Below are 56,034 nucleotides of genomic sequence, written 5' to 3'. Positions count from 1 at the left end.
ATCCAGCAAGCGCCGTGGGTTGAGGGTAAAGCAGGTGTCTGCGGTAAATTCCGGCACGATGTAGTGATAGTTGGTATCAAACCACTTGGTCATCTCGCCCGCAGCGACGCCGCCGCAGCATTCGGCGTGCGCCTGGGCGGAGCGGCCGCGGGCAACGCGGAAGTAGTTGTCCAGCTCGTCTCCGGCGAAGCCTTGCACCCGGGCTGGCAGATTGCCCAAGGTAAAGCTCATGTCGAGCATCTGGTCATAGAAGGAGAAATCGCCGACCGGAATCAGGTCGAGCCCTTGCTGGGCTTGCCAGTGGCGCTGGCGCAGTTCGGCGCCGGTTTGCAGCAGCTCGTCGCGGGAGCGCTCGCCTTTCCAGTATCCCTCCAGCGCGAATTTAAGCTCGCGGCGGGCGCCGATGCGCGGAAAGCCGAGATTGTGAATGCGTGTCATGGATTGCCTCTGTGTCTCTTCGAATGGGAACAGGGGCATGCTAGGCGGGATTTACTATTAGTGTAATTGTTGAATATTCAGGTTTGAATTAGGTTTATTCATTTTTGTTGCCTCCCTCGGATGACCGAGGGAGGCAAGGGCGCTCAGAAACGGTACTTGGCCGTCGCGGTAACGCTGCGCGGAGCGCCGTAGGTCATTGCGCCGTAGGCATCGAAGATATCGAAGTACTTCTCGTCGGTGACGTTGTTGGCGTTGAGCTGTGCCGACAGATTGTCGGTGATGTCATAGCGGGCCATGAGGTTGACCAGCGCGTAGGCATCCTGCTCGATTTTCTCCTGCTGATCGTCCGGGTTGGTTGCAGAAGTATAAATGCTGTCTTGCCAGTTGACGCCGCCGCCGATGGTCAGGCGGTTCCAGTCGCCCGAGAAGCGGTAGGTGGTGAAGGTGCGGAGTAATCTGGTGGGGTAGAGGGTGTTGGTGTCTTTGCCGTTGGCGTCCTCAATATCGAACTGGGTGTAGCCAGCTGAGACGTTCCAGCCGGGCAGCAGTTCGCCGGATAGCTCAAGTTCGAAGCCTTCGCTGACCGCTTCGCGCTCGACGTAGGCGAAACCAAGCGACGGTTCTGTTGGGTCGATACGAACACCGGAGTTAACACCGAGGTTCTCCTGCTTGATCTGGAAGATAGCGGCAGAGGCGTTCAATGCGCCATTGTAAAACTCTCCTTTTAGCCCTAGCTCGTAGCTTTCGCCAATAATTGGCTGAAGCTGCTGGTTGCTGGCGTCCTTTTCCGACTGGGGCTGAAAGATGTCGGTGTAGCTGGCGTACACGGACAACTGGTGATTCAGGTCGTAGATGATACCGGCATACGGCGTAACCTCACCGCTGACCTTCTGCTCCGAGCGGGTACGGCGAATGTAGTCCAGTTCTGTCTTCTCATAATCGCTGACCCGGGCACCGAGGATGACCTTGAGATCGTCGCGCAGATTCAGGCGGGTAACGCCGTAGTACCCTTTCTGGGTGGTTTCGCCCGCCCCATACGGGACCAGGCCTGACCAGCTTGGCGCCGGGAAGTGGCCGTCATAGTTGTCAAAGTCCGGTAGCGTGTCTGATCCGGCGAGCGCCGCCCGGGTATCGGCGTCGAAGTCCTGCTTGCTGTGAACGTAACCGAAAGCGAGTTCGTGTTCACGGTCGAACAGCGAGACAGGCCCGCTGACACGAATGCTGTAATCGTCCTGCACGGTTTTGACCTTGTAGGAACCGCCCATCGCTTTCATCGGTGCGCTGCCGTTGCGCCCGGGATTGTCGTAAAGATAGAGCAGGAAGGAGTCGGAATTGCGCTCGCCGCGGTTGTAACTCAGGTTGGCCTGCCAGCCGTTGGCGAATTGGTGATCCAGATTGACAAAGTAGGTTTCGTAGCGGGTATCCCACTTGCTCCAGTCGGCGGAGGTCGTTTTTGAACGGCTCCAGTCTGTGCGACTGCCATCGGCATACCAGACCGGCAGGCCACCCCACATAGGGGAGTCAGAGTTGTTTTCCTGACGACTAAGGCCGAACCACAAGGTGGTGTCGGGCGTCAGGTCGACATCCATGGTGCCGTACAGGGTTTCGACCTTATTGGCGTGCATGTCGATCCAGCTATCGCCGTCTTGGTACTCGCCGACCAGCCGGCCGCGCACTGTGCCGGCTTCGTTCAGTGCAAATGAAACATCGCCCAGGGTGCTGTAGGTATCCCACGTACCTGCACTTAGCTCTAGTGAACCGGTGAGGTCGCGGCTACTGGCGCGTTTCCGTGCCATATTGAGCGAGGCTGACGGGTCGCCAGACCCGCTCATCAGGCCGTTGGCTCCACGCACGATTTCGACCCGGTCATACATGGCAAGACTGCTGAAAATCTCCCCGGAGCTCCACGGCTGATCCCAGATGGTTGGTACTCCATCGATCATCAGTGCGTTGATCTCGAAGCCGCGAGCATTGAACTGGGCGCGGCTGGTCTCATAGCGGTTGACCGAAACGCCAGTCGCGTTGTTGACCACGTCAAGGATGTTCTGCAAGTCCTGGTCTTCAATTCGCTGACGAGTGACCACGCTGACCGACTGCGGTGTCTCCCTTGGCGAGAGGTTGAGCGGCGTAGCTGTGCGGGCGACGTCTGCAGTGTAGGACTGAGTGTCCTCGGTGGCGGCGCTGCGCTCACCCTGGCCGGTGACGCTGATCGGCGCAAGCAGCATCTCCTCTTCACTCGTGCTCTGGGCTGCAACCGGCAGGGCGGTGATGGCTGATCCGGCGGCTAGCAGATGGATGGCTAGCGTCAGTGGGCTGAGTCGACTGCGTGTCTGTTCCCCGGGCAGGGCTGTGATTGGCATGTAGAGTGCTCCAGGTTAATGCTTGTGATTATGAGAATCGTTCGCATTGTATTGATGTGGAGCAAGGAACGCAAAGGGTGATCGGGTGTATGGCTTTGCGGGCAGAGCAGAGGCAGTGGTTCGTCGCGGGCGCCGCCAGGGGCGCCCGCGCTCAGGGGATTACTGCGGTTGGCGCTGCTGCAGAACTGCGCGGCTCCAGTCGATCAACTGCCTGGCGAGCGTGTCGGCCGCTTCGCCCAGGCCGCTGACGACGCCGGGTACGGCGGTATCGGTCAGCGCCTGGCTGACCCGGAAGTGGCGGCTGGCAATTACCTGTCGGGAGCCCGGATCGACCAGTTTGGCGTCCAGCTCGATGACGGCGCTGGCGGTGCCGCCCTGATACAGGGTCTGGAACTGGCGCAGATCGCTGAAAAGCTGAACATCGGTCTGCAGCGCATGGACCTCGGTGCTAACACTGGCAAAGCTGCCATCCTGTTGAAATGCCTGCACCAGATGTTCACGCAGCAGTATCGGGTTAGGGTCGGTCCAGCGCGCGCCCTGGTAGTTGTTGATGGTGTTGCCCTCCGGCGTCACCATGATACGAGGTGTTTGCAGGGCATAGCTGGCCGCGGGTGTGATGATGCGCAGCGATAGTGCCAGCGGCGTCTCCGTGCTGGCGCTAAAGTGCGGGGCGGGCAACTGATAGGTCGTGACCGGCTCGGTCTTGGGCAGTACGCTGCAGGCGCTGAGCAGCGTCAGTCCGAGCAGCGCCGGGATCAGTCTGGTGCGGGTCATGGTGTGAACTCCTGTTGCGCTTCGCCACCGAGCAGGAAGCGGGCTGGGTCATCCTGCAGGCGGCGGCTGAGGCGACGCAGATCAGCCAGGGTGGTGCGCAGCTCGTTCAGCGCGGGATCAAGCTGGCCGAGCCCCTGCGCGCCGCTGCTCAGTGCGTAGCGGTTTTCGCTGAGCACCTGCTCCAACTGATCACTGGTTCTGGCAATCGAGGCCATGGCGGTGCGCGCGCTGTGAAGGGTGTCGGCACCATCATTGCTCATGAGCTGGTCGGCGCGGGCGATCATCTGGTTACTGCGCTCCAGCGTTTCGGTTGCGGCCTTGCTGGTGGCGCGCAGTTCTGCCAGCAGCTGCTGCACGTTGCCGTCGGGGTCGGCAATGCTGTGGGTCGCCTGATTGAGACCTTCAAGCGTCATGCTGAAGCTGTTGACGTTTTCCTCGGACAACACCTTGCGGGCACTGACAATCAACTTGTTGATGTTGGTCATCAGGTCTTCGCCGTTGGCGAGCAGCGCGGAAATTGGCGAAGGAATGGCCTGGATTACCGGGTCCTCACCTTTGGGGGCTGTCAATCGCGGACTGTCAGGATCGTTGTGTGTCAGCTCGATAACCGAGGTTCCGGTGATGCCGGTGAATGACAGTCGTGCCTTGGTTGCCTGGGTGATCGGGACAGTCGAGTCGATGCGGATGCGTGCGCGGACAATGCGTGGGTCCTCTGCATCGAGCCCCAGCTCGGTGATCTCGCCGATGCGGATACCGCTGAATTGCACTGCGCTACCGCGCGACAGACCCGTAACCGACTGCTTGAAGACGACGGTGTAATAACGTTGATCGTTTGCGGTACTGGTGCTGCTGAGCCAGATCGCAAAGACGATGGCTGCCAGTGCCGATAGCACGGTAAACAGGCCGATCAACACATGGTTGGCACGTGTTTCCATGGGTCTCTACTCTCCTGCTGCAGGGTGTTGGTACGCGGCGGCGCGCCCGCGCGGGCCGTGGAAATAGTCTTGTACCCAGGTATCGTCGGTTTGGGCAACGCGCTCCAGTGTGTCGGCGACCAGTACACGTTTCTGCGACAGCACGGCGACCCGGTCACATATGGCGTACAGGGTATCGAGGTCGTGGGTAACCAGAAACACACTCAGTCCCAGCGCGTCGCACAGGGTGCGAATCAACTGGTCAAACGCCGCTGCGCCAATCGGGTCGAGGCCGGCGGTGGGTTCGTCGAGAAACAGAATGTCCGGGTCCAATGCCAGTGCACGGGCCAATGCGGCGCGCTTTACCATGCCCCCGGACAGCATTGATGGGTACTTGTCCGCAGCTTCCGGCGGCAGACCGGTTAGCATCACTTTCATTCGGGCCAGGTGGTTGGCGTCGCGGCGGCTCAGGCCAATATGCTCAATCAGCGGCAGGGCGATGTTTTCTGCCACGGTCAGCGAAGAGAAGAGTGCGCCGGACTGAAACAGCACGCCGAAGCGGCGTTCCAGCAGTGAGCGTTCTTCCTCTGATAGTGTTTGCAGATCCTGACCAAATACTTTGACCGAACCGGCATTTGGACGGCGCAGACCGACGATCGACCGTAACAGTACCGACTTGCCGGTGCCGGAACCGCCCACCACGCCGAGCACTTCCCGCGGCATGATGTCGAGGTCGAGGTTGTCGTGTACGGTCTGTTTGCCGAAGCGATTGACCAGACCGCGCACCTCAACGATGGGCTTGGCTACGGTTGTGTTCACCATCCCATCTCCATGTAGAACAGGGCGGCCAGCGCATCGACCAGAATCACCACGAAGATGCACTGGACCACGCTGGAGGTGGTGTGTTCTCCGACCGATTCGGCGCTCCCCGAGACCTTGAAGCCCTCAAGACAGCCAATGATGGCTACCAGAAAGGCAAATACCGGTGCTTTGGCCATGCCCAGCAGGAAGTGCTGCACACCGACATCGTCGTGCAGCAGGTTGAGGAACATGACCGGTGATATATCCAGGCTGAAGGCGCAGACCATGGCACCGCCCAGCAGCCCCGAGAGCATGGCGATAAAGGTCAGCGCCGGCAGGGTAATCAGCAGGGCGATGACCCGCGGCAGCACCAGCAGCTCAAGCGGGTTGAGACCCAGGGCACGGATGGCGTCGATTTCTTCGTTCGACTTCATCGAGCCGATTTGTGCGGTGAACGCGCTGGCGGTGCGGCCGGCCATAAGAATGGCGGTCAACAGCACACCGAATTCACGCAGGAAGGAAAACGCAACCAGATCCACCGTGTAGATGCTGGCGCCGAAGGTTTGCAGCACGGTGGCACCGAGGAAGGCAATGACCGCCCCGACCATGAAGGTCAGCAGGGCGACAATCGGCACAGCGTTCAGGCCGGTCTGCTCGATCTGTGCGGCAATCGCTGTGGGGCGCCAGCTGCGTGGTCGGAACAGGCCGCTGACCAGGCCACTCAGGGTCAGGCCGATAAAGCCGAGCAGGTCGATCACATTGGCTGCGTGCTGAGCCATGCTGACGCCAATATGTTCCAGCTGGTCGCGGATCGGATTACCGGGCTGGGGCTCCGGATCTGGCCCTTGCTCGCAGGTGCTGGCTATGCGAGCAAGCAGGGTACGGCGTTCGTCAGGCAGGCCGCTGCTGCTGGCCAGTATCTGTTGTAGCCGCTCCGCCCCGAGCAGGTCATTGATTAACTGCCCGCCAGCGGTGTCGACACGGCTGAGCTGGCTGAGATCAATGTTGCTTACCTGTGCACTATCGGCCGGCAGGCTACTGATCAACTGGCGCAGCTCGGCGTAATTGTCGAGGGTCCAGTCACCCTGCAGAAGCAGCGTGTCCTGCTGTGCGTCGGGCAGGCGAAGGTAAGGAGAAGTATCGGGCATGGGGATCGCCTGCGCCGAGAAGCGGCGCAGGCTGCTGGATCAGGACTTGCGCTTGAGGCCGAAGTCCTCGGAAAGGGTGCCGGGGCCCGCGGCGTCTTTGGGAGCGTAGTCGCGCGGCGGCTCCAGCGAGTCGAATGCCGGCTCGGCCTGTTGGCGAGAGGAACTGTGCACGATGCCGGCATCCTGATCCAGTGCTGCGAGCAGGCGCTGGCGTGTCATGTCGTCCGGGGCCAACTCAACGGCGCCATGGGTCAGGTGTTCCTGAATGTCCTGATAGCTGCGGTTCAGGCGGCTGGCCAGGGTGGCGGTAGTCTTGAAGTGGGCGGCCACTTCCTGCTGATACTCTTCAAAGCGCAGCTGCAGACTCTCAAGCTGGGCTTGAGCGCTGGCATTGCTGCCTCCGCTGACGCGTCTGGATACCTGAGCCAGCACAATGCCGACAACGACGCCCACTGCCAATGCAATGGCTGCTGCAATCCACAGGTTTTCGCTTGCTTCCACCTTGGGTCCCTCATCTTTAGGTTGGTGCTATCAGTCCAGCGGGTGCTGCCTGTCCGAACCATGTAGTAACGGTAACGACATTTGCCGGCCAAGGCTAGGGCATTTGCACCTAATCGATGGTGGGGTGCGGGCAACTTGTCAGTGTCGTCAGGCAGGGTTCAGAATATGGCGTTTGAGTGTCGCAGCACCCTCTGGTTCCGCTGATGCGACGCCCCAACCCCAGCAGTAGTCACGGAGTCGGTCATGTCCAGAGCAGGTGAAGAGTCGATTGTCATTGAAGGCCCGAGCGGTGCCCTGGAGGCGGTGCTCACCCGTGGCGAGGTGCCCGGGTTGCTGGCGGTGATCTGTCATCCCAACCCGGTGCAGGGCGGCACCATGCAGAATAAGGTGGTGCACACCCTGATGCGTACGGCACGGGATCTGGGAGCCAGTACGCTGCGTTTTAACTTCCGCGGCGTGGGGGCGAGCGCCGGGCAGCATGATTATGGCGTTGGTGAGGTCGATGACTGCCTGGCGGTGATTGACTGGGCGTTGCAGCATGAAGGCACATCGCGTCTGTGGCTGATGGGCTTCTCCTTTGGCGGTTTTGTCGCGGCGGCTGCCGCGACGCGACTGGCGCAATGGCCCGAGCGGCTGGTGCTGGTTGCGCCGTCCGTAGAAAAACAGGATTTCGCGGCGCTCAAGCCGCTTGCAGGGCCTGTCAGCGTGATGATGGGGGAGGACGATGACGTTGTCGCCCCGGCCGCTGTTTACGCCGCGTTCGCCGACGAGCGCGCGGCCGAGGTTGTCCGCTTTGCCGACACCGGGCACTTCTTCCACGGCAAGCTGGTGCCGCTCAAAGCCGAGGTGGAGCGGGTTTTGACGGATCAGGCCTGATTGCCAAGGGAGGATGCTGGCGTTAGAGTATCGCTCCCTTCGATGTCCCTACTGGTATTGTGTGCATGTCTCCCCTTGAACGATACAAGGCCGATCTTCAGCGTCCTGACTTCTTTCATGATCCTGCGCAGGAACGCGCGGTTCAGCATCTGCAGCGGTTATTCGATGACCTGATTCGCAGTGAGGGCGAGCGCACGGGTTTTTTCGGGCGGTTTCGCAAGCGCAAGCCGGAGCCGGTCAAAGGCCTGTATTTTTGGGGTGGTGTAGGGCGCGGCAAGACCTATCTGGTCGATACCTTTTTTGAAGCTCTGCCCTTCGAGCGCAAGATGCGCACGCACTTTCACCGCTTTATGCAGCGCGTTCATCACGAACTGAAGGCGCTGAAAGGGGAGAAGAACCCGCTCAAGCTAATCGCAGCGCAGTTTGCCAGTGAGGCGCGAGTCATCTGTTTTGACGAGTTTTTTGTCTCTGATATTACCGATGCGATGATTCTGGGCAGCCTGATGGAAGAGTTGTTTGCGCAGGGGGTGACCCTGGTGGCGACTTCCAATATCGTGCCTGACGGGTTGTATAAGGATGGCCTGCAACGTGCGCGCTTCCTCCCGGCTATCGCATTGCTCAACAGCTGCACCGAGGTCGTCAACGTGGACAATGGCGTTGATTACCGATTGCGTGCCCTGGAGCAGGCCGAGCTGTACCACTGCCCACTCGATTGCGACGCCTATGCCAGTCTGAAGCGCAGCTTCGACAGTCTGGTTCCGGACCTTAACGAGGTTGTTGAGGGTGAGGAGCTGATCATCGAAAACCGTCCGATTCAGTCGGTACGGGTGTGTGAAGATGTTGCCTGGTTCGAGTTTCGTGCCCTGTGTGACGGCCCTCGCAGTCAGAACGACTACATCGAGCTGGGGCGCATCTTTCACGCGGTGCTGATTTCCAACGTCGAACAGATGAGTACCGCCAAGGATGATATGGCGCGTCGCTTCATCAATCTGGTCGACGAGTTCTATGACCGTAACGTCAAACTCATTCTCTCTGCCGAGGTGCCGCTCAAGGACCTCTACGCCGGTGGTCGGCTGGACTTCGAGTTTCAGCGCACGCTGAGCCGTTTGTTGGAAATGCAGTCACACGAATTTCTCGCGCGTCCGCACAAGCCCTGACTCAGGCTGTCGGTTCGCGGCTGCCTTGCAGGTAGGCGCGGCGATACTGGTTGGGCGACATGCCAGTATGCTGGCGGAACAGGCGCGCGAAGAAACTGGCGTCGTCGTAGCCTATCTCGTAGCTGATGGTTTTGATGCTCTGGTTGCTGGTTACCAGCAGCGTTTTGGCCATCTCGATCCGCAAGCGCTGCAGGTAGTGCAGCGGTTTGTCTCCGGTGGCCTGGTGGAAGCGGCGCATGAAGTTGCGAATGCTCATGCCGTGACGGCTGGCCACATCCTCAAAGCGAAATTTCTCTGCAAAGTGCTGCTCCAGCCACTGCTGAATCTGCAGAATTGGCAGGTCATGGTGCAACTTCTGGCCGCCAAAGCCGATGACGCCCGGCGTGTAGTTGCGCTGCACCTCGTAGTACGCGTCCCGGGCGAGTGTGCGGGACACTTCAGGGCTGCACAGGCGCTCGGCAAGGTGCACAAACAGGTCGCGCGCTGAGCTGATTCCGGCGGCGCAGAGCACCTGTCCTGCGTCGGTCAGGTGCTTGTCGCGCTGCAGCTCGACGGCGGGAAAGCGCTGGCGGTACTCGTCATGAAAGCGCCAGTAGGTGGTTGCTTCGCGGCCGTCCAGCAGACCCGCTGCGGCAGGCCAGAACGCGCCGAGGGCAACGGCGCCAATCAGGGCGCCACGCTGGCTCTGTTGCTGCAGCCAGGGACAGATTTGCGGGTACTGCGTCTGCAGCAAGTCAAAGTCGGCCCAGAAAGAGGGCAGGATGATCAGTTGTGGTTCTACATCGACAATGCTGGCTTCTGCGTGAATTGGGTCCTTGCTGAAGCCCGTTGCAGGTTGTCCGTCAGGTGTGACCGTCAGTACCTCAAAGCCGGGGGTCAGACCTTGACCAAGCTGGCGGCCAGTATTGAGGCTGGCCATATAGAAGACATCTCTGGCCTGAGACAGGGTAGAAGTGACCGTGAAGTCGGTCGCGAGAATTGCAACCTGCCTCAGCGGCTCTGCAGTTTGGTTGGGCATTTTTTATTGTCGTTATAGGTTGATTCGGACAGATATGGCAGAAATAGCCGTATGCAGTCAGTGTCTAACGACGGAGACAGTGGGGTCAAGAGGCGGCCGCCCGGGTGGGCGGCCGCTGGGATCAGGGTGCCGGGTTGGGCTGGCTCTGATGGATTTCGGAAATGGCCTGCAGCACGCTGTCGGTCAGGCCCATGTTGATGCTGCTCAGGTTGCGATTGAGCTGATCCATGTTGGTGGCGCCGATGATGTTGCTGGTGACGAACGGCTGACGGGTGACAAACGCCAGTGCCATCTGCGCCGGGTCCATACCATGGTCGCGGGCGAGCTGAACATAACGGGCGCAGGCCTTTTGGGCTTGCGGGTTGCTGTAGCGTACAAAGCGCTCGAACAGGGTGATTCGCGCCTTCTCCGGTCGCAGGCCGTTGAGGTACTTGCCGGTCAGCACACCAAAGGCCAGTGGCGAGTAGGCGAGCAGGCCGATCTGCTCACGCATCGACATCTCGGCGAGGCCGACTTCGTAGGTGCGGTTGAGCAAGTTGTAGGGGTTCTGGATCGAGACCATGCGCGGCCAGCCACGGGATTCGGCCAGGTGCAGAAAGCGACTGACGCCCCAGGGTGTTTCATTCGACAGGCCGACATGGCGGACTTTGCCAGCCTTGATCAGGTTGTCCAGGGCCTCAAGGGTGTCTTCGAACGAGGTCAGCTCGTCGTCCGGATTGTGGCGATAGCCGAGTTGGCCAAAGAAATTGGTTTGCCGGTCTGGCCAGTGGAGCTGATAGAGATCGATGTAGTCGGTCTGCAGGCGCTTGAGGCTGCCATCGATGGCCTGGTCGATATGGGCACGAGTGAAGCGAGTGCGGCCGTCGCGCAGGTAGCTTAGCCCGTTGCCCGGGCCGGCAATCTTGCTGGCAAGGATCCACTTGTCGCGCCCGCCGCGCTGCTGGAAGAAATTACCGATGATGGTCTCGGTTGCGCCGTAGGTATCTCCTTTGGGTGGCACCGGATACATTTCGGCGGTATCGATGAAGTTGACGCCGGCATCGCGCGCGCGGTCAATCTGTGCAAAGGCTTCCTGCTGGGTGTTTTGTTCGCCCCAGGTCATGGTGCCGAGACAAAGGGCGCTGACCTTGAGGTTGCTGCGGCCGAGAGGGCGGTATTGCATGGAGAGCTCCTTGGTTGCCGAAAGGACGGTTCATTATTGATCATCAGGGTAAATAAGGGTTGTATTTTTTTTGCTGATTGGCATAATGCCCGCCACTTTCGACAGGATGCCTAGCCTGTCGTTGTTGTTTACAGCACAGATGCCACCCAGACCCACGCAGCCCCCACTGAGTGTCTGTTCTAGGCTTTGTTGTCTTGTAAAAACACATTTCACTCTGTAAGATTTGCCGTCTTCTTTTGAAAGCGGCCTCTGAGGCTAGGATTAATGAAAACCTTCAGCGCAAAACCTGAAACCGTAAAACGTGATTGGTACGTCGTCGACGCCAGTGGTCTGACTCTGGGTCGTCTGGCAACCGAGGTTGCTTCACGTCTGCGCGGCAAGCACAAGCCCGAATACACCCCTCACGTTGATACCGGTGACTACATCGTCATCATCAATGCCGAGAAAGTACACGTAACCGGTAACAAGGTTCAGGACAAGATGTACTACAGCCACTCCGGTTTCCCGGGTGGTATCAAGTCCATCAACTTTGAAAAGCTGATCCAACGCGCTCCTGAGCGTGTTATCGAGTCTGCTGTCAAAGGCATGTTGCCTAAGAACCCCCTGGGTCGTGCAATGTACCGGAAGATGAAGGTCTATAAAGGCGCTTCTCATCCGCATGCTGCACAACAGCCCCAAGAACTGAAGATCTAAGGAGTTCACCATGTCGGCGACACAAAACTACGGCACTGGCCGTCGTAAAACTGCCACCGCTCGCGTATTCCTGCGTCCGGGTTCTGGCAATATCTCCATCAACAATCGCAGCCTGGAGAACTTCTTCGGTCGCGAAACTGCTCGCATGATTGTTCGTCAGCCGCTCGAGCTGACCGAGAGCACCGAGAAGTTTGACGTCTACGTGACTGTCAGTGGCGGTGGTATCTCCGGTCAAGCTGGCGCCATCCGTCACGGCATCACTCGTGCGCTGATGGAATACGACGAAACACTGCGCGGCGAGCTGCGCAAAGCGGGTTATGTTACCCGTGACGCTCGTGAAGTTGAGCGTAAGAAAGTGGGTCTGCGCAAAGCGCGTAAGCGTCCGCAGTACTCCAAGCGTTAATCTCGTATTGCGCTGCAAAACGCCCGGGCTCCGGAAGGAGTGCCGGGCGTTTTCGTATCTGCGGCAAGGTGTCGCGCCTGCTATGGTTAGATGCAAGTCCCTGATTGGGCGCGAATTCGGTATAGTGTCGAGCGTGCTGGGAGTGGATATCACCTTGTCAAAAAAGGGGTTTTTCATTACCATCGGTTTCATTTTGTGCAGGCTGTTCAACACTTCAAAAGGCCTTCTAAAAAGGTCCAGAAATTAGCTGATGGGAGACGACTGGATGAGTAATGACGGCGTGAATAATGGCCGGCGTCGCTTCCTGGTGGCCGCCACAAGTGTGGTAGGTGCCGCCGGAGCAGTAGGGGCCGCAGTCCCCTTTGTGGGGGCCTGGTTCCCGAGCGCTCGAGCCAAAGCGGCTGGTGCGCCGGTAAAGGTGAATATCAGCAAGATCGAGCTGGGACAGCAGATCGTTGTGGAATGGCGCGGGCAGCCCGTGTTTGTTTCGCATCGGACGGCTGAAGCCCTCGCGCTGCTGGATGAAACCGATTCCGAGGTGGCGGATCCGCATTCCGAGGCCTCCAATCAGCCGGCTTATGTTGATGGTAAAACCCGTGCGATCAAGCCGGAGTTGCTGGTGGTCATGGGTGTTTGTACTCACCTTGGCTGCTCTCCTCTGTTCAAGCCTGAAGTCGCTTCTGCTGACATGGGTGCGGATTGGAAGGGTGGTTATTTCTGCCCATGCCATGGTTCCCACTACGACATGTCCGGTCGTGTCTTCAAGGGCCAGCCCGCGCCCCTGAATCTTCCGGTACCACCCTATTCATATGAGTCTGATGACGTAATCGTGATCGGCGTGGATCAGGAGAGCGCCTGATGAATAAATTGATGCAATGGGTGAACGAGCGGATGTCCGTCACTCAGGTGATGGAAGATCACCTGACCAAGTACTACGCGCCCAAAAACTTCAACTTCTTCTACTTCTTTGGCTCTCTGGCCATGCTGGTGTTGGTAAACCAGCTGGTTACCGGTATCTGGCTGACCATGAGCTACGAGCCCTCTGCTCAGGGCGCGTTTGCCTCGGTCGAGTACATCATGCGCGATGTCGAGTACGGCTGGCTGCTGCGTTATCTGCACTCTACTGGCGCCTCTGCGTTCTTCGTAGTGGTCTATCTGCACATGCTGCGGGGTCTGATGTACGGCTCCTATCAGAAGCCGCGTGAGCTGATCTGGCTGTTCGGTATGCTGATCTATCTGGTGCTGATGGGTGAAGCCTTTATGGGTTACCTGCTGCCCTGGGGTCAGATGTCCTACTGGGGTGCCCAGGTGATCATCTCCCTGTTCGGTGCTATTCCGTTCATTGGTCCGGATCTGGCGCAATGGGTACGTGGTGACTTCCTGATCTCCGGTATCACCCTGAACCGCTTCTTCGCGCTGCACGTTATCGCACTGCCGATCGTGCTGCTGGGGCTGGTTGTGCTGCACATCATCGCGCTGCACGAAGTGGGCTCCAACAACCCGGATGGTATCGATATCAAGAAGTTCAAGGATGAGAATGGCAAGCCGCTGGACGGCATCGCCTTCCACCCGTACTACACCGTGAAGGATATCGTTGGTGTGGTGGTCTTCCTGTTCGTATTCTGCGCCATCGTGTTCTTCTTCCCGGAGATGGGTGGTTACTTCCTTGAGAAGCCGAACTTTGAAATCGCCAACCAGTTGAAAACGCCTGACCACATCGCTCCGGTCTGGTACTTCACTCCGTTCTACGCGATTCTCCGTGCTGTTCCGTCGATTGCCGGCTCTGCCTTCCCAGGCGTTCTGGCGATGGGTGCGGCGATCGCGGTGCTGTTTGTGCTGCCCTGGCTGGACCGTAGCCCGGTTCGCTCCATCCGCTATAAGGGCTGGATGAGCAAGTTGTGGCTGGTCATCTTCTGCGTGTGCTTCGTGATTCTCGGTGTATTGGGTGCTATCCCGTCCACTCCGGGTCGTACGTTGCTGTCGCAGGTGTGTACCGTTCTGTATTTCGCCTTCTTTATCCTGATGCCGTTCTACACCCGGATGGAGAAGACCAAACCGGTTCCGGAGAGGGTTACTGGCTAATGAAAAAACAACTGATTGCCCTGATGTTTGCTCTGGTTCCGACCGTCGCGTTTGCGGCGGGTGGTGCTGGCTATCACCTAGATGAAGCAAATGTTGATATCACTGACAAGGCCGCTCTGCAGGATGGCGCGCGCACCTTCGCCAACTATTGCATGGGGTGCCACTCTGCGCAGTACCAGCGTTATGAGCGTGTTGCGACTGACCTGGGTATCCCTGAGCAGTTGATGCTCGATAACCTGGTTTTCACCGAAGGCACTCTGATCGGTGATCACATGAAGAACGGCATGCGCAGTGCTGACGCCAAAAAGTGGTTTGGTGCGGCTCCGCCGGACCTGACCCTGGTTGCCCGTGTTCGCGGTACCGATTGGCTCTACACCTATCTGCGTACCTTCTATGAAGATCCGTCCCGTCCGCTGGGCGCCAACAACAAGGTATTCCCGAACGTGGGTATGCCAAATGTGCTGGCCGAGCTGCAGGGTCGTCAGGTTATCGGCTGCAAGGCCATGCCGGTCAAAGACGAAAGCGGTAAGATCATGCGTGACACTCTCAGTGGCGACGTGATGAAGCAGGAGCAGTGCGATGTCCTGACCGTGGTTCCGAACACAGGTACTCAGACCGAGGAAGAGTTTGATACTACGGTTCGCAACCTGGTTAGCTTCCTGGCTTACTCGGCTGATCCGGTCAAGCTGGAGCGTCATCGTATTGGTGTATACGTGCTGCTGTATCTGGCCTTCCTGTTTGTATTTGCGTATCTGCTGAAGCGTGAATACTGGCGAGATGTCCATTGATCTTCTGAGGTTCAGATGATCCGTGCGCGCCCCTTGAGGGCGCGCACTTGTTTCTGGGGTATAATGGCGCTCTGCGCGCGCGGCCCCGCTGCGCGCTTTGTGCTTTTAGGTGCCAGTCTGGCACCTGCCGCAGTCCGAATAAGGATGAGGGTTTACATATGGGCGTAACCGCCAACAAGCGTTCCTCCATGGCATTTTTCTCGGATCCCCGTGATCACTACTGTCACCGGGTCAGAATAGTGCTGGCAGAAAAGGGGGTTACCGTTGACGTGATTAACGTCGAACCTGGCGATCATCCGCAGGAGTTAGCCGAGAATAATCCCTACAACAGCGTTCCGACGCTGCTTGATCGTGATCTCGTTCTTTACGAGTCGAGCATCATGATGGAGTACCTCGACGAGCGTTTTCCGCATCCTCCGCTGTTGCCGGTATATCCGGTGGCGCGGGCCAACAGCCGTCTGCTGATGTATCGCGTGCAGCGTGACTGGTGCCGTCTGGTGGATGTTATCGTTGATCCCAAGAGCAGCTCTGCCGAAGTGACGCGTGCACGTAAGGAGCTGCGTGAGAGCCTGATTGGGGTTGCTCCGGTGTTTGCTGAGATGCCGTTCTTCATGAGTGAAGAGTTTAGTCTGGTGGATTGCTGTATCGCGCCGATCTTGTGGCGTCTGCCGGAACTGGGTGTGGAGCTGCCGAAGCAGGCCAAGCCGTTGCTGGACTATATGGAGCGAATCTTCCAGCGCGAAGGGTTTATCGCCAGTCTGTCGGCGGCTGAGCGGGATATGAAGGCAAACTGATTGGAGGAAGCGGATATGGCCGAGATGGGCTCCAGTCGCCCCTATCTGGTGCGTGCTCTTTACGAGTGGATTCTTGATAATCAGTGCACGCCTTATTTGCTGGTGAATGCCGAGCATCCGGACACAGCTGTTCCGATGGCCTTCGTCGAGGATGGGCAGATTGTTCTTAATCTTTCGCCAAGCGCGGTGCGTGATCTGCATATGGATAACGAGCAGATCAGCTTTGACGGCCGCTTCGGTGGCGTTGCCCAGCAGGTTTGGATCCCGCTGGGGGCGGTAATGGCCATTTATGCCCGCGAGAACGGTCAGGGTATGGTGTTTGAGCTGGAGCCTGTTGCGCCGCCGTCTGGTGATCCAGAAGGTGGTGATCAGCCGCCCCAGCCGCCACGTCCGGAAGGTGGCGGTCGTCCCGCATTGAAAGTCGTCAAGTAGACAATAAAAAGCCCCGCTCTGCGGGGCTTTTTATTGTCGCCAGTGCCGGTCCTCAATCGAGATACTCGAACAGTTTGACGATGCGTTGAACGCCTCCCACCTGCTGCGCTTGCGCCACAGCGAGGTCGGCTTCGTGGTGGGTGACAAGGCCCATGAGATAGACCACGCCAGCTTCGGTTACCACCTTGATGCGCGAGCCGGGTATGGTGCCGTCGGTGAGCAGGCGGGTTTTCAGGTTGGCGGTGATCAGGGCGTCCTGGTTGCGTGCGAGGAGCGACAGACGCGGGCCTGCGGTGAGCTCATTGTGAACCACCTTGACCTTCTGTACCTGCTTTGCCGCCTCGCCAGCGGGCGCAATCAGATCGCCACGTGGTACCTGGCCAGCCAGCAGGACGACGCCGTTGTAGCTGGTAGCAATGATTCGCCCTTCGGCTTCGATCGCGGCGTTGACCTTGTTGACGTTTACCGCGACCTTGGTCTCGATCAGTTGGTCGTCGATGCTGCTACCGATGGTGCGCGTGCCGTGGTTGTCTTCAATCGGGGTATCCCGAGTGGCAGTCAGTATCGAGCTGCAGCCCGCGAGCATCAGTGTCAGGGCGATGGCTGACAGTTTTCTCATTCCTCGCTCCCGAACAGTTGGCGGTCGATCAGGTCGCACAGGCAGTGAATCGCCAGCAGGTGCACTTCCTGGATGCGTGCCGTCGAGCGTGCGGGGACGCGGATTTCGACGTCTTCGGGCATCAGTAGTGAGGCCATGGCGCCGCCATCGCGGCCGGTCAGAGCAACAACGTGCATGTCCCGGTCGTGGGCTGCCTGGATGGCTTGCATGACGTTGGCAGAGTTGCCGCTGGTGGAGATGGCCAGCAGAACGTCGCCTGGCTGGCCGAGCGCCCGGATCTGCTTGGAAAAGACTTCTTCGTAGCTGTAGTCGTTAGCGATCGAGGTAATGGTCGAGGCGTCGGTGGTCAGTGCGATTGCCGGCAAGCTTGGGCGTTCACGCTCAAAGCGATTGAGCAGCTCGGAGGAGAAGTGTTGTGCGTCGCCGGCCGAGCCGCCATTGCCGCAGGTGAGAATCTTGCCCTCGCTGAGCAGCGCGTTGACCATCAGTTGGCTGCCCTGTTCAATGCTGGGGCCGAGCACATCCATCGCGCGGGTCTTGGTTTCAATGCTGTCGGTGAAAAGCTGTCTGATGCGGTGTTGCATGTCCATAGGGAAACTCGCTAGCAAGTGAATGCCTCTCTTATCCAGTTGTATGAGGCTGGATTTGAGGGGTCGCCTTCGGCGGCTATGACGTCAAAGCGACAGGGGCGGTTGGCCAGGCGGGGGTGGTGAAGCAGGTAATGCTGCGCAGCGAGAATCAGGCGTTGCTGCTTTGCCCGATTGACGCTCTCTGCTGCGCTCCCCCAATGGCTCTGCTGCCTGTAGCGCACTTCGACAAATACTACTGTATCGCCGTCGCGCATGACCAGATCAAGCTCGCCCTGTCTGCACCGGTAATTGCGTGCCACACAGGATAGACCTGCCTTGCGCATGATTTGTTCAGCCATGCGCTCGGCCTGGTTGCCCAGTTGTTGCCTGCTGGTCAGGCGTATCATCAAAGTGGGCTGCTGTCGCTCGGTGCGGCCGGTTGCAGGATGCCGTCCCGGATCTGGCCCCAAGAGAGGTTGCGCTGAATGCGCCCGCTGGCATCGAGACTCAGCTCGCCGGTGGCTCCTTCGATGCGCGTGTCCGGATACTGACGCATTTGCGGCAGGCGGGAGAAGATGCGCTGGGTGTCTACGCCCATGGCGTAAAGGCGCCCAATTGCGCCGCTGGCCTGGGGCCAGTTGCCGGTTACGTCGCTGTAAAGCGGGTCGCTGTGATCAAGCAGCCAGGGGATCTCTGCAATCAGCAGGCCGTCGAGGTCGGTGTTCTGCGCGCCCGTCGGGTCAATCTGGTAGGAGTGCGAGGTGGCATAGACCGGTAGCTCTGCGGCGTACTGGAATGCCAGTGTCGGCTTGATCTGCCGTGCCTGCAATGGGGTGGCAGCCAGGAACAGTGCGTCCAGGTCCTGGCGCGGCGTGGGTTGAGCCAGTACGTTACCAAGGAGTCTTTTGATGCGGTTGGCGCGGTTCTCGCTCTGCTTGATCTTGAGCAGGTCGCCCATCTGGTTGGCAACGGCGGCTGGCTGGTCAACCAGCTCCTGGCCGATGATGGTGCCGCCCAGGCGTTCCCATTCGCTGACAAAGGCGCGATTGGCGCGCTGGCTCCAGTCGTCGCGGGTGCTCAGAGTTGCCATTCGGCGCTTGCCGTCTTCCCAGGCACGGATAGCGGCCGAGCGCGCTTCGTCCTCGGGGGCGAGGCCAAACTGGTAGATGCTGCTGGCTGAGGTGGCCTGTTCCGCGTAGTTGAGAACCAGAGTTGGCAGCGGTAATTCGCCGACGCCAGCCAGTTGTGCGACCTTGTCCTTTTCCAGTGGGCCGATCATCCATTGCACGCCCTCTTGCTTCGCCTGATTCAGGGCGTCTAGGGCGCTGGCGTATTGAGTGCTGTCGTACAGGGTTACCTGGGGCTGGTCGATGCCCTGGCTCTGGGCCTGGTACTGCGCGGCCAAAAATCCGTCGCGCAGCGCTTGCGCGGCGCTGGCGAGTGGGCCGTTAAATGGCAGGAGCAACCCGATATGGGTGGGGCGACTTGCCTGCAGTGCTTCGATCTGCTGAATGGCGTCCGGTAGCGGGTTGGCTGCTGGATGATTTGGGTTGGCTTCCTTCCAGACCATTAGGGAGCGGATCTGCAGGTCAAGATTGCGCTGTTTGCGCGTAATCAGTGCCAGTTCGAGCCAGCCGGCGAATTCGCCGCTGGCATTGGCGCTGGCAGATTGCAGGCTTTGCGTGTCTGCTTTGCTCAGGCTTTCCCAGATTGCCTGGCTATTGGCAGCCTGACGGCTCGTGTCCAGCAGGTTGTGAATGTAAACCCGCTCCTGTGCGGCGTCGATGAACTTGCCATTGGCCTCCAGGATGTCTGCTCGCAGTTGCTGAATCCGCAGTTGCTCTGGCAGTGGGCGAATGTCCAGCTGGCGCATTGACGGGTGCTGAATCGCGCGCAGGGCTGCAGCGTTGTCGCCCAGAGCCAGTGCGCCCGTTGCCTGCAGTTCGTTGAAGCGAATCTGCTGGTCTGTCGGCAGGTCGCTCTGGGGAATCGTTTGCAAGATTCGGCCGGATTGCTCCGGATTGCCGTTGTTTAGTGCGGTTTGGGCGGCATGCAGGCGGAGCAGGTTGGCCTCGGCACCTTCGTAGCGGTCTGCGCTCTTAAGGATTTCCTCAACCGATGCATCGGGGGTGCGTGGCAGCTCGTCCAGGCTTTTCGGTGCGGAAGCACAGCCGGCCAGCACTGTGGTCAGTGTCAAGGCCAGAGTCGACAGGCGAAGGGAGCGGTGCATGCGGAGGTGTCCTTACGTGCGGGCGATGATGATGTGGTTACAAACCGGCGGGTTAAGTCGCGCATTGTACCCGCGCGCGCGCTCATTCTCCAAGGCGGACAGCGCCGAGAGGATGGCTGCTGTACAATGCGTCACAAATTGCACCCAGGAATCTCCATGACCACACTCGCTGGCACTCTTTTTGTGGTGGCTACGCCGATCGGTAATCTGCAGGACATGAGTCCGCGCGCGTTGCAGGTTCTGAAGGACGTGAAGCTGATAGCTGCCGAGGATACCCGTCACAGTGCAAGACTGATGCAGCACTTTGGTATCGGTACTCCAATGACGGCTTGTCATGATCACAATGAACGCGACAAGGGTGGGCGGTTGGTGGAGCGGCTGCTGGCAGGAGATGACATTGCGTTGATTTCCGATGCCGGCACACCGCTCATTTCGGACCCGGGCTACCATCTGGTGCGCCAGGCCCGGGAGGCGGGCGTCAAGGTATCGCCAGTACCTGGCGCCTGCGCGCTGATCGCGGCGCTCAGCGGTGCCGGGATGCCTTCGGATCGTTTTGCTTTTGAGGGATTTCTCCCGGCCAAGGCGCATGGCCGCCGTCAGCGCCTGCAGGCGCTGGCTGCGGAGGACCGAACCTGGATGGTGTACGAAGCCCCGCACCGCCTGCTGGAGTGTCTGCAGGATATGCAGCAGGAGCTGGGCGGCGAGCGTCGGGTGCTGCTGGCCCGTGAGCTGACCAAGACTTTCGAAACTCTGCATTCGGCACCGCTGGCAGAGCTGGTTGCCTGGGTGGCCAGTGACTCTGATCAACAGCGCGGCGAATGTGTGCTCGTGGTTGAAGGTGCGCCTGCGCCAGAGGGTGATGCGGTGGGCGATGACGCGCTGCGCGTGCTCGATCTGCTGTTGGCAGAATTGCCGCTCAAGCGCGCGGCTAAGCTGGCTTCGGAGATCACCGGGGTGCGTAAGAACCTGTTGTATCAGATTGCTCTGGAGCGCGGTAACGGCTAGTGCGCTTATCGGCAGTGGCCGCTTGCCTGCAGGGAATGCTTGCCCTGCGCGCCTGTGGTCGTTAATCTTGCCGCCAAGAGTTGGCCGGGCAGTCGCTGTGACGGTGCGCAAGCGTCGTTGTGGAGGAAAGTCCGGGCTCCAAAGGGCAAAGTGCCAGGTAACGCCTGGGAGGCGCGAGCCTACGGAAAGTGCAGCAGAAAGCAAACCGCCTAAGCGCGCAAGCGACGGTAAGGGTGAAAAGGTGCGGTAAGAGCGCACCGCGCAGCTGGTAACAGTCTGTGGCGTGGTAAACCCCACTTGGAGCAAGACCAAATAGGAATCCGTTGGTGTGGCCCGCACTGGATTCGGGTAGGTTGCTAGAGGTTGTCAGTGATGGCGATCCCAGAGGAATGACTGTCCTCGACAGAACCCGGCTTACAGGCCAACTCTTATTTTCCTTCCTGTGTGACTTACTTCTTCTTAGAGCAAAAAAATCTTACTCCTCACAATTCACTTTAAGTTCTGAGGCGATGTTTTTGCTTTATCTGTTTTTTACGCTCTCAACTACACCTCTTTTGCATCCATATTCCCGATAAAACGCGCTAAACCACTGCTGTGCAAGGTTTTTTTCCTATGTACGGCTCTTGACGCTGTATAGGTGCATTTCTATAGTGTCGCAAAGTGGTGATATGTGGGGCGGAGTGGGATTTTTTGGCTAGCTCCGGCCGGTAATCTAAGGGAAGGACAACGACGTGTTTCGTGGAGCCAATGCCATCAACCTCGACGCCAAAGGGCGACTCGCGATGCCTGCGCGCTATCGCGACCGTCTGGTGGAGTCCTGTGGTGGGCAATTGGTCGTCACTATCGCGTTGGAAGACCGTTGTCTTTGGATCTATCCCCTGCACGAATGGGAAGCCGTCGAAGCCAAGCTGCGTCAGGCGCCCAACATGAATCCTGCGGTTAAACGTCTGCAACGACTGCTGATCGGTAATGCCTTCGAGCTCGAGCTGGATGGCGCCGGTCGCTTTGTCGTGCCGCCGCTGCTGCGTGAATACGCCGGGCTGGACAAGAAGGTGATGCTGGTCGGTCAAATCGGTAAGTTCGAGCTCTGGAGTGAAGATGCCTGGACTGCCACCACGTCTGCCTATCTGGACGAGTCGCAGGAGGCTGGCGAGCTGCCGGCTGAACTGCACTCGCTGAGCCTGTGAGTACTGTGCCTAATTTTTCCCATATCAGCGTATTGCTGAACGAAGCGCTTGATGCGCTTGCCATCCAACCTGACGGCATCTATATCGACGGCACCTTCGGACGAGGGGGACATAGTCGAGCGCTGCTCGCACGCTTGGGGCCGGAGGGCAGGCTGATTGCCTTTGACAAAGATCCGGAAGCCATCCGGGCTGGCGAACAACTGGCGGCCGAAGACGGCCGCTTTGTCGTTGTACAGCGGTCCTTCGCGGAGATGGCCGAGGAGTTGCGTGCGCGCGGTCTGCACGGGCATGTCAGCGGTGTTTTGCTGGATCTGGGAGTGTCCTCGCCCCAGCTCGATGACCCGACCCGCGGCTTCAGCTTCCTGAATGACGGTCCGCTCGATATGCGCATGAATCCGGGTGCAGGGCAGAGTGCCGCGGACTGGGTCAACAGCGCCAGTGAGGCTGATATCGCCACCGTGCTCAAGGAGTACGGTGAAGAGCGTTTCGCCAAGCGCATGGCGCGGGCGGTGGTTGCTCGCCGTGCCCAGCAACCTTTTACCCGTACCGGCGATCTCGCTGCGGTAATCAAGGAAGCCAATCCCGCCTGGGAGAAAGGTAAGCATCCGGCCACCCGAGCGTTCCAGGGCATCCGTATCTTTATCAATCGCGAGCTGGACGATCTGGCCGACGGTCTGCGCGCTGCGTTGGATGTGTTGGCACCGGCAGGCCGCCTTGCGGTAATCAGCTTCCACTCGCTGGAAGATCGCATGGTCAAACAGTTCATGCGTCGCGAGGCCAAAGGCGCGCCGATTCCGCGTGACCTGCCGATTCGCGATATTGATATTCCAGTCTCGATCAATCTGGTGGGCAAGGCGATCAAGCCGACTGCCGCTGAGATTGATGCCAATCCCCGTGCCCGCAGCGCTGTGCTGCGTATTGCGGAGAAGCGTTGATGAACGCCCCTGCGCAGCTGCCCAAGCGTTCCGGCCTGCCAACCGGCAGCGGCTGGCTGACGCTGGTTTTCGTGCTGGGTGTCGCCAGTGCGCTGGCGGTGTCCTACAGCGCCCATTGGAGCCGCCAATTGCTTAATGAGCTGGCGACCGAGATGGATGTGCGTGAGAAAGCGCAGGCCGAATGGGGCCGGCTGGTGCTGGAACAGAGCACCTGGACGGCCTATAGCCGGATTGAACGTATCGCCACCGAGCAGCTCGGCATGCATGTGCCTGAGCCCAGCGATGTGATCCTGGTGAAACCATGAGAAAGTTCGCACTCAAGCCTAATGGCAGCCTCTATCCCTGGCGTTTTCGCCTGGTGATCGGGTTGCTGGGTCTGTGCTGCGTAGCCGTTGCCTGGCGAATCGCCGAGCTGCACGTTCTGGATGAAGGTTTTCTGCGCAGTCAGGGTGACAAGCGCAGTGTGCGCCACGTGCCGATTCCGGCTCACCGTGGGCAGATCACCGATCGGAACGGTGAGCCGTTGGCCGTCAGTACCCCGGTTCTCACCATCTGGGCCAATCCGTCTCAGTTGATTGACCAGCAGGCCCACTGGCCTGATCTGGCGCGTGCGCTGGGCACCGATCTGGCGACCTTCAGCGAGCGGCTTAAGGCCAATGCCGATAAAGAGTTCATTTACCTGCGTCGTCGCATGACGCCGGCTGACGGTGAAGCTGTCATGGCGCTCAAGGTACATGGCGTCTACAGCATCGAAGAATACCGCCGCTTCTATCCGGCAGGTGAAGTGGCTGCCCACCTGGTCGGCTTCACCAACGTTGATGAGCAGGGGCAGGAAGGGCTGGAACTGGCTTACGACCAGTGGCTGCAGGGTGTGCCGGGCAAGCGCCAGGTGCTGCAGGATCGCCGCGGCCGCCTGATCAAGGATGTGCAGGTGATCAGCAATGCACGCCCGGGCAATGATTTGCGCCTGTCCATCGATCTGCGCTTGCAGTATCTGGCGCATCGCCAGTTGCGTGAGGGTATGCAGGAATTCGGTGCGAAGGCTGGTTCGGTAGTGATGCTGGATGTGCGCACCGGTGAAGTGCTGGCGATGGTCAACCAGCCCTCCTATAACCCGAACAATCGGGCCAATCTGCAGCCGAGCATGATGCGCAATCGCGCGATGATCGATGTGTTCGAGCCGGGCTCGACCATGAAACCGATTTCCATGACTGCCGCGCTCGCTACCGGGCGCTGGAAGCCGAGCGACCAGGTCAATGTCTATCCGGGGACCCTGCGAATTGGTCGTTACACCATTCGCGACGTATCCCGCGCACCCGGCGGCGTGCTCGATCTGGCAGGCATTCTGCTCAAATCCAGTAACGTTGGTATGAGCAAGGTGGCACTGGATATCGGTGGCGAGACTGTCCACGACGCCATGGCGGCTGTCGGGCTGGGTGAGTACACCGGCGTCGGTTTTCCCGGTGAGAGCGTCGGCAGGCTGCCTACTTACCGTACCTGGCGTTCCGCCGAGACAGCGGCGTTGTCTTATGGCTACGGCCTTTCGGTCACCGCCGTTCAGCTGGCGCAGGCCTATGCGATTCTGGCCAACGACGGCCGCAAGGTGCCTATGTCACTGCTGCGGGTCGAGGGGCAGCCTGAGGCCCAGCAAGTATTGCCCGAAGACGCTACGCGTTTGGTGCAGGGCATGTTGCAGAACGTGATCGAGGCCGATGGCGGCACCTTCCGTGCTCGCGTTCCCGGCTATCACGTATCTGGCAAGAGTGGTACTGCACGCAAGGCGAGTACCTCCAGCAAGGGGTATCAAGAGGATTCCTATCGCTCACTGTTCGCCGGGTTTGGGCCCAGTTCCGACCCGCGGATTGCGATCGCTGTGGTGATCGACGAGCCAAGCAGCGATGACGGTTATTACGGCGGCCTGGTTGCCGCGCCGGTCTTTGGTGGCCTGATGTCCAATGCACTGCGGCTGATGAATGTCGCGCCAGATAATCTGGCGTCGCTTGATCAGGCCACTCTGCCGGCAGTTGCCGGCACGGGGGAGCAGAGATGAAACTTTCTCAGTTGTTCCCTGGCGTTGCTGCTACCGATGTCGACATTCATAGCCTGACGATGGACAGTCGTCGGGTAGCGCCCGGGGATCTGTTTCTTGCTTTTCCGGGCTTGCGATACGACGGACGGGACTTCATTGTCGAGGCCGTGGCGGCAGGGGCGTCTGCTGTCGCCTGTGAGCCCGGGCACGGCGCCGTTGAGGCCGTCAGCGTTCCAGTTGTTGAGGTGCCGAACCTGGCGCAGCAGGTATCCGCGCTGGGTGACATCTTTTATGGCCAACCCAGCGCGGGAATGCAGGTGATCGGTATCACTGGTACCAACGGCAAGACCAGCGTCAGCCAGATGCTGGCCCAGGCGCTGGATCGTCTGGGTAACCGCTGTGGTGTGATCGGGACCCTGGGCAGCGGCCTGGCCGGCGCGCTTGTCGAGCACGGTATGACCACGCCGAACGCCATTGCCGTTCAGGGCCAGCTAGGTGCCATGCGGGATGAGGGCGCAACTCATGTCGCGATGGAAGTGTCTTCCCATGCGCTGGATCAGCATCGTGTTGCAGCCGTGCGGTTCGCGGTTGCGGTGTTTACCAATCTCAGCCGCGATCATCTGGATTACCACGGCACTATGGCTGCCTACGGCGACGCCAAGGCCAAGCTGTTCCAGCGCGGCCTGCAGGCGGCGGTGATCAATCTGGATGACCCGTTTGGTCGCGAACTGGCAGCTCGCTGCGAGGCGCCGGTTATTGGCTTCAGTCTGAGCGATCCGGCTGCTGCGCTCTATTGCCGCGAGTTGGTGTGCGACAGCCTTGGGCTTGACGCGCAGTTGCAGGTTCAAGGTCGTGACTTTGCCCTGCGTAGTCCGCTGCTGGGCAGTTTCAATCTGAGCAACTTGCTGGCCGTGCTCGGCAGTCTGCTGGCCCTTGGTGTAGACGCCGAGACGGCGTTGCAGCAGGTTGCGCAGCTGCAGCCTCCGGCTGGTCGCATGCAGCGCCTGGGCGGCGGCAATCTGCCGCTGGTCGTCGTTGATTACGCGCACACCCCGGACGCGCTGGAAAAGGCACTGACCGCGTTGCACCAGCATGCCGCAGGGCGCGTTGTTTGCATTTTTGGGTGTGGTGGCGACCGTGACAACGGTAAGCGTCCGATGATGGCGCGGGTTGCCGAACAGTATGCCCAGGCAGTGGTCGTGACCGACGACAACCCGAGAACCGAATCTTCAGCACAGATTATCGAACAGATTTGCCGCGGTGCGGAACACCCGCAGGCGTTGACCGTCATACCCAACCGTGCGCAAGCCATCGCCGAGACGATTGCTGCGTCGCAGCCGGGTGATGTCATTCTGCTCGCCGGCAAGGGTCACGAGAATTATCAGGAGATTGACGGCGTGCGTCACCCCTTTAGCGATATCGAACAGGCCAGCCTTGCGCTGCAGCAGTGGGAGGTGGCTCATGCTTGAAGCGCTGCGCCTGTCCAACCTGCTCAAACCACTGGCCGCCACGCTCAACGGCGTGGATACCCATTTTGACAGTGTCAGCATTGATGCGCGCAAGGTTGCCAAGGGTGGGCTGTTCGTCGCGCTGCCCGGCAGCCGCAGCAACGGCCATGACTTTGTTGCCCAGGCCCGGGAAAATGGCGCTGCGGCAGCGATGGTGGAGTACCTCGTCGATGACGAATTGCCCCAGTTGCTGGTTCACGATTGCCAGCTGGCGCTGGGCCACCTGGGCGCGCTGGTGCGAGACCAGTTCAGCGGTACGGTAATCGGCATCACCGGTTCCAGCGGCAAGACCACCGTCAAGGAAATGCTCGCCGCCATCCTGCGTGAGTGCGGTCCGGTGCTGGCGACGCAGGGCAACCTGAACAACGAACTCGGCGTACCGCTGACCCTGCTGCAGCTCACTGCTGAACACCGCTATGCCGTGATTGAGATGGGGGCCGCCCAGATTGGCGACATTAACTACACCATGGGCCTGGTCAAGCCGCAGATCAGCGTGCTGACCAACGCCGGTATGGCGCATGTTGGTCGTTTTGGCAGCCCGGAAAGCATCGCCAAGGCCAAGGGCGAGATCGTCAGCGCGTTGCCCGATGGTGGTCAGGCGATCCTCAATCTGGACAGCCCCTGGTTTGAACAGTGGTATCAGCTGCTCGGCAGCCGTCGTACCGCCTGCTCCTTCAGCATGAAGAACCCGACCGCACAGCTGCGCGCAGAAGAGGTTGAGATCAACGCAGCAGGTTGCCCCAGTTTCAATCTGGTGACGCCGGCGGGCACGGTCTCCGCCAGCCTGCAGCTGCGCGGTGCGCACAACATTGCTAATGCCCTCGCTGCGGCGGGCGCAGCGCTGGCCGCAGGTGCGGACCTGGACGCAATCGCCCGTGGCCTAGCGTCCCTTGCGCCCGTTGATGGCCGTGGCAACTGGCTCAACGGTATTGGTGGCGCACTGATAATTGATGACGCCTATAACGCCAACCCGGCATCGGTTAAAGCCGCGATTGACGTGCTCGCCAGCCTGGACGGCCGGCGTCTGTTGGTGCTTGGTGACATGGGCGAGCTTGGCGAGTGGGCAGAGCAAAGCCACCGGGACGTCGGTGTGCATGCGCGAGAACAGGGGTTGGACGGTATGTATGCCACTGGTCGGCTGTCTGCGATGGCAGTGGAGGCGTTCGGCGCCAAGGGGCGTCTGTTCGACAGCCGCGAAGCGCTGATCGATGCCATCAAACAGGATTTGGATGCCAACACCCGGGTGTTGGTGAAGGGCTCGCGTAGTGCGGGCATGGATGTAGTGGTCGCCGGCCTTCTGGCCCCGGCTGACGCGCACGATAACGATAACGGGGCCAGCTGACATGTTGCTTTTACTCGCCGAATATCTACAGCAGTACTACTCCGGCTTTGCCGTCTTCCAGTATCTGACCCTGCGCGGCATCCTGGGTGTACTGACGGCGCTCGCAATGGCGCTGTTTCTGGGCCCCTGGATGATTCGCACCCTGCAGATCCGTCAGATCGGTCAGGCCGTTCGCAACGATGGTCCGCAATCGCACCTGTCCAAGAAGGGCACGCCGACCATGGGCGGTGCGCTGATTCTGGTTGCCATCGGTGTCAGCACTCTGTTGTGGGCAGACCTCAGCAATCTGTATGTCTGGGTGGTACTGGGCGTCACTATCAGCTTCGGCGCGGTTGGCTGGGTCGATGACTATCGCAAGGTGATCGAGAAGAACTCCCGCGGCCTGCCGTCGCGCTGGAAGTATTTCTGGCAGTCGGTGTTCGGTCTGGCGGCGGCGGTAGTTCTCTACATGGCAGCAAAGACGCCGGTCGAGACCACCCTGATTGTGCCGTTCTTCAAACAGGTCGAATTCCAGCTGGGTGTGCTGTTCGTTGTCCTGACCTACTTCGTCATCGTCGGCTCCAGCAATGCGGTCAACCTGACCGATGGCCTCGATGGTCTGGCGATCATGCCAACGGTCATGGTGGGCGGCGCGCTGGGCATCTTTGCCTATCTGTCGGGTAACGCCAAGTTTGCCGAGTACCTGTTGATTCCCTATGTGCCGGGTGCCGGTGAACTGATCATTTTCTGTGGCGCGCTGCTGGGCGCAGGTCTCGGGTTTCTCTGGTTCAACACCTACCCGGCTCAGGTCTTTATGGGTGACGTCGGCGCGCTGGCGCTGGGCGCCGCACTGGGTGTGATCGCTGTGATCGTGCGGCAGGAAATCGTGCTGTTCATCATGGGCGGCATTTTTGTGGTGGAGACGCTGTCGGTGATCGTGCAGGTAGCGTCGTTCAAGCTGACCGGCCGCCGGGTATTCCGCATGGCGCCGATTCACCACCACTTTGAACTCAAGGGCTGGCCGGAGCCGCGCGTGATCGTGCGCTTCTGGATCATCACCGTGGTACTGGTGCTGATCGGTCTAGCCACCCTGAAATTGCGTTGAGGAGCAGGGCGTGTCTCTGATTACCACGGACAAGCAACGGATCATCGTCGGGCTCGGTAGCAGCGGGCTCTCGGTCGCCCGTTATCTGGCAGGCCAGGGCCTGTCTTTTGCCGTGGCCGATACCCGCCAGAACCCGCCGGGGCTGGACAAGCTCAAGCGCTTTGCTCCCATGGCTGACCTGTATCTGGGCGAGCTGGATGAGACGCTGCTAAGCCGGGCCGACGAGCTGATCGTGAGCCCCGGCGTCGCGCTGGCTACGCCTGCGTTGCAGGCCGCTGCCAAGGCGGGCGTTTCCATTGTCGGTGATATCGAGTTGTTTGCGCGGGCCGCCAAGGCCCCCATCGTCGCGATTACCGGCTCCAACGCCAAGAGCACGGTTACCACGCTGGTTGGCGAAATGGCGCAAGCGGCGGGCGTGAAGGTGGCTGTTGGTGGCAACCTGGGCACCCCCGCGCTGGATCTGCTGGATCAGGATGCAGAGCTCTACGTGCTGGAGCTTTCCAGCTTCCAGTTGGAAACCACTGATCGGTTGAATGCGCTGGTGGCGACGGTGCTGAACGTCAGTGAAGATCATATGGATCGTTACAGCGGCCTGCCGGCCTATCACATGGCCAAGCACCGGATTTTCCGTGGGGCACAGCAGGTGGTGATCAACCGCGACGACGCGCTGTCGCGGCCGCTTATTGCCGATCAATTGCCGTGCCTGAGCTTCGGCCTGTCGCGTCCTGACTTCAAGGGCTTCGGTCTGATTGAGCAGGCTGGGCAGACGTGGTTGGCCTATGAGTTTTCTGCACTGATGCCGGTCAGTGAGTTGCTTATTCGCGGCTCGCACAACCAGTCCAATGCCCTGGCGGCGCTGGCTCTGGGGCAGGCGGCCGGTCTGCCGATAGAGGCCATGCTGCAGGCGTTGAAGGCCTTTCCGGGCCTGGCGCATCGCTGCCAGTGGGTGGGTAGCCACGCCGGTGTCGAGTACTTCGACGACTCCAAGGCCACCAATGTGGGCGCCGCGCTGGCTGCGATCAACGGTTTTGCTGCAGACATGCGCGGCAAGCTGGTGCTGATTGCCGGCGGTGACGGCAAGGGCGCGGACTTTTCGCCGTTGCGTGAGCCGGTGGCTGCCCATTGCCGCGCAGTGGTTCTACTTGGGCGTGATGCCGAGCTGATTGCCGCTGCCCTCGACCCGCAGACGCAGTTGGTCCGCGTTGGGTCTATTGAAGAAGCGGTTGAAGCCGCAGCGGCTCTGGCTAAAGCGGAGGACCTTGTTCTGCTCTCGCCAGCGTGTGCCAGTCTGGACATGTTCCGTAACTTCGAAGAGCGCGGCCGGCTGTTCGCGGAAGCGGTCGGGAGGTTGGGCGCATGAATCTGACCTTCAACCTGCGTGATGCCGCTGCGCCGCTGATTGGCGAACGTCGCTTCGACATGGATATGCCGCTGCTGGTCGGCGCGGTCGCGTTGCTGGCGCTGGGACTGGTCATGGTCACCTCTGCTTCGATGGAAGTGGCAGCAGGTCGGCTGGGCAGTCCGCTGTTCTATATGAACCGCCAGATCATCTATCTGGTAGTGAGCCTGCTGGCCCTGGCCGCGACGCTGTCGGTCCCGGTTGTTGTGTGGGAGCGCTTCCGCTTCATGCTGCTGTTCCTTGGCTTTGCTGGCCTGGTAGCGGTGCTGATTCCGGGTATTGGTCGTGAGGTCAACGGCAGCTGGCGCTGGATTGCGGTTGGCCCTATCAACGTTCAGCCGTCCGAATTAGCCAAGCTGTTTGCCGTGGTGTTTCTGTCCGGGTACCTGGTGCAGCGCAAGGACGAGGTGAAGGAAGAATGGTTCGGTTTCATCAAGCCCTTCATGGTGCTGGGGCCGATGGCCTGTCTGCTGATCGTCGAACCTGACTTTGGTGCGACCGTGGTCTTGATGGGCGCCGCTACCGGGATGTTGTTCCTCGGTGGGGTCGGCCTGTTCCGCTTCCTGCTGCTGTTTGGCTCGTTGGGTGCGTTGGCCGCGCTGGCCGTTTGGGCTGAGCCCTATCGTCTGCAGCGCCTGACCGGCTTCCTTGATCCATGGCAGGACCCGTATGGCACCGGTTACCAGCTGACTCAAGCGTTGATTGCCTTTGGTCGCGGTGAGTGGTTCGGCGTTGGGCTGGGTAACAGTATTCAGAAGCAGTTCTATCTGCCAGAGGCGCACACCGACTTCGTGTTTGCGGTGCTGGCCGAGGAGCTGGGTATGGTTGGCGCCCTTGCCGCCTTTGCGCTGCTCATTTTTGTTGCCATTCGTGGCTTGTATGTCGGTCTGGCCGCGGAGGCCAAGGGCATGTTGTTCCACGCCTATCTTGCCTACGGTCTGGCGATCATGTGGTGCGGCCAGATTCTGATCAATGTGGGGGTAAATATCGGCCTGTTGCCGACCAAAGGGCTGACCTTGCCGTTCCTCAGCTATGGCGGCAGCTCGCTGGTGGTGTGCTGCGTCTGTCTGGGCCTGCTGTTGCGGATCGACTGGGAGCGCCGTCAGGTCGGCAGGGAGGTGGCCAATGGGTAATAAGGTGTTGGTCATGGCTGGCGGCACCGGTGGGCACGTGTTCCCTGCGCTGGCCTGTGCTCGCATGTTGCGCGATCAGGGCTATGAGGTGCATTGGCTGGGCACGCGTCGCGGTATCGAGGTCGATCTGGTTCCGCAGGCCGGCTTCCCGATTCATTACATCGACATTCAAGGGCTGCGCGGTAAGGGCAAGCTGGATCTGCTGAAAGCGCCGTTCCGCATTCTGCGCGCGTTGGGTCAGTCGCTGCGCCTGCTGGCGGATCTCAAGCCCATCTGCGTGTTGGGCGCCGGTGGCTACGTGACCGGCCCAGGTGGCCTGGCTGCCTGGCTGCGCCGCATTCCGCTGGTTATCCACGAGCAGAATGCGGTGGTCGGCACTGCCAACCGGCTGCTGGCCCGACTGGCCAAGCGCCGCTGTGAAGGCTTTGCCGGCAGTTTCGCCGAGGGCGCGAACCGCCGCAGCACGGGTAATCCCGTGCGTGAAGACATATTTGCTACTCCGGCGCTGAGCTGGGACGGCGGTCGTCCGCTGCACCTGCTGGTGCTGGGTGGCAGCCTTGGGGCAATGCCACTGAATAACCTGCTGCCGAAGGCGCTGGCGCGCATTGAGCCGAATCAGCGTCCGCAGGTGGTGCACCAATGCGGTAAACAACATCTGCTGATGGCGCGTGAGGCTTATGAACAGGCTGGCGTGCGCGCTGACGTAGAGGCCTTTATTGCGGATATGGCTGGCGCCTACGCCTGGGCCGATCTAGTGATCTGCCGTGCTGGTGCGCTGACCATCTGTGAATTGGCTGCTGCCGGGCGCCCGTCGCTGCTGATCCCGTTACCGCATGCCATCGACGACCACCAGACTGCCAATGCCCGCTATCTGGCTGACCGTGGCGCGGCAGTGCTGATGCCGCAGGCACAGCTCGACGACGAGCAACTGGCCAATACCCTGATCAACTACATGAATAACCCGGAGCTGCTGCAACAGATGGCCGAACGAGCCCGTGAACAAGCCACCCCGAACGCGACCGCCGATGTGGTACGCGCCTGTCTGGAGGTAGCCCGTGAGCACTAACAAGCGCAGTCAGGCGACTTTTACGCTGCCCGAGATGCGGCGCATCCGCAATATTCACTTTGTCGGTATCGGCGGCGTGGGCATGTGCGGCATCGCAGAGGTGTTGCTCAACCTGGGCTATCAGGTGTCGGGCTCCGATCTCAAGCGCTCGGCGGTGACTCAGCGCCTGGAGTCCTTCGGTGCGCGCATCGACATTGGGCACCGTGCCGAGAATGTTCAGGAGGCGGACGTACTGGTCGTGTCCAGCGCGATCAATCCGCAGAATCCGGAAGTCGCCGGTGCCATCGAACGGCGCATTCCGGTGGTGCCGCGTGCGGAGATGTTGGCCGAGCTGATGCGTTATCGCCACGGTATTGCGGTTGCCGGCACACACGGCAAGACCACTACCACCAGTCTGATTGCCTCGGTGCTCGCTGCAGATGGTTTGAGTCCGACCTTCGTGATCGGCGGCAGATTGACTGCCGCCGGCACCAACGCTCAGTTGGGCGAGAGCCGCTATCTGGTTGCTGAAGCGGACGAGAGCGACGCGTCATTCCTGCACCTGCAGCCGATGGTCGCCATTGTTACCAATATCGACGCTGACCACATGGCGACCTATGAGGGCGACTTCAACAAGCTGAAGCGCACCTTCGTCGAATTTCTGCACAACCTGCCGTTCTACGGTCTGGCTGTGCTCTGCATTGATGACCCGGTAGTGCGTGAAATTCTCCCGCAGATCAATCGTCAGGTCGTGACCTACGGTCAGTCGGACGATGCTGACATCCGCGCAGTGGATATTCACCAGCAAGGGATGCAGACGTTTTTCACCGTGCTACGCGAAGATCGCGAGCCGCTCAAGGTCTCGGTCAACATGCCGGGCGTGCACAACGTACTGAACTCGCTGGCGACCATTGCCGTCGCCACCGACGAAGGCGTGTCTGACCGCGCCATCGTTGATGGGCTGGCTGGCTTTCAGGGCGTTGGTCGTCGCTTCCAGGTTCAGGGTAATTACCGCTGGGCAGACGGCGAAGTGATGCTGGTTGATGACTACGGTCACCACCCGCGCGAAGTTGCAGCGGTGATCAAGGCGGTACGTGCTGGCTGGCCCGAGCGACGTCTGGTCATGCTCTATCAACCGCACCGCTACAGCCGGACCCGCGACCTGTACGAAGACTTCGTCCAGGTGCTGGGCGACGCCAACGCGCTGTTGCTGATGGAGGTCTACCCGGCGGGCGAAGAGCCGATTCCGGGGGCAGACAGCAAGCAGCTGTGCCGCAGTATTCGTCAACGTGGTCAGCTGGACCCGATTTATGTCGAGCGTGATGCCGACGTCATGCCGCTACTGGAAGCGGTGTTGCAACCGGGCGACATTCTGCTGACCCAGGGCGCAGGGGATATTGGTGGGCTGTCGGTCCAGTTGGCCGAAGCTCTGAGCAATCGTGATACCGGAGGTGAAGCCTGATGGTCGATGTAGCTGACTTTGGGCGTGTGGCAGTGTTGTACGGCGGCAAGTCCGCCGAGCGTGCGGTATCGCTGAAATCGGGGGCTGCTGTCCTTGCGGCGCTGCAGGGCGCGGGCGTTGATGCCTATGGGATTGATGCTGACGAGACGCTGGCAGAGCAGTTGCTGAGTGCGCGGCCAGATCGGGTGTTTATCGCGTTGCATGGACGCGGTGGTGAAGATGGCAGTCTGCAGGGCCTGCTGGAGAGCCTGCAGATTCCCTACACCGGCAGCGGCGTGATGGCCTCGGCGGTCGGCATGGACAAGCTGCGTACCAAGCAGATTTGGCAGAGCATCGGCCTGCCGACACCGGCCTACGCAATGTTGCGCGGTGCTGCTCAGTGCGCCGAGATCGTCGAGCGGCTGGGTACGCCCCTGATCATCAAGCCGGTTCACGAAGGCTCAAGCATTGGCATGGCCAAGGCTGACAGCTTGCAGCAATTGCAGGATGCCTGGGAAAGCGCCCGCAGCTACGACGATGAGGCGCTGGTCGAGCAGTGGATACATGGCGCGGAATTTACCGTCGCGATTCTCGATGGCAAAGCCCTGCCGCCGATTCGGCTGCGTACGCCTCACACTTTTTATGACTACGACGCCAAGTACCAGGCCGATGACACCCAATATCTGTGCCCCTGCGGCTTGCCCGCAGAGCAGGAAGCGCAGCTCAAGGCGCTGAGCCTGCAGGCGTTCGAGGCAGTGGGCTGCAAGGGTTGGGGGCGCGTTGACGTGATGCAGGACGAACAGGGCCGTTTCTACCTGCTGGAAGTGAATACGGTGCCGGGGATGACTGACCACAGTCTGGTGCCAATGGCGGCCAAGGCCACCGGGATGGATTTTGCTGCGCTGGTGCTGGCCATTCTGGCTGGCACGCTGAGTTAACGGATAACAGGATGCAGGCAGTTCGCGATAACCGCAGCGCTACACCGCTTTCCCGCCGCAAGGCCGGTGGGCGAGGTGCCGTGCGCGTTCCGCCTGCACAACCGCGGCAGCTGCCACGGCTGCGTCTGCCACGTCCGAATCTGCGTGGTCTGGGTGGGCGGCTGCAGCATTTGCTGTGGCCGTTGCTGCTGGTTGCTCTTGGTATGGGATTGTACGAGCTGGGTAGCCGGTTGATGCCGCTGGCTGACCGGCCGATTGCGCTGATCAGTGTCGAGGGCGAGCTTGAGTACATCGACCGTGAAGCGGTTCAGCAGGTCATTCAGCCCTACCTGAATGACAGCTTTCTGGGTATCGATCTGGATGGTCTGCGCAGCGACCTGCTGGCGATGCCCTGGGTCGCGCAGGCGTCGGTTCGTCGGGTTTGGCCCGACAAATTGGTGATAGCGCTGGATGAGCAACTGCCGGTGGCCCGTTGGGGGGACAAGGCGCTGTTGAATAACGAGGGCAAGGCGTTCGAGCCGCAGGATATCGCGCGTTTCAGCGAGTTGCCGCAGCTCAATGGCCCGGAGCGCTCCAAACGTCGGGTAATGCGTCAGTACCAGCAGTTCAGCAGCCTGCTGCGCCCGCAGGGCATGGTGGTCAGCAAGCTGGAGTTGCGAGATCGCGGCAGTTGGTTCCTGACCACGGATGACGGTATGGAGCTGTTGCTAGGGCGGGACAATCTGGTGGACAAGATGCAGCGGTTCATGACCATCGAGCAACTGATGCTGAGTGACCGTCGAGAACTGATCGCGCGCGTGGATCTGCGCTACAGCAATGGTATGGCCGTCGCCTGGCGTGATGCAGGCGACGCCGAAAAAGTGTCGGAGTAACGGGAAGATTATGGCAAGCAAGCAGGGCAGCAGAATGATTGTGGGCCTGGATATCGGCACCTCCAAGGTCGTGGCACTGGTCGGCGAGATCGGGGCGGACGGCGAGCTGGAAATTGTCGGCATTGGCTCGCATCCCTCGCGCGGGCTGAAGAAGGGCGTGGTGGTGAACATCGAATCGACGGTGCAGTCCATTCAGCGCGCGATTGAAGAAGCGGAGCTGATGGCTGGCTGCCAGATTCATTCTGTCTACGCCGGGATTGCGGGTAATCACATTCGCAGTCTGAATTCCAACGGCATCGTCGCTATTCGCGACCGTGAGGTGGTACAGGCAGACATCGAGCGGGTGCTGGATGCCGGTCAGGCGGTAGCCATTCCGGCGGACCAGAAGGTGCTGCATATCCTGCCGCAGGAATATGTGATTGATAACCAGGAGGGCGTGCGCGAGCCGCTCGGCATGTCTGGTGTGCGTCTGGAGGCGAAGGTCCATCTGGTGACCTGCGCGCTTAACGCGGTGCAGAACATAGAAAAGTGCATTCGTCGCTGCGGCTTGGAAGTGGAAGATGTGATTCTCGAGCAACTGGCCTCCAGTTATGCCGTGCTGACCGAAGACGAGAAAGAGCTCGGTGTATGCCTGGTTGATATCGGTGGCGGCACGACCGATATCGCCATCTTTACCGAGGGGGCGATTCGCCATACCGCGGTGATTCCGATTGCCGGCGATCAGGTTACCAACGACATCGCCATGGCGCTGCGTACGCCAACCCAGTACGCCGAGGAAATCAAGATTCGCTACGCCTGTGCACTGGCCAAGCTGGCTGGTCCGGAGGAAACCATCAAGGTGCCGAGTGTTGGTGAGCGGCCGCCGCGTGACCTGTCTCGTCAGGCATTAGCAGAGGTAGTTGAGCCGCGTTACGACGAGTTGTTCACCCTGATCCAGGCTGAACTGCGCCGGTCCGGTTTCGAAGACATGATTCCGGCGGGCATCGTCATGACCGGCGGTACCGCCAAGATGGAAGGCGCCATTGAGCTGGCCGAGGAGATTTTTCACATGCCGGTTCGCCTCGGCATGCCGCAGGAATTCAAGGGGCTCACCGACGTTGTGCGCAATCCGATCTACGCCACCGGCGTGGGGTTGCTGCACTACGGCATGAAGCACCACGGTGACCATAGCTCCCAGCCGAGCGATAGCAACAAGACGCCAGTGCTGGAGCGTGTGAAGAAATGGTTCCAGGGCAATTTCTGATTGCTCTGAACCGATGCAACAGACCCGCCTAAGCGGGCAGCAGTAACGAAACGAAACGAAAACGATACGAGTAGCTATTCAAGGAGAAAGGCCATGTTCGAACTGATCGATAACGTTCCGCAGAACGCAGTAATCAAGGTCGTCGGTGTAGGCGGTGGCGGCGGTAACGCCCTGCAACACATGGTGGTCAACAATGTTGAAGGGGTGGATTTCATCTGCGCCAACACCGATGCTCAGGCACTGAAAAACGTCAGCGCGCGCACTGTGCTGCAGCTGGGCTCAGGCGTCACCAAAGGGTTGGGCGCCGGAGCCAACCCGCTGATCGGCCGTGAGGCCGCGATTGAAGACCGCGAGCGCATTGCTGAAGTGCTGCAAGGTTCAGACATGGTGTTCATCACCGCCGGTATGGGTGGTGGTACCGGTACCGGTGCTGCGCCGATTGTTGCTGAGGTAGCTCGTGAAATGGGCATCCTGACCGTTGCCGTCGTGACCAAGCCGTTCCCGTTTGAGGGTCGCAAGCGTCTGCAGGTGGCGGAAGAGGGTATCCGTGAGCTGAGCCAGCATGTCGACTCGCTGATCACTATCCCGAACGAGAAACTGCTGACTGTGCTCGGCAAAGACGCCAGCCTGCTGGCTGCCTTTAGCAAGGCCAACGACGTTCTGCTGGGTGCCGTGCAGGGTATCGCGGACCTGATTATGCGTCCCGGTATGATCAACGTTGACTTCGCCGACGTTAAAACCGTCATGAGCGAAATGGGTATGGCAATGATGGGAACCGGTCACGCCAGTGGTCCAAACCGTGCTCGCGAAGCGGCTGAAGCGGCCATCCGCAGCCCGCTGCTGGAGGATGTCAACCTGATGGGTGCCCGCGGTATTCTGGTCAACATCACGGCTGGCCCTGACCTGTCGCTGGGTGAGTTCTCCGAAGTCGGTAGCACTGTTGAAGAGTTTGCCTCTGAAACGGCCACCGTGGTTGTCGGTACCGTTATTGATCCGGAACTGCGCGACGAGCTGCGTGTGACTGTGGTTGCTACTGGTCTGGGCGCACGTGAGAAGCCGGTTAAGGTCGTGGACAACACCGCTGCTGCGCCGGCTCAGGCCGCTCGTCAGCCGGAAGCTGGTGCGCCGAACTATCGCGATCTGGATCGTCCGACCGTCATGCGCAATCAGGCTCCTTCCGGTAGCGCTGCCGCTCGCTTGAGCCAGCCGGCTGAAGACCTGGATTACCTGGATATTCCGGCATTCCTGCGTCGTCAGGCTGATTGAGCTGATCAATTGAAGGCATTGGGGTAATTGGTATTCATCAAAAGCTGACTTTGCTATGATGCACGCCAGTTTACTGAGAGTTTTTCGCAATCAGAGCGGAAGCAGGCAAGCATGATCAGACAACGCACATTGAAAAACGTCATCCGGGCCACAGGTGTTGGTCTGCATTCGGGTGAGAAGGTATACCTCACACTGAAGCCGGCACCGGTGGATACGGGGATCGTGTTCCGGCGCGTGGATCTTGACCCGGTGGTCGAGATCCCGGCGCGTGCCGAGTGTGTAGGGGAGACGACTATGTCGACGACCCTGATCAAGGACGGCGCTAAGGTCGACACGGTTGAGCATCTGTTGTCGGCGATGGCGGGTCTGGGTATCGATAATGCTTATGTCGAGCTGAGCGCGGCGGAAGTGCCGATCATGGATGGCAGCGCTGGGCCCTTTGTCTTTTTGATTCAGTCGGCGGGCATTGCCGAACAGGATGCCGCCAAGCAATTTATTCGTATCAAGCGGGAAGTCACGGTAGAAGAAGACGGCAAGACCGCCACTTTTGTGCCCTTTGAAGGGTTCAAGGTGTCGTTCGGTATCGACTTCGATCACCCTGTATTCCGCGGCCGCAGCCAGGAAGCCTGTGTCGACTTTTCCAGTACATCCTTTGTGAAGGAAGTCAGTCGCGCACGCACGTTCGGCTTCATGCGTGACATCGAGTACCTGCGTTCCCAGAACCTGGCACTTGGTGGCAGTGTCGACAACGCCATTGTGGTGGATGAGTATCGGGTGTTGAACGAGGATGGTCTTCGTTATGAAGACGAGTTCGTCAAACACAAGATTCTGGACGCCATCGGGGATCTTTATCTGCTGGGCAAGAGTCTGGTAGGCGAGTTCCGTGGCTACAAGTCGGGGCATGCACTGAACAACAAACTGCTGCGTGCTCTGCTGGCAAACAAGGATGCATGGGAACTGGTTACCTTCGATGATGCGGGTACCGCTCCGATCTCCTACATGCGTCCCGCTGCGGCCGTCTGATCTCAGACGTCTGACAGCCTACTCGTTTCGTTTCTTGTTTCGGCCGCCTTCGGGCGGCCGTTTTTATTTTCTGGGGTTGTCTGTTTGCGCCGAATCAATGGCCTTCCGGCTCGCCATGATGGCGCGCAAGCCTGCTCAAGGCAGCCTTGAGTTCAGGGTCGCAGACGTGTTCGGCGGTTTCCTGCAACGTGCTGCTAGCCACCTTTGAACGCTTGATAGTGCGAACGGGTGGTGCTTTTTTGATCAATGGTGGTTGTACCTTGCAATGAATTTTCGTTAAGGTGGCGAATTCGTTGAAGGTCTGCAGGTCCCGAATCAGCCTTTTCTGCTGATACCGCATGCGCGTAGCCCACTGACTGCTGGTGACTACCAGTCGCAGTACGCCGGTCTCGAATGAGGCAACCCGGCACTGTTCGCGTGCTGCCGGTTCGAGACGCGACTCAAACAGGGCCTGCAGGCGCTCAAGTTGACGGGACTTTTCCAGCAGTGCGCGGAGTGTGCTACTGGTTCTTAAAAGGTCGGTTGGTCGACGTGCGTCCAGCGGATGGAATGCCATAGGTTCGCTGCCAGCCAGGAGTGATGGAGCGGTCATCCTATCAGAACCGCCGTCAAGAATGTTTGGGGTTGCTATTTGAATATCATTATTCTCACCGGGCGCAATGGCGCATCGCGAACACTGACGCTGGGAGCGCCGTGGGTTGCTGCCGGCGTTTGCCTGCTGCTGGCGCTACCGCTGGTCGCGTCTCTGGTCACCTGGCAACTGATGGCCGGCAGTTCTACGGAGCTGGCGGCAGGTGACTCCAGTGTCCCGCAGTGGCAGCAGGTGCTGCAGGACTACGATGTCGACCCGCTGGTCGAAGATGATGGTACCCAGGCACAGATTGAGCGCATGAGTCAGCAGCTAGCCCGCCTGCAAATGCGGCTGACCCGTCTGGATGCGTTGGGCGAGCGACTGACCGAATTGGGCGATTTCAACGACGGTGAATTCGATTTCGGTTCAAATTCTGATTTTGACTTTGGTATTGATCTGGAATCGGGCATGGGCGGTCCAGAGCTGCGCGATGATGACCTTACCTTCGAAGCGCCTTCAGATCTGCAGGGCTTGATTGAGCAGCTGTCCGCGCGGGTTGATAACCGCACGCAGCAACTTCAGCTGCTGGAAGATCTTATGGTCAACCGGCAAACCGACGTTGATGCGATGCTGGATTTCGTTCCGGTCAGCGTCGGCCATCTGTCATCTACCTTTGGCCGTCGTACCGACCCGATAACCGGACGCATATCGATGCACAATGGGTTGGATTTCGCGGCGCCGCGCGGTACACCGATTCACGCAGTTGGTGCGGGGGTGGTTATCTTCGCTGGCCGTCATGGTGCGTATGGCAACATGATCGAAATTAATCACGGCGGCGGTCTCAAGACCCGTTACGCGCATGCTTCGGTGCTTAAGGTCAACAAAGGTGACCTGGTGCAGAAGGGTCAGGAGATCGCTGCAGTTGGCACTACCGGTCGTTCCACAGGCCCCCACCTTCATCTCGAAGTCTACCGCAACGGCATGGCGGTCAACCCCGCTCGCTTCCTGGCGTTGAAATAACCTCCAGTGATCCTCATATAGGTTGTCGGTCGATGCACTTGTCGGCAGGCGGCCCTGCCCTCTGCGCGGTTTAATGTGCGGCAGAAATCAGAGTAGAATGCCGTTTTCGGGCTGGTCCGGCAGCATGGGACTGGACACGCCACTCATCACATGGATATCTAAGTCGATTATGTTTGCGCCGTTAATGAGAAAGCTGTTTGGAAGCAAGAACGACCGTGAATTGAAGCGAATGGGTAAGGTTGTCGCTGCGATCAACGCCCTTGAAGAAAGCTTGAATGCACTGAGTGATGAACAGCTGAAGGCGAAAACAGACGAATTCAAGCAACGCCTTGCCAGCGGTGAGACCCTGGATGCGCTGCTTCCCGAAGCCTTTGCTGTCGTGCGTGAGGCGGGTAAGCGCGTGATGGGGATGCGCCACTTTGATGTCCAGCTAGTCGGCGGTATGGCGTTGCACGAAGGCAAAATCGCTGAGATGAAGACTGGTGAGGGTAAGACACTGGTCGGTACGCTACCGGTATACCTCAATGCGCTGGCCGGTAAAGGTGTTCACGTGGTCACCGTGAACGACTACTTAGCCAATCGCGACGCCAACACGATGCGCCCGCTGTACGAGTTCCTCGGAATGACTGTTGGCGTCGTTGTGCCGATGCAGGACCCGGAGCAGAAGCGCGCGGCCTACCAGTGCGATATTACCTACAGCACCAACAACGAGCTTGGCTTTGACTACCTGCGCGACAACATGGCCTTCCGGCTGGAAGACAAGTTCCAGCGTGAGCCGTTCTTTGCCGTCGTTGACGAGGTTGACTCGATCCTGATTGACGAGGCGCGAACCCCGCTGATCATCTCCGGTCCCGCGGAAGACAGTTCCCGGCTGTATACCACCATCAACAAGCTGATTCCCCTGCTCAAGCGCGGCCAGCTCGCTGAAGAGGGTGAAGAAGGTGTCGAAGGCCACTACCTGATTGACGAGAAGGCCCGTCAGGTCGAGCTAACCGAAGAAGGTCACCAGTTCGTTGAAGAGCTGCTGGCGCGCGAGGGTATGCTCAATGAGGGTGACAGCCTGTACGCTGCGCAGAACCTTGGCCTGTTGCACCACGTCCATTCCGGTCTGCGTGCGCACACCTTGTTCCATCGCAATGTCGAGTACATCGTGCAGAACAATCAGGTGCTGCTGGTAGATGAGCACACCGGTCGCACCATGCCCGGCCGCCGCCTGTCCGAGGGCCTGCATCAGGCTATCGAGGCAAAGGAGGGGTTGCAGATTCAGGCCGAGAGCCAGACGCTGGCCTCTACTACCTTCCAGAATTACTTCCGTCTGTACCCGAAACTGTCCGGCATGACCGGTACTGCCGACACCGAGGCGTTCGAGTTTCGTCAGATCTATGGTCTGGATGTCCTCGTTATCCCGACCAACAAGCCGATGGTACGCAAGGACTACAACGACCTTGTTTATCTCAGCATCGAAGAAAAGTTCGCCGCTATCGTTGCCGACATCAAGCATTGCATGGAGCAGGGTCGCCCGGTGCTGGTCGGTACGGCGTCCATTGAGTCGTCCGAGGTTGTAGCCAATCTGCTGACCCGTGAGAAGGTGCCGCACAAGGTCCTGAATGCCAAGTTCCACGAGAAGGAAGCGGAAATTGTAGCGCAGGCCGGTCGCCCTGGTGCGGTGACCATCGCCACCAACATGGCTGGCCGGGGTACCGACATCATTCTGGGTGGTAACTGGGAAGCCGAAGTTGCCGCGCTGGAGAACCCGACCGAGCAGCAGATCGCCCAGGTCAAGGACGAGTGGCAGCTGCGTCATCAGCAAGTACTCGAGGCGGGCGGCCTGCATATTATTGCTTGTGAGCGCCACGAATCACGCCGTATCGACAACCAGCTGCGCGGTCGTGCGGGTCGTCAGGGTGACCCGGGTTCCAGCCGTTTCTACCTGTCGCTGGAAGACAACCTGATGCGTATCTTCGCCTCTGACCGGGTGAAGAACTTTATGAAAGCGTTGGGCATGGAGAAAGGTGAGGCCATTGAACACCGGATGGTGACCAACGCCATTGAGAAGGCACAGCGGAAAGTCGAAGGACGCAACTTCGATATTCGTAAACAGTTGCTGGAATATGACGATGTTGCCAACGAGCAGCGTAAGGTTATCTATGGTCAGCGCAACTCGATTCTGGCCAGCGAGAACGTTGAAGAAACAATTAACGCGATTCGTCAGGATGTAGTGAATGATCTGGTGGCGATGCATATGCCGACCGGCAGCCTGCCGGAGCAGTGGGATGTCGCTGGGCTGGAGCACAGTATTGCCTCCGAACTGGGTTTGCATCTGACTATCCAGCAGTGGCTGGACGAGGATGAGCGTCTGAGCGAGCAGGGTGTGGCCGAGCGCGTGCTGGAAGCGCTGGTTGCGGCCTACCGCGAGAAGGAGGAGCTGGCTGGAGCCGAAGCCCTGCGCACCTTCGAGAAACAGATGTTGCTGCGTGTGCTGGACGATCTGTGGAAAGAGCACCTGGCAACCATGGATCATCTGCGTCAGGGTATTCATCTGCGTGGCTACGCGCAGAAGAACCCCAAGCAGGAATACAAACGCGAAGCCTTCAACCTGTTCCAGGAAATGCTGGAAACCCTCAAACGTGACACTATTCGCGTCCTCAGTCACGTCCAGGTGCGTCGCGAAGACCCGGCCGAGGAAGAGGCGCGGCTGCGTCGCCAGGCCGAAGAGCTGCAACGCCGCCTGCAATTCAAGCACGAAGAAGTGAATGCCGTCGCTGATGTTGCAGGTGATGAGCCGGCTGAGCCGGAGCAGGCGGGTAACGCCGCACCGGTCACCCGTGAAGGCCCCAAGGTCGGCCGTAATGACCCCTGCCCATGCGGGTCTGGCAAGAAGTACAAACATTGCCATGGACAAATTAGCTGAGCCCGGTGAAAGCAGCCGCAAGCTCCAAGCCTTAAGCGGCAAGCAAAACCCGCGCGTTATCGAGCCGCGCGGTGTTTAAACCAATTAATAGCGGCACAGTTTGCAACAGCGCTTGACGGCTGCGCCGCCCAGCTTACCATTGCCCACAGCTTGTGGGGGCGGCCATCCGCCTTGCGGCTTACCTTTCCCTTTTAATCTTGGAGTTGTTGATCATGCCTGTCGGTCTTGGCCCTTTGCCTGTGCTGCACCCTGTACCCGGTTTTCGTCTTGGTATTGCTTCTGCCGGGATCAAGCGAGTCGGTCGCAAGGATGTCGTGGTCATGGAAGCGGCGGAAGGCTCGACGATTGCGGGCGTATTCACGCAGAACGCATTCTGCGCCGCACCGGTTACCCTGTGCCGCCAACGCATGGGCAGCGCCCCGCGTTATCTGCTGGTTAATACAGGTAACGCCAACGCCGGGACCGGCAAACCAGGCATGGCGGCAGCCGAGCGGACCTGTGAGGCGCTAGCCGAGCTGGTTGGAGTCAAGTCGGAACAGATTTTGCCATTCAGCACGGGTGTTATTGGTGAGTTGTTGCCTGCTGACAAGATTATTCCGGTGCTGCCTGCAGCCCTTGAAAACCTGTCCGAAGATAACTGGGCGGTTGCCGCCGAAGGGATCATGACAACCGATACCCAGCCAAAAGGCTGCAGCCGGCAGATTCAGATTGCCGGTCAGACCGTGACCATCACCGGTACCTCCAAAGGTGCCGGGATGATTCGTCCGAACATGGCCACCATGCTGGGTTACGTTGCCACCGATGCGCCGGTTGCCCAGCCGGTGCTGCAGGCGCTGCTGCGTGAAGCCGCAGACCTGTCGTTCAACCGTATTACCATCGACGGCGATACCAGCACCAACGACTCCTGCATGCTGGTTGCGACCGGCAAGGCCGCCATCGCTCCGATCGACAGCACCGAGGCAGCGGGCTACGCCGAGCTGGCCGCAGCGATCAAGGAAGTGCTGCTGGTGCTGGCCCAGGCCATCGTTCGTGATGGTGAGGGCGCAACCAAGTTTGTCACTGTTCAGGTCAACGGCGGCGGCAACCGCAACGAGTGTCTGGATGTCGCCTACGCCGTGGCGCACTCGCCGCTGATTAAGACGGCGCTATTTGCTTCTGATCCGAATTGGGGGCGTATTCTGGCCGCTGTCGGCTATGCTGGGGTGCCGAATCTGGATGTCGAGAAAATTGACGTCTACCTCGATGATGTCTGCATTACCCGTCAAGGCGGTCGAGCCCCTGAGTATGTTGAGGAGCAAGGCGCGCGGGTGATGGCCCAGGAAGAAATCACTATTCGCATTGAGCTGGGGCGCGGCGCCTGCTCTGAAACGCTCTGGACTACCGACCTGTCCCATGAGTATGTGCGGATCAACGCCGAGTACCGTACCTGAGTCATTACCTCTGACTGCAGATGTCGGCAGCCAGCACTGCCGACTCGCTGCGTAACCGTCCCACCCGGTTGATGATCAGTCGCCGGCCGGGATGTTCGGGATGCACCGGACACAGTCGAAGGGTTCCGGCAAGAAATCCGCCGTCCAGACGTTCAGACTCGCCCAGCGGGTTGTAGCGCAAATAGCGAGCCAGCTCCCCGGTCGCGCTGATCGTGGTGATGTTGGTCGCTTGATCCTCCTGCAGCAAGATATCGTCAGCATCCAGCTGCCCATTCTGGTTGTTGTCGACGAAAACCCGCCATCCCCCATTCCAGTTGCCGGCCAGCGGCGCCATGACGACTGCCTGATTGCGCGTGATAGCTGTCTCTCGCGTCAGGCGAATACTGTTGGTGAGTCGGTCTCCAGCGTTATCGAGCCGTTGCTGGTCAAGTGTGCGGGCCAAGGATGGCACGCCAAGCGTAACGGCCAAGCTCAGTAGGGTGATCGCCACTAGCAATTCGATCAGGCTGATGCCGCCGTCGTGCCGATTGGGTTGTCGATTTGATGCGCCCATCCTTGCTCCTGATACCTGTCATCCTGTTGATCTGACCGGTCATCGCGCCCCAGGCGACGTTGACCTCGGGTCTTTTTATAGTGCAGGTCGTACTAGGAGGGTTCTTTGGATGAAATATGTGAAGGGTTTCACTTTGATCGAGCTAATGATCGCGCTGGTGGTTGCGGGCGTGATTCTCGGTCTGGCCGTGCCAAGCATGAGAACCATGATGGCCAACAGCTCGCTCAGGTCGACCACTGCTGACCTGGCTTCAGCACTAGGAGCCGCAAGAATGCAAGCGCTCAGCATGCGTACGGATGTTGCCGTTGTTCCCGCGGCCGGCGGCTGGGATGACGGCTGGACAATCGATTACCCCGCTTCATCCAGTGAGCAGGACAAAACCTATACGCCTGAGGGTGGCGTTACGGTCAGTCGCGAGGACGCGCCCGGTGGGCTGACCTTCGTGGCCCAAGGTGGCGTGACCGGTGGCGGTGCGGAGTTTTCCGTTTGCTCAGCGGAGGCAAGCCCTGTCCGTGGTTATACCCTCCAATTGTCCTTTCTGGGCAAGGTTACACAGTCTGACAAAGGGGATTGTCCATGAGTTTGCTCCAGACCGATCGGCGACGTCAGGCGGGTGTTGGGTTGTTGGAAGTGTTGATTGCGTTGTTGATTATTGCAATTGGTGCTCTTGGCTACGCGGGGTTGCAGTTGACTGCTCTGCGTAATTCTGGCGATGCCGCCGACCGGGCCCATGCTGCCATGATCGCTCAGGACGCAATTGAGCGGATTAAGTCAAATCCGGCGATGAGTGATTACTACGCTGATCCGGATAACTGGCCGGCGTCGGCAAATGGCTCGGCTGGCAGCCCTGAGGACTGGAAGGTCTGCCGCGATGCTGTGTGCACTGCCGAGGAAATGGCTGACTGGGATATCAAACAGCTGGTTTGGGCCGCTTCTACCAGTTTGCTTGGCGGTAGAGTGATGGCCACTGACTGTGACTTCGGGTCTTTGGGCTGTGTTGTGGTCAGCTGGGACGAGCAGGCCCCTGCCTTGTGCTTGAGTGAGGATGGCATAAACACGGCAGACGACAGCCAGTGCCTGGTTATGGAGATTCAGCGATGATGGATAGAGAGCGAGGATTTGGCCTGATAGAGCTGATGGTGGCACTGGTACTGGGGCTCTTGGCCAGCGGTGTGGCCTTGCAGTTGCTACTGGTCAATAACCAGACTTTCTCGTTGCAGCGTACCTCCGCTACGTTGGAGCAGGATGGTCAGATGCTGTTGCGCTATATGATGGCCGATATTCGTCAGGCTGGTCGTGGTACGGCTACTGACGGAACCATCGACCCTGTTGTGTTTGATACAACACAGACCGCGTTTGCTCAGGATGGTGTCAACGGTGGCAATGATCAGTTGGTGATCAACTATTTTGGCCTGAGGGACTGCCAGGGTGGTGGTAACGGGACTGAACAGGAAATCATCAATCGCTATTTCGTCGACAATCAGGGCGTTCTGTCGTGTTCAGGCAATCTAAGCGGTGGGGTCGCCGAGCTGATGGAGGGGGTGGAAAGCTTTCAGGTGCAGTATGGTATTGACACCGAGCTCAATGGTCAGGCGGGGGTTACCCGTTATGTCAACGCTGGAGCACAGGGCGCCAGTCCGGTTGTGACTATACGTTTCGATATCCTGCTGCGGAGTGAGGGTGAGGTGCAAACCCCCGCTGTTGCGACTGCTTATTATCTTGGGGATCAGTTGGTTAACGTCGCAGCTGATCGACGCCTGCGCAAGGTGTTCAGATCCACTGTAATGATCCGTAACTTCGACTGGGATGGTGTTTGATGAAGCGTTCAATGATGCAAGCGCCTGCACAGCAGGGGATCGCTCTGGTCGTTGCTCTGGTCGTGTTGTTGATGGTCTCGGTTCTGGGTTTGTCAGCGATGCGTGCGAGTGTGTTTTCTGCGAAGGTCGCCACCGGCGTACAGTCCGATGTGATGACGTTTGAAGCAGCAGAGACCGCGATTGTGAGCACCTACGAAGAGCTGTCTGGGCTGAGCAATGAGCAGTTATATGCAGCGGTGGACGGTCAGGCTTCTCAGTTTTGTATAACGGAGAATGGTGCCGTTGACGGTGCCTGTGGCAGTACTAACTTCATGGATGTAAGGGGGCTATTGCAGGCTGAATCCCTCAGCTATTTGGATGGCTTCAGCCCAATCAGCGGATCCCAGGTCAGCTCCAGTGGTGGCGCTGGCGTATTTGTGGATTACCGGATCAATATTCTTGGTGAAAGCGAAATGCCGAACTACAGCATTGAGAACCATCACCTGCAGGAAACGCTCAAGCGTGGCATCAAGCCCGGCGCTGAGATCAATTAGGGAGAGCGTGCACATGATCAATCTGAAAACAGTATTGCGCACCCGATTGCTGGCCTGTTGCCTTGGTCTGGTAATCCCGGTATTCGCTAATGCGGACGACACTGAGATTTATTTCGCCCGAGCAAATGCGGCGAATGAACAGAATACGCCGAAAGCCAACGTGCTGATTATGCTGGACACGTCTGGCTCGATGCGTAATTGCCGCGCTGGTTCGGGAAGCAGCTGGTGTACTGATATAGAAAATCGACGTATCACGCTGTTGCACGAAGCGATGAAGCAGATTATCGCTGACGCGCCAAACACCGTGGAAATTGGCTTCGGTCGTTTGCGTGGTAGTTCCGGTGGGCAAATCCTATTGCCGGTAATGCCGGTTAACGATTTGACCAGACCTTACTTCCTAAATGCGCTGAATTCGATTAACGGCGGCCAGAATAGCGCTTATCCCAGTCGTAACGCGCAGCCATCAGGCAGTACGCCCACAGCGCTTGCTTTTGACGATATGGCAGACTACATGCTGGGTCGCAGAAACAGGACAGGCGTTTCCTACTCCAACTCTGGCAAGGTGTGTGTAAGTAATGCGCCAGATGAGGAGGTCTGTAGAGACGTTGTCCAAACAGATATCGTTCAGGTTGACTCTTGTGACACCTCCGATCCGGCCTGCAACGCCAGTTATGTTTGGAATACGGTGCCTTCCTGTAACCTCAATGAGTCGACCTGTCGACTGACCAGCTATCGTAGAGTCGACTGGTGCGATACTGATTTACCAAACTGTTATCGAGAGCGTTATTGGTGGTCTTGGCGTTATTACGAAGCGGATTATCAGCAGCGGAGTACCATTTATGAGCTAACCGTCCAAACCACGGTGCAGGTATGTGAAACGGTTGAGGGTGGCTGCGACGAGGAGCGAGCCGTGGTTAACGGTAGTAACTTTGTATCACCCGTTAACACTGCTAATCAGTGCGAGTCGAACCACATTATTCTGTTTACCGACGGTAGCCCCTCTGGCGATGACCCTGAGGATGTTGGACTCGTCCATTGTGGCAGGAACTCTTATGAGTGTCAGGTGCGAATTGCATCTGAGCTGAACTCAAACGGCAACAGCCTGAATACGCCCATCAAGACCCATAATATTGGTTTGTATATGGGGGACAGTACGCTGGCCAATATGAAAACCGTGTCAGCTGCCGGCGGCGGTGAGACCTACGACTCTGACAGCGCAGAAACCCTGCTAGAAGCCTTCCAGGAAACTCTGGACCTGATCGACGAAGACGCGCGCTCCATCTCGGCGCCGGGCGTGGCTGTGAACGCCATGAACCGCTTCCAGCATCTGGATCAGCTGTACTATTCCGTGTTCCAGCCGTTCGAAAGCAGCTACTGGAATGGCAATCTTAAACGCTATCAAGTGGTGGACGGCGAAATCCATGGTCAGAACGGCTACGCGGTTGATCCGGCAACCGGGTATTTTCGTACCGGCTCCCAGAGCATGTGGAGCTCAATGATCGACGGCCCGGATGTTACCAAGGGCGGTGCCCGTGAGCAGGTGGGTACCCGTAATCTGTTTTACACCACTGCGGCTGGTGGCGCGCTGCAGAAGCTCAATTGGGCAAGTTCCAGCGTGCCCAGCAATGCTCAACTTGGCCTCGGGGGCTCTGCTACCTCAGCCCAACGCACTGCGCTGCTGAACGAGCTCGAGAGTATGTGGGGGGATCCGCTGCACAGCGTGCCTGTCATGGTCAACTACGGTGAGGATGCCGAAAACAACTATGTTTTCGTTTCCACCAATGGCGGCATGCTACACGCAATCAAGACCGAAGATGGTTCGGAAGCTTTCGCCTTCATGCCTAACGAAATTCTGCAGAAGGCGAATCTCTATACCACCAGCCGGCCTGCTTTGAGGGTAGACAATACCCGCCAGACCTATGGACTGGACGGCAGCTGGGTCGCCTGGCGTAAAGGGGGCAACAATTCGCTGTCCGCGCCTGAAGCCGTTTACCTCTATGGCGGTATGCGTCGCGGGGGGCGTAGTTATTACGCGCTGAACGTTACGGATCCGACAGCTCCTTCGATGTTGTGGCAGGTGAACAATGGCTCCACTGGCATGTCCGGCTTGGGCCAGACATGGTCAACGCCTACCCTGACCAGCGTACCTGACGGCTCTGGCAGCAAGGTGCCGATCCTGGTTGTTGGGGGAGGGTATAGTCCGACCGACCATGACGATTCTGCCTCCCTGTCGGCGGCTGACCAGATGGGCAATATGGTCTACTTCCTGAATGCGGAAACCGGTGAGGTGCTTTGGTCGGCAGGTGGGCGCAATGAGGCTACGGAAAACGTTGCCAATATGAAGTGGGCCGTGCCCAGCAGTATTGCTGTTGTTGACATCGACTTTGACGGTGTGGCGGACCACATGTACTTCGGCGATCTAGCCGGCCAGGTGTTCCGTATCACCATCAAGGATAATGGTGAGCACGTGGTTGATCGCATAGCTAACCTGGGGGGCAGTGGTAGTGCGCGTCGTCGCTTCTATGAGGCACCGGCGGTTGGCCTGGTCAAAGCCAGTACAGGCAATGAACTGTATGTGGTCATAGGCTCCGGGTATCGGGCGCACCCATTGGATGAAACTGTCACTGATGGGGTGTTTGTTATTCGAGATCGCACGGCGCTTCGTGGGTCCGGCTCGCAAACGCTGGCTACCACTGTCAATATGACTAATGTCACTTCCGGTGGTCAGCCGCTTTCAACCAGTCGCGGCTGGTACTACACATTTGGTGAGACGGGGGAGAAGGCGCTGGCTTCGCCGGTAATCTTCAACGGTCGGATTTTGTTTACGACCTATGCGCCAACGGTGGATCAGGAGTATGACAATCCGTGCGCAGTCCGTTATGGTCGCGCCTACCTGCATACGGTTAACCTGGTAACGGCACTTCCGGCTGCGTTGTCGGATGATTTGCCAGCACCTGCCAGTCGCAGTCAGGCGCTTGAGCAGTCAACTCCGGCACCAACGCCGACGTTGCTGGTCGACGACGAAGGCCGAGTCATTACGATCGTGGGTACCGAGGTCGTTGGGGAGGGCTCATTGGGAGACCCCCGTTTGCGTAAGCGCCGTTGGATGCAGCTGCCTCCGGACGAGGCAAATGTAATTCGGCAGACGCAGGTGAGCTCAGATTCTGAAGGTGAGGGAGAAAGCCAAGGTGAAACTGATGGTCAGTAGATCGAAGGGGTTTACCCTGATCGAAGTGATGATAGTGGTGGCCATTATTGGTCTGCTGGCAGCGATCGCCTATCCCGCGTACACCTCGTACGTTGAGCGTGGGCTGCAGCGCGAGGCGCAAGGGCAGATTATGGAGCTGGCAACCGCTCTTGAAGGATACCGGACGAAGAACTTCACCTACACAGGAGCCACGGTTGCGGCGCTTGCGCCGGAGTTGAACGCCAATGTTAACTACGGCGTGCAGCTGAATGTTGCTGCGACTGGACTTACTTATCGGATAGTTGCGACGCCGAGAGGGCGAATGGCTGGTTCGGATACCCTAACTTGGGCTAGCGATGGGACCGCATCCTGGGAGTAGGCGGCTGGTGGCGCTGCTGGCGCGCCTAGCGGCGCTCCAGCAGGACCCCTGACTCCATGTGATGGGTATAGGGGAATTGATCGAACAGGGCGCACCGCACTACGCGGTGCGTTTTTGTAAGTTCCTGCAGGTTTTCTGCCAGCGTTTCCGGGTTGCAGGAAATGTACAGAATGCGGCGGTAGCCTTTGACCAGCTCCAGCGTGGCTGGGTCCAGACCTGCACGTGGCGGGTCAACAAACACGGTGCCGAACTCGAAGCCAGTCAGGTCGATGCCTTGCAGGCGTCGGAAGAGGCGTACGCCGGTCAGTGCCTGGGTGACCTCTTCGCTGGCGAGTCGAACCAGCGTTACGTTTTCCACGCCATTGATCCGCAGGTTTTCCTGCGCCGCCCGCACTGAGCTTTTCGCCAGCTCGGTGGCAAGGACGCGGCGGAAGCGGGTGGACAGCGGCAGGGTGAAGTTGCCGTTACCGCAGTACAACTCCAGCAGGTCGTCATTATTTTCACCAGCAGCATCCAGGGCCCAGCCCAGCATATGCTGATTTACTTCGCCGTTCGGCTGGGTGAAGCCGCCTTCGATTTGCTGGTAGTGCCACTGGCGGCCCGCAACTTGGAGGGTTTCCACCACATGATCCGTCTGCAGCACGCGCTTCTGGCCGCGGCTGCGGCCAATTAGCTGAACACCCAGTTGCTCGGCCAGCGCCTTGGCCGGTGCGTCCCAGCTGTCATCGAGCGGGCGGTGGTAGCACAGGGTGATCAGTGCCTGGCCGGACAGCGTGGTCAGAAACTCGACCTGAAACAGCTTGCGACCCAGGATCGGATCGGCCTTGCAGGCCTCCAGCAGTGGCATCATTAATGCGTTGATCTGACGGCTGGCAATTGGCAGCTGTTCGATCAGGATCGGGCTGCGCTTGTCGCCCTGTTCGAACATGGCGTAGTAGGGGGTGCCAGCTTCGTACCAGAGGCGAAACTCAGCACGCAGGCGAAAGTGCTCGCGGGCCGACTCGAACAGCTCGGGGGGCGGAGCATCAAACGGCGCGAGCAATGCTTGCAGGCGCTCACGCTTTTCGTTCAGCTGCGTATCGTATTGTGCGGGATGGAATGCGGTACTCATCAGCTGAACAGCGCCAGTTTGATAACGAACAGCCCGGCCAGAATGTATAAGCTGGGATTGAGCTCACGCCAGCGCCCCGCCAGCAGTTTGATCACAGTCCAACTGATAAAGCCGAGGGCGATGCCATTGGCAATCGAGAAAGTCAGCGGCATCGCCAGTGCGGTAACGACCACGGGTGCTGCTTCGGTCAGGTCGTCCCAGTTGATCTGTACCAGGCCGTGGGTCATGAGTACGGCGACGAACAGCAATGCAGGTGCGGTCGCGTAGCCGGGCACGGCGGTGGCCAGCGGCGAGAAGAACATGCTGAGCAGAAACAGCAGTGCGACTACGCATGCGGTCAGGCCGGTGCGGCCGCCAGCGCTGATACCGGCAGTAGATTCGATGTAGCTGGTGGTGGTGGAGGTGCCAAGCGCTGCGCCAGCCATGGTGGCGGTGCTATCCGCCATCAGAGCGCGACCGAGGCGTGGCATCTTGCCGTCTGCTTCGACCAGATTGGCTTTTTGGGCGACGCCGATCAGGGTGCCAGACGTGTCGAACAGATCTACGAATAGGAATGCGAAGACGACACTCAGCAGGCCAACTTCAAGGGCTCCCTTGATATCCAGCTCCAGGAATGTGGGCTGCAGGCTGGGCGGGCTTGAAATCAGGCCGTCGAGGTGGCTGAGGCCGAGCGCGAAGCTGGCGGCGGTAACCAGTAGAATGCCGATCATGACGGCACCGGTGATCTTGCGGTAGGAGAGGGCAACGATAATCGCGAAGCCGGCGGCCGCGAGCAGTGGTTCAGGCTTGCTCAGGTTGCCCATGGTCACGAGAGTGACGGGGTGATCGACCACCAAACCAGCACTTTTCAGTGCGATCAGTGCAAGGAACAATCCGATGCCGGCCGCGATTGCGGAGCGGAGTGGCAGGGGGATGCTGTCGATGATCCATTCGCGAATCCGGAACAGGCTGAGCAGGAAGAACAGGAAACCGGACAGGAATACCGCGCCAAGCGCGACCTGCCAGGTGTACCCCATGGATCCGACCACCGTGTAGCTGAAAAACGCATTCAGGCCCATGCCGGGGGCCAGCGCAATCGGGTAGTTGGCCCAGAGCCCCATGACCAGGGAGCCGATGGCTGCAGCCAGGCAGGTCGCCACAAAGGCAGCACCGGGGTCAATGCCGGCGTCGGCCATCATCATCGGATTGACGAAGATGATGTAAGCCATGGTCAGGAAGGTAGTGACGCCGGCAAGTACTTCGGTGCGTACGTTGCTACCGTGTTCGCGCAGTTTGAACAGTTTTTCCAGCATGTGGGCGGCTTTCCGGGCAGGGGGGGCAGAAAGCGACGCATTGTAGCGGATTCGCAGCACTGGGTGAATTTTTGCCGACAGTGTGTCAGGCTTGTCGGCCAATTTTTCATCCGGAGGCTCGCCATGAGCAACATTATCGATACCGACGAGAAGCGCGTCAGCTACGGCATTGGCCGTCAGATGGGCGAGCAGCTGCTGGCCAGCAACATCCCTGACCTGGCGCTGGAGCTGGTGGCTGCAGGCCTGAAAGATGCTTTCCAGCAGCAGGCTAGCCAGGTGCCTGAAGCGGAGCTGCAGGCTGCGTTCCAGGTGCTGCAGGGCAAGATGCAGGCGGCTGCCGAAGCGGCGGCTGCAGAGGCCGCACAGGCCGGCGTTGATTTTCTGGCTGAGAATGCCAAGCGCGAGGGCGTCATCACCCTGGAGTCGGGTCTGCAGTACGAAGTCGTTACGGCTGGTACAGGCGCAACGCCGGAAGCGGGTTCCACCGTTCGTACGCACTACGAAGGCACTCTGATCTCTGGTGAGGTTTTCGACAGCTCCTACAAGCGCGGCCAGCCGGCCGAGTTCCCGGTGGGTGGCGTTATTGCTGGCTGGACTGAAGCGCTGCAACTGATGCAGGAAGGCGCCAAGTGGCGTCTGTACATCCCGTCCGAGCTGGCCTACGGGGCTCGTGGCGCGGGTAACAGCATTCCGCCGCACAGTGCCCTGGTTTTCGATATCGAGCTGATCAAGGTTCTTTGATAGGTCTGGACGCGGTTCCGCGTCCAACCCGTCGCCGGGCGTGCGCCTAACCCCGGTCCCTGCGTAGGGTCACGGCATGCCGTCACCGTGCGGCCTGAGGGGTATCCATCGGCGGGTGTTGTGTCGTGCAATCTTGACCCCGGGCACGGCATGCCGTGCCCCTACGGGTGTGCGCTTGGCTCCGATCCTTGTGTAGGGTCACGGCACGGCGCGACCGGGCCAACCCGCAGGGTTTCAGGTGTGGCGCCCTCTGCACGGCGAGGGCCTGCAATCGCTTAGAAGCTGCGTTTTACTGCAAAGCGCGCCAGCTGCTCCAGTGACTCGCGATAAGCCGACGGCGGCAGGGCTGCCAGCAGTGCGACGGCACGGTCGGCGTGCTCGTTTGCCAGGCGCGCAGTGTAATCCAGCGCGCCGCTGTCGGTGACGGCCGCGCGGATAGGCGCGATATCGTCCGTGCCGCCCTTTTGGATGGCGCTTCGTACCAGTGCGTCCTGTTCGGCGGTGCCATTGCGCATGGTGTAGATCAAGGGCAGCGTGGGTTTGCCTTCAGCCAGATCGTCGCCAACGTTTTTGCCCATCTCGGCAGCGTCGCCGCTGTAGTCCAGTAGGTCGTCCATCAGTTGGAATGCGATACCAAGGGCGTCTCCATACTGGCGTAGTGCTTCGGTCTGTTCGCTGCTGGCCTTGCTGAGAATGGCGGCGCTGTGGCACGCGGCTTCGAATAGCATGGCGGTTTTGCTGCGAATAACTTCCATGTAGGTGGCTTCGTCGGTATTGGCGTCGCGCACCTTGGACAGCTGCAGCACCTCGCCTTCGGCAATCACGTTGGTGGCGTTGGCAAGGATGCGCATGACGTCCAGTTCGCCGAGGGCAACCATCATCTCGAAGGCGCGGGAATAGAGGAAGTCGCCTACCAGTACGCTCGGCGCATTGCCCCAGAGGGCGTTGGCGGTAGAGCGTCCGCGGCGCATGTCGGAGGTGTCCACCACGTCGTCATGCAGCAGGGTAGCAGTGTGCAGGAATTCAATGATGGCAGCCAGCTTGTGCTGGTCCGGGCTATCGGCATTGCAGGCTCTGGCGCTGAGCAGCACCACCAGCGGGCGCAGGCGTTTGCCGCCGGCGCTGATGATGTAATGGCCGATCTTTTCCACGAGGGGTACCCGGGAGTGCAGTTGGTCCAGGATCAGCTGGTTGACCGCAGCAAAGTCTCCGGCGACCGGCTCGTAGAAAGGCAACGTGCTCATTGATTGCAGAATTCCAGAAAAGGTTCCGCGGCATGC

At 59.4% G+C, this 56,034-nt stretch carries 54 protein-coding genes and 1 other RNA gene (1 of these 55 only partly in view); 37 read left to right on the top strand and 18 right to left on the bottom strand.

What is annotated here, in order from left to right; genetic code table 11:
* The 7 genes from metE to ACKPCU_RS17455 form a co-directional block, all read right to left on the bottom strand.
* A protein-coding gene (gene metE, locus ACKPCU_RS17485; RefSeq protein WP_321348666.1) for a 5-methyltetrahydropteroyltriglutamate--homocysteine S-methyltransferase crosses the window boundary here: on the bottom strand, positions 1-438 show its beginning. 1,845 nt of this gene lie to the left of the window's left edge; 438 of the gene's 2,283 nt are visible here — the first part of the coding sequence; it begins with the start codon at positions 436-438; its stop codon lies off the left edge, out of view.
* Positions 439-581: 143 nt separating this feature from the next.
* Positions 582-2,798, bottom strand: a complete 2,217-nt coding sequence (locus tag ACKPCU_RS17480; protein WP_321348664.1) for a TonB-dependent siderophore receptor — start codon at positions 2,796-2,798, stop codon at positions 582-584.
* A gap of 159 nt (positions 2,799-2,957) precedes the next feature.
* The gene (locus tag ACKPCU_RS17475; RefSeq protein WP_321348662.1) at positions 2,958-3,572 is read right to left on the bottom strand and encodes an ABC-type transport auxiliary lipoprotein family protein; all 615 of its coding nucleotides are present in this window, start codon (positions 3,570-3,572) and stop codon (positions 2,958-2,960) included.
* Complete coding sequence (locus ACKPCU_RS17470; protein ID WP_321348660.1) at positions 3,569-4,507, bottom strand: MlaD family protein; 939 nt, start codon at positions 4,505-4,507, stop codon at positions 3,569-3,571. The genes ACKPCU_RS17475 and ACKPCU_RS17470 overlap by 4 nt, the downstream gene beginning before the upstream one ends.
* A gap of 6 nt (positions 4,508-4,513) precedes the next feature.
* Positions 4,514-5,308: an ABC transporter ATP-binding protein gene (locus ACKPCU_RS17465; protein WP_321348658.1), complete on the bottom strand. Its 795-nt coding sequence runs from the start codon at positions 5,306-5,308 to the stop codon at positions 4,514-4,516.
* Positions 5,302-6,435, bottom strand: coding sequence for an ABC transporter permease (locus tag ACKPCU_RS17460; protein ID WP_321348656.1), 1,134 nt, complete (start codon positions 6,433-6,435; stop codon positions 5,302-5,304). The genes ACKPCU_RS17465 and ACKPCU_RS17460 overlap by 7 nt, the downstream gene beginning before the upstream one ends.
* 39 nt (positions 6,436-6,474) lie before the next feature.
* On the bottom strand, positions 6,475-6,936 hold the full coding sequence (locus ACKPCU_RS17455; RefSeq protein WP_104737454.1) for a Z-ring associated ZapG family protein: 462 nt from the start codon (positions 6,934-6,936) through the stop codon (positions 6,475-6,477).
* Between the two features lie 243 nt (positions 6,937-7,179).
* Here ACKPCU_RS17455 and ACKPCU_RS17450 point away from each other — a divergent pair, with 243 nt between their 5' ends.
* Complete coding sequence (locus tag ACKPCU_RS17450) at positions 7,180-7,812, top strand: alpha/beta hydrolase (RefSeq protein ID WP_104737453.1); 633 nt, start codon at positions 7,180-7,182, stop codon at positions 7,810-7,812.
* Between the two features lie 65 nt (positions 7,813-7,877).
* Positions 7,878-8,969 carry a cell division protein ZapE gene (gene zapE / locus ACKPCU_RS17445; protein ID WP_104737452.1) on the top strand — a complete coding sequence of 364 codons (1,092 nt, stop codon included), beginning with the start codon at positions 7,878-7,880 and terminating at the stop codon, positions 8,967-8,969.
* Between the two features lies 1 nt (position 8,970).
* Here the strand turns inward: zapE and ACKPCU_RS17440 are convergent, their stop codons facing one another.
* Positions 8,971-9,987: a GlxA family transcriptional regulator gene (locus tag ACKPCU_RS17440; protein WP_321348653.1), complete on the bottom strand. Its 1,017-nt coding sequence runs from the start codon at positions 9,985-9,987 to the stop codon at positions 8,971-8,973.
* A 121-nt stretch (positions 9,988-10,108) separates the two neighbouring features.
* Positions 10,109-11,149, bottom strand: a complete 1,041-nt coding sequence (locus ACKPCU_RS17435) for an NADP(H)-dependent aldo-keto reductase (protein WP_321348652.1) — start codon at positions 11,147-11,149, stop codon at positions 10,109-10,111.
* Positions 11,150-11,413: 264 nt separating this feature from the next.
* Between ACKPCU_RS17435 and rplM the strand changes: the two genes are divergently transcribed.
* From rplM to ACKPCU_RS17400, 7 genes are all read left to right on the top strand, one after another.
* Complete coding sequence (gene rplM / locus ACKPCU_RS17430) at positions 11,414-11,842, top strand: 50S ribosomal protein L13 (protein ID WP_088274787.1); 429 nt, start codon at positions 11,414-11,416, stop codon at positions 11,840-11,842.
* Positions 11,843-11,852: 10 nt separating this feature from the next.
* Positions 11,853-12,245: a 30S ribosomal protein S9 gene (gene rpsI, locus ACKPCU_RS17425; RefSeq protein WP_104737449.1), complete on the top strand. Its 393-nt coding sequence runs from the start codon at positions 11,853-11,855 to the stop codon at positions 12,243-12,245.
* Between the two features lie 265 nt (positions 12,246-12,510).
* Positions 12,511-13,104 carry a ubiquinol-cytochrome c reductase iron-sulfur subunit gene (petA, locus tag ACKPCU_RS17420; RefSeq protein ID WP_104737494.1) on the top strand — a complete coding sequence of 198 codons (594 nt, stop codon included), beginning with the start codon at positions 12,511-12,513 and terminating at the stop codon, positions 13,102-13,104.
* Positions 13,104-14,327, top strand: a complete 1,224-nt coding sequence (locus ACKPCU_RS17415; protein WP_104737448.1) for a cytochrome b — start codon at positions 13,104-13,106, stop codon at positions 14,325-14,327. Before petA ends, ACKPCU_RS17415 begins: the two co-directional genes overlap by 1 nt.
* The gene (locus ACKPCU_RS17410; protein ID WP_104737447.1) at positions 14,327-15,115 is read left to right on the top strand and encodes a cytochrome c1; all 789 of its coding nucleotides are present in this window, start codon (positions 14,327-14,329) and stop codon (positions 15,113-15,115) included. Before ACKPCU_RS17415 ends, ACKPCU_RS17410 begins: the two co-directional genes overlap by 1 nt.
* Before the next feature lie 158 nt (positions 15,116-15,273).
* Positions 15,274-15,909 carry a glutathione S-transferase N-terminal domain-containing protein gene (locus ACKPCU_RS17405; RefSeq protein WP_104737446.1) on the top strand — a complete coding sequence of 212 codons (636 nt, stop codon included), beginning with the start codon at positions 15,274-15,276 and terminating at the stop codon, positions 15,907-15,909.
* A 24-nt stretch (positions 15,910-15,933) separates the two neighbouring features.
* Entirely contained in the window at positions 15,934-16,341 is a 408-nt protein-coding gene (locus ACKPCU_RS17400) for a ClpXP protease specificity-enhancing factor (RefSeq protein WP_104737493.1), read from the top strand.
* 52 nt (positions 16,342-16,393) lie between these two features.
* Here ACKPCU_RS17400 and ACKPCU_RS17395 read toward each other — a convergent pair whose 3' ends face one another.
* The 4 genes from ACKPCU_RS17395 to ACKPCU_RS17380 are packed head-to-tail and all read right to left on the bottom strand — an operon-like array spanning position 16,394 to position 19,759.
* Complete coding sequence (locus ACKPCU_RS17395) at positions 16,394-16,960, bottom strand: BON domain-containing protein (RefSeq protein WP_104737445.1); 567 nt, start codon at positions 16,958-16,960, stop codon at positions 16,394-16,396.
* A complete protein-coding gene (locus ACKPCU_RS17390; protein ID WP_104737444.1) occupies positions 16,957-17,550 on the bottom strand; it encodes a phosphoheptose isomerase in 594 nt (197 codons plus the stop codon). The genes ACKPCU_RS17395 and ACKPCU_RS17390 overlap by 4 nt, the downstream gene beginning before the upstream one ends.
* Positions 17,551-17,561: 11 nt before the next feature.
* A complete protein-coding gene (locus ACKPCU_RS17385) occupies positions 17,562-17,936 on the bottom strand; it encodes a YraN family protein (RefSeq protein WP_407651772.1) in 375 nt (124 codons plus the stop codon).
* The gene (locus ACKPCU_RS17380) at positions 17,936-19,759 is read right to left on the bottom strand and encodes a penicillin-binding protein activator (RefSeq protein WP_321348642.1); all 1,824 of its coding nucleotides are present in this window, start codon (positions 19,757-19,759) and stop codon (positions 17,936-17,938) included. The genes ACKPCU_RS17385 and ACKPCU_RS17380 overlap by 1 nt, the downstream gene beginning before the upstream one ends.
* Positions 19,760-19,915: 156 nt before the next feature.
* On the opposite strand from ACKPCU_RS17380, the gene rsmI reads away from it, so the two are divergent.
* From rsmI to lpxC, 18 genes are all read left to right on the top strand, one after another.
* Positions 19,916-20,764, top strand: coding sequence for a 16S rRNA (cytidine(1402)-2'-O)-methyltransferase (gene rsmI, locus ACKPCU_RS17375; RefSeq protein WP_229744292.1), 849 nt, complete (start codon positions 19,916-19,918; stop codon positions 20,762-20,764).
* A 76-nt stretch (positions 20,765-20,840) separates the two neighbouring features.
* Positions 20,841-21,197: RNase P RNA component class A (gene rnpB / locus ACKPCU_RS17370), an RNA gene on the top strand.
* Positions 21,198-21,495: 298 nt separating this feature from the next.
* Positions 21,496-21,951: a division/cell wall cluster transcriptional repressor MraZ gene (mraZ, locus tag ACKPCU_RS17365; protein ID WP_104737440.1), complete on the top strand. Its 456-nt coding sequence runs from the start codon at positions 21,496-21,498 to the stop codon at positions 21,949-21,951.
* Positions 21,948-22,886 (top strand): 16S rRNA (cytosine(1402)-N(4))-methyltransferase RsmH, encoded by a 939-nt coding sequence (rsmH, locus tag ACKPCU_RS17360; RefSeq protein WP_321348637.1) that lies wholly within the window; start codon positions 21,948-21,950, stop codon positions 22,884-22,886. Before mraZ ends, rsmH begins: the two co-directional genes overlap by 4 nt.
* Positions 22,886-23,191 (top strand): cell division protein FtsL, encoded by a 306-nt coding sequence (gene ftsL, locus ACKPCU_RS17355; protein WP_104737438.1) that lies wholly within the window; start codon positions 22,886-22,888, stop codon positions 23,189-23,191. The genes rsmH and ftsL overlap by 1 nt, the downstream gene beginning before the upstream one ends.
* Complete coding sequence (locus ACKPCU_RS17350; RefSeq protein ID WP_104737437.1) at positions 23,188-24,936, top strand: peptidoglycan D,D-transpeptidase FtsI family protein; 1,749 nt, start codon at positions 23,188-23,190, stop codon at positions 24,934-24,936. The genes ftsL and ACKPCU_RS17350 overlap by 4 nt, the downstream gene beginning before the upstream one ends.
* On the top strand, positions 24,933-26,384 hold the full coding sequence (locus tag ACKPCU_RS17345) for a UDP-N-acetylmuramoyl-L-alanyl-D-glutamate--2,6-diaminopimelate ligase (RefSeq protein WP_321348633.1): 1,452 nt from the start codon (positions 24,933-24,935) through the stop codon (positions 26,382-26,384). Before ACKPCU_RS17350 ends, ACKPCU_RS17345 begins: the two co-directional genes overlap by 4 nt.
* Entirely contained in the window at positions 26,377-27,765 is a 1,389-nt protein-coding gene (locus ACKPCU_RS17340) for a UDP-N-acetylmuramoyl-tripeptide--D-alanyl-D-alanine ligase (RefSeq protein ID WP_321348632.1), read from the top strand. The genes ACKPCU_RS17345 and ACKPCU_RS17340 overlap by 8 nt, the downstream gene beginning before the upstream one ends.
* A 1-nt stretch (position 27,766) precedes the next feature.
* Positions 27,767-28,849, top strand: a complete 1,083-nt coding sequence (gene mraY / locus ACKPCU_RS17335; RefSeq protein ID WP_104737434.1) for a phospho-N-acetylmuramoyl-pentapeptide-transferase — start codon at positions 27,767-27,769, stop codon at positions 28,847-28,849.
* Between the two features lie 10 nt (positions 28,850-28,859).
* Positions 28,860-30,209: a UDP-N-acetylmuramoyl-L-alanine--D-glutamate ligase gene (gene murD, locus ACKPCU_RS17330; protein WP_321348630.1), complete on the top strand. Its 1,350-nt coding sequence runs from the start codon at positions 28,860-28,862 to the stop codon at positions 30,207-30,209.
* The gene (ftsW, locus tag ACKPCU_RS17325; protein WP_104737432.1) at positions 30,206-31,381 is read left to right on the top strand and encodes a putative lipid II flippase FtsW; all 1,176 of its coding nucleotides are present in this window, start codon (positions 30,206-30,208) and stop codon (positions 31,379-31,381) included. The genes murD and ftsW overlap by 4 nt, the downstream gene beginning before the upstream one ends.
* Positions 31,374-32,447, top strand: a complete 1,074-nt coding sequence (gene murG / locus ACKPCU_RS17320; protein WP_104737431.1) for an undecaprenyldiphospho-muramoylpentapeptide beta-N-acetylglucosaminyltransferase — start codon at positions 31,374-31,376, stop codon at positions 32,445-32,447. Before ftsW ends, murG begins: the two co-directional genes overlap by 8 nt.
* 34 nt (positions 32,448-32,481) lie before the next feature.
* On the top strand, positions 32,482-33,888 hold the full coding sequence (gene murC, locus ACKPCU_RS17315; RefSeq protein WP_321351877.1) for a UDP-N-acetylmuramate--L-alanine ligase: 1,407 nt from the start codon (positions 32,482-32,484) through the stop codon (positions 33,886-33,888).
* Complete coding sequence (locus ACKPCU_RS17310; RefSeq protein WP_321348628.1) at positions 33,888-34,805, top strand: D-alanine--D-alanine ligase; 918 nt, start codon at positions 33,888-33,890, stop codon at positions 34,803-34,805. The genes murC and ACKPCU_RS17310 overlap by 1 nt, the downstream gene beginning before the upstream one ends.
* An 11-nt stretch (positions 34,806-34,816) precedes the next feature.
* On the top strand, positions 34,817-35,677 hold the full coding sequence (locus ACKPCU_RS17305) for a cell division protein FtsQ/DivIB (RefSeq protein WP_321348626.1): 861 nt from the start codon (positions 34,817-34,819) through the stop codon (positions 35,675-35,677).
* Between the two features lie 10 nt (positions 35,678-35,687).
* Positions 35,688-36,920 carry a cell division protein FtsA gene (gene ftsA, locus ACKPCU_RS17300; protein WP_104737428.1) on the top strand — a complete coding sequence of 411 codons (1,233 nt, stop codon included), beginning with the start codon at positions 35,688-35,690 and terminating at the stop codon, positions 36,918-36,920.
* 93 nt (positions 36,921-37,013) lie between these two features.
* Positions 37,014-38,186, top strand: coding sequence for a cell division protein FtsZ (gene ftsZ / locus ACKPCU_RS17295; RefSeq protein ID WP_104737427.1), 1,173 nt, complete (start codon positions 37,014-37,016; stop codon positions 38,184-38,186).
* Positions 38,187-38,297: 111 nt separating this feature from the next.
* Positions 38,298-39,209, top strand: a complete 912-nt coding sequence (gene lpxC, locus ACKPCU_RS17290; RefSeq protein WP_104737426.1) for a UDP-3-O-acyl-N-acetylglucosamine deacetylase — start codon at positions 38,298-38,300, stop codon at positions 39,207-39,209.
* Between the two features lie 94 nt (positions 39,210-39,303).
* On the opposite strand, the gene ACKPCU_RS17285 is transcribed toward lpxC, so the two are convergent.
* The gene (locus ACKPCU_RS17285) at positions 39,304-39,765 is read right to left on the bottom strand and encodes a DUF721 domain-containing protein (RefSeq protein ID WP_321348622.1); all 462 of its coding nucleotides are present in this window, start codon (positions 39,763-39,765) and stop codon (positions 39,304-39,306) included.
* A 75-nt stretch (positions 39,766-39,840) separates the two neighbouring features.
* Between ACKPCU_RS17285 and ACKPCU_RS17280 the strand changes: the two genes are divergently transcribed.
* The 3 genes from ACKPCU_RS17280 (at position 39,841) to argJ (ending at position 45,141) form a co-directional block, all read left to right on the top strand.
* The gene (locus ACKPCU_RS17280; RefSeq protein WP_321348619.1) at positions 39,841-40,800 is read left to right on the top strand and encodes a M23 family metallopeptidase; all 960 of its coding nucleotides are present in this window, start codon (positions 39,841-39,843) and stop codon (positions 40,798-40,800) included.
* A gap of 169 nt (positions 40,801-40,969) precedes the next feature.
* Positions 40,970-43,711, top strand: a complete 2,742-nt coding sequence (gene secA / locus ACKPCU_RS17275) for a preprotein translocase subunit SecA (RefSeq protein ID WP_321348616.1) — start codon at positions 40,970-40,972, stop codon at positions 43,709-43,711.
* 212 nt (positions 43,712-43,923) lie between these two features.
* Complete coding sequence (gene argJ / locus ACKPCU_RS17270; protein WP_321348615.1) at positions 43,924-45,141, top strand: bifunctional glutamate N-acetyltransferase/amino-acid acetyltransferase ArgJ; 1,218 nt, start codon at positions 43,924-43,926, stop codon at positions 45,139-45,141.
* Positions 45,142-45,145: 4 nt separating this feature from the next.
* On the opposite strand, the gene ACKPCU_RS17265 is transcribed toward argJ, so the two are convergent.
* Positions 45,146-45,694 carry a GspH/FimT family pseudopilin gene (locus ACKPCU_RS17265; protein WP_104737421.1) on the bottom strand — a complete coding sequence of 183 codons (549 nt, stop codon included), beginning with the start codon at positions 45,692-45,694 and terminating at the stop codon, positions 45,146-45,148.
* A gap of 109 nt (positions 45,695-45,803) precedes the next feature.
* On the opposite strand from ACKPCU_RS17265, the gene ACKPCU_RS17260 reads away from it, so the two are divergent.
* Genes ACKPCU_RS17260 through ACKPCU_RS17235 form a run of 6 tightly spaced genes read left to right on the top strand, consistent with a single transcriptional unit; the run spans position 45,804 to position 51,610 of the window.
* Positions 45,804-46,274 (top strand): GspH/FimT family pseudopilin, encoded by a 471-nt coding sequence (locus ACKPCU_RS17260; RefSeq protein ID WP_170063007.1) that lies wholly within the window; start codon positions 45,804-45,806, stop codon positions 46,272-46,274.
* Positions 46,271-46,795, top strand: a complete 525-nt coding sequence (gene pilV / locus ACKPCU_RS17255; protein WP_104737419.1) for a type IV pilus modification protein PilV — start codon at positions 46,271-46,273, stop codon at positions 46,793-46,795. The genes ACKPCU_RS17260 and pilV overlap by 4 nt, the downstream gene beginning before the upstream one ends.
* Positions 46,792-47,511 (top strand): PilW family protein, encoded by a 720-nt coding sequence (locus tag ACKPCU_RS17250; RefSeq protein ID WP_104737418.1) that lies wholly within the window; start codon positions 46,792-46,794, stop codon positions 47,509-47,511. The genes pilV and ACKPCU_RS17250 overlap by 4 nt, the downstream gene beginning before the upstream one ends.
* Positions 47,511-48,044, top strand: coding sequence for a PilX N-terminal domain-containing pilus assembly protein (locus ACKPCU_RS17245; RefSeq protein ID WP_104737417.1), 534 nt, complete (start codon positions 47,511-47,513; stop codon positions 48,042-48,044). Before ACKPCU_RS17250 ends, ACKPCU_RS17245 begins: the two co-directional genes overlap by 1 nt.
* Before the next feature lie 13 nt (positions 48,045-48,057).
* Positions 48,058-51,252: a PilC/PilY family type IV pilus protein gene (locus ACKPCU_RS17240; RefSeq protein ID WP_321348612.1), complete on the top strand. Its 3,195-nt coding sequence runs from the start codon at positions 48,058-48,060 to the stop codon at positions 51,250-51,252.
* Positions 51,242-51,610, top strand: a complete 369-nt coding sequence (locus ACKPCU_RS17235) for a type IV pilin protein (RefSeq protein ID WP_321351874.1) — start codon at positions 51,242-51,244, stop codon at positions 51,608-51,610. The genes ACKPCU_RS17240 and ACKPCU_RS17235 overlap by 11 nt, the downstream gene beginning before the upstream one ends.
* 25 nt (positions 51,611-51,635) lie before the next feature.
* Here ACKPCU_RS17235 and trmA read toward each other — a convergent pair whose 3' ends face one another.
* Positions 51,636-52,721 carry a tRNA (uridine(54)-C5)-methyltransferase TrmA gene (trmA, locus tag ACKPCU_RS17230; protein WP_321348611.1) on the bottom strand — a complete coding sequence of 362 codons (1,086 nt, stop codon included), beginning with the start codon at positions 52,719-52,721 and terminating at the stop codon, positions 51,636-51,638.
* Positions 52,721-54,013: an NCS2 family permease gene (locus ACKPCU_RS17225; protein ID WP_104737413.1), complete on the bottom strand. Its 1,293-nt coding sequence runs from the start codon at positions 54,011-54,013 to the stop codon at positions 52,721-52,723. The genes trmA and ACKPCU_RS17225 overlap by 1 nt, the downstream gene beginning before the upstream one ends.
* Before the next feature lie 123 nt (positions 54,014-54,136).
* Here ACKPCU_RS17225 and ACKPCU_RS17220 point away from each other — a divergent pair, with 123 nt between their 5' ends.
* On the top strand, positions 54,137-54,754 hold the full coding sequence (locus ACKPCU_RS17220) for an FKBP-type peptidyl-prolyl cis-trans isomerase (protein WP_321348609.1): 618 nt from the start codon (positions 54,137-54,139) through the stop codon (positions 54,752-54,754).
* A gap of 275 nt (positions 54,755-55,029) precedes the next feature.
* On the opposite strand, the gene ispB is transcribed toward ACKPCU_RS17220, so the two are convergent.
* The gene (ispB, locus tag ACKPCU_RS17215) at positions 55,030-55,998 is read right to left on the bottom strand and encodes an octaprenyl diphosphate synthase (protein WP_321348607.1); all 969 of its coding nucleotides are present in this window, start codon (positions 55,996-55,998) and stop codon (positions 55,030-55,032) included.
* Between the last annotated feature and the right edge of the window lie 36 nt (positions 55,999-56,034).

This window comes from Halopseudomonas oceani (assembly GCF_963677335.1).
Lineage (GTDB): Bacteria > Pseudomonadota > Gammaproteobacteria > Pseudomonadales > Pseudomonadaceae > Halopseudomonas > Halopseudomonas oceani.
Note: the sequence above shows the minus strand (reverse complement) of the source record. Positions and strands in the feature narration are given on the sequence as shown.

Coding starts and splice junctions, on each gene's coding strand:
- ACKPCU_RS17480 (WP_321348664.1), bottom strand. CDS start 2,798: ATGCCAATCACAGCCCTGCCCGGGGAACAGACACGCAGTCGACTCAGC.
- ACKPCU_RS17475 (WP_321348662.1), bottom strand. CDS start 3,572: ATGACCCGCACCAGACTGATCCCGGCGCTGCTCGGACTGACGCTGCTC.
- ACKPCU_RS17470 (WP_321348660.1), bottom strand. CDS start 4,507: ATGGAAACACGTGCCAACCATGTGTTGATCGGCCTGTTTACCGTGCTA.
- ACKPCU_RS17465 (WP_321348658.1), bottom strand. CDS start 5,308: ATGGTGAACACAACCGTAGCCAAGCCCATCGTTGAGGTGCGCGGTCTG.
- ACKPCU_RS17460 (WP_321348656.1), bottom strand. CDS start 6,435: ATGCCCGATACTTCTCCTTACCTTCGCCTGCCCGACGCACAGCAGGAC.
- ACKPCU_RS17450 (WP_104737453.1), top strand. CDS start 7,180: ATGTCCAGAGCAGGTGAAGAGTCGATTGTCATTGAAGGCCCGAGCGGT.
- zapE (WP_104737452.1), top strand. CDS start 7,878: ATGTCTCCCCTTGAACGATACAAGGCCGATCTTCAGCGTCCTGACTTC.
- ACKPCU_RS17440 (WP_321348653.1), bottom strand. CDS start 9,987: ATGCCCAACCAAACTGCAGAGCCGCTGAGGCAGGTTGCAATTCTCGCG.
- ACKPCU_RS17435 (WP_321348652.1), bottom strand. CDS start 11,149: ATGCAATACCGCCCTCTCGGCCGCAGCAACCTCAAGGTCAGCGCCCTT.
- rplM (WP_088274787.1), top strand. CDS start 11,414: ATGAAAACCTTCAGCGCAAAACCTGAAACCGTAAAACGTGATTGGTAC.
- rpsI (WP_104737449.1), top strand. CDS start 11,853: ATGTCGGCGACACAAAACTACGGCACTGGCCGTCGTAAAACTGCCACC.
- petA (WP_104737494.1), top strand. CDS start 12,511: ATGAGTAATGACGGCGTGAATAATGGCCGGCGTCGCTTCCTGGTGGCC.
- ACKPCU_RS17415 (WP_104737448.1), top strand. CDS start 13,104: ATGAATAAATTGATGCAATGGGTGAACGAGCGGATGTCCGTCACTCAG.
- ACKPCU_RS17410 (WP_104737447.1), top strand. CDS start 14,327: ATGAAAAAACAACTGATTGCCCTGATGTTTGCTCTGGTTCCGACCGTC.
- ACKPCU_RS17405 (WP_104737446.1), top strand. CDS start 15,274: ATGGGCGTAACCGCCAACAAGCGTTCCTCCATGGCATTTTTCTCGGAT.
- ACKPCU_RS17400 (WP_104737493.1), top strand. CDS start 15,934: ATGGGCTCCAGTCGCCCCTATCTGGTGCGTGCTCTTTACGAGTGGATT.
- ACKPCU_RS17395 (WP_104737445.1), bottom strand. CDS start 16,960: ATGAGAAAACTGTCAGCCATCGCCCTGACACTGATGCTCGCGGGCTGC.
- ACKPCU_RS17390 (WP_104737444.1), bottom strand. CDS start 17,550: ATGGACATGCAACACCGCATCAGACAGCTTTTCACCGACAGCATTGAA.
- ACKPCU_RS17385 (WP_407651772.1), bottom strand. CDS start 17,936: ATGATACGCCTGACCAGCAGGCAACAACTGGGCAACCAGGCCGAGCGC.
- ACKPCU_RS17380 (WP_321348642.1), bottom strand. CDS start 19,759: ATGCACCGCTCCCTTCGCCTGTCGACTCTGGCCTTGACACTGACCACA.
- rsmI (WP_229744292.1), top strand. CDS start 19,916: ATGACCACACTCGCTGGCACTCTTTTTGTGGTGGCTACGCCGATCGGT.
- ftsL (WP_104737438.1), top strand. CDS start 22,886: ATGAACGCCCCTGCGCAGCTGCCCAAGCGTTCCGGCCTGCCAACCGGC.
- ACKPCU_RS17350 (WP_104737437.1), top strand. CDS start 23,188: ATGAGAAAGTTCGCACTCAAGCCTAATGGCAGCCTCTATCCCTGGCGT.
- ACKPCU_RS17345 (WP_321348633.1), top strand. CDS start 24,933: ATGAAACTTTCTCAGTTGTTCCCTGGCGTTGCTGCTACCGATGTCGAC.
- ACKPCU_RS17340 (WP_321348632.1), top strand. CDS start 26,377: ATGCTTGAAGCGCTGCGCCTGTCCAACCTGCTCAAACCACTGGCCGCC.
- mraY (WP_104737434.1), top strand. CDS start 27,767: ATGTTGCTTTTACTCGCCGAATATCTACAGCAGTACTACTCCGGCTTT.
- ftsW (WP_104737432.1), top strand. CDS start 30,206: ATGAATCTGACCTTCAACCTGCGTGATGCCGCTGCGCCGCTGATTGGC.
- murG (WP_104737431.1), top strand. CDS start 31,374: ATGGGTAATAAGGTGTTGGTCATGGCTGGCGGCACCGGTGGGCACGTG.
- murC (WP_321351877.1), top strand. CDS start 32,482: ATGCGGCGCATCCGCAATATTCACTTTGTCGGTATCGGCGGCGTGGGC.
- ACKPCU_RS17310 (WP_321348628.1), top strand. CDS start 33,888: ATGGTCGATGTAGCTGACTTTGGGCGTGTGGCAGTGTTGTACGGCGGC.
- ACKPCU_RS17305 (WP_321348626.1), top strand. CDS start 34,817: ATGCAGGCAGTTCGCGATAACCGCAGCGCTACACCGCTTTCCCGCCGC.
- ftsA (WP_104737428.1), top strand. CDS start 35,688: ATGGCAAGCAAGCAGGGCAGCAGAATGATTGTGGGCCTGGATATCGGC.
- ftsZ (WP_104737427.1), top strand. CDS start 37,014: ATGTTCGAACTGATCGATAACGTTCCGCAGAACGCAGTAATCAAGGTC.
- lpxC (WP_104737426.1), top strand. CDS start 38,298: ATGATCAGACAACGCACATTGAAAAACGTCATCCGGGCCACAGGTGTT.
- ACKPCU_RS17285 (WP_321348622.1), bottom strand. CDS start 39,765: ATGGCATTCCATCCGCTGGACGCACGTCGACCAACCGACCTTTTAAGA.
- secA (WP_321348616.1), top strand. CDS start 40,970: ATGTTTGCGCCGTTAATGAGAAAGCTGTTTGGAAGCAAGAACGACCGT.
- argJ (WP_321348615.1), top strand. CDS start 43,924: ATGCCTGTCGGTCTTGGCCCTTTGCCTGTGCTGCACCCTGTACCCGGT.
- ACKPCU_RS17265 (WP_104737421.1), bottom strand. CDS start 45,694: ATGGGCGCATCAAATCGACAACCCAATCGGCACGACGGCGGCATCAGC.
- ACKPCU_RS17260 (WP_170063007.1), top strand. CDS start 45,804: ATGAAATATGTGAAGGGTTTCACTTTGATCGAGCTAATGATCGCGCTG.
- pilV (WP_104737419.1), top strand. CDS start 46,271: ATGAGTTTGCTCCAGACCGATCGGCGACGTCAGGCGGGTGTTGGGTTG.
- ACKPCU_RS17250 (WP_104737418.1), top strand. CDS start 46,792: ATGATGGATAGAGAGCGAGGATTTGGCCTGATAGAGCTGATGGTGGCA.
- ACKPCU_RS17245 (WP_104737417.1), top strand. CDS start 47,511: ATGAAGCGTTCAATGATGCAAGCGCCTGCACAGCAGGGGATCGCTCTG.
- ACKPCU_RS17240 (WP_321348612.1), top strand. CDS start 48,058: ATGATCAATCTGAAAACAGTATTGCGCACCCGATTGCTGGCCTGTTGC.
- ACKPCU_RS17235 (WP_321351874.1), top strand. CDS start 51,242: ATGGTCAGTAGATCGAAGGGGTTTACCCTGATCGAAGTGATGATAGTG.
- trmA (WP_321348611.1), bottom strand. CDS start 52,721: ATGAGTACCGCATTCCATCCCGCACAATACGATACGCAGCTGAACGAA.
- ACKPCU_RS17225 (WP_104737413.1), bottom strand. CDS start 54,013: ATGCTGGAAAAACTGTTCAAACTGCGCGAACACGGTAGCAACGTACGC.
- ACKPCU_RS17220 (WP_321348609.1), top strand. CDS start 54,137: ATGAGCAACATTATCGATACCGACGAGAAGCGCGTCAGCTACGGCATT.
- ispB (WP_321348607.1), bottom strand. CDS start 55,998: ATGAGCACGTTGCCTTTCTACGAGCCGGTCGCCGGAGACTTTGCTGCG.